Raw genomic sequence first — 56,611 nt, forward strand, 5'->3', positions numbered from 1 at the left:
GGCCGAGGAGGTCCTCCTCGCTCCAGCCGGTGCGTTCGAGGAGCAGGGCGGCCTCGTACTCGTTGGTGAACAGCCACTTCGCCCCGTCGACGAGTCGGCGGGCCTGTTCGCGGTCGAGGCGGGCCAGCTGCTGGGAGGGGTCGGCGGCGACGGGGACGCCGAGCCGGTGGGCGGTGGCGGTGTGCCGCAGCATGGCGGCCGGGTCGTCGGCGCCGACCAGGACGAGGGCGAGGCCGCCGGTGCGCTCGGCCGTCTCGGCCAGGTCGATGCGGGGGGCCTCGGCCATGGCGCCGGCGTAGAAGGTGGCGATCTGGTTCTGGTCCTCGTCGGTGGTGCACACGAACCGCGCGGTGTGCAGGGTCTCGCTCACCCGGACCGCCGATGTGTCGACGCCGTTGGCCCGTAGCCAGGCGTCGTACTCGGCGAAGTCCAGCCCCGCGGCGCCGACCAGGACCGGGTCGAGGCCGAGCAGGCCGAGCCCGAAGGTGATGTTGGCGGCGACGCCGCCCCGGTGCACCTCCAGCCGGTCGGCGAGGAAGGACAGCGAGACCCGCTCCAGCTGGTCTTTGATCAGCTGCTCGGCGAAGCGTCCGGGAAACACCATCAGATGGTCGGTCGCGATCGATCCGGTCACGGCGATACGCACAGCACGTGCTCCTTGAAGCTCGGGGCGGGACGATCCGGGCCGGTGTCGGCGGAGAGGACGACTGGGCTCTGCGGGAAATCAGCGGGGAGCGGTGGGACGGGGGGTGCCTCCGCTCCCCGCTGGCTGTGGAGCCGGGAGCGTCCCGGCAGCGGTGCGGTGCGGCGTCAGACCGCCGCGACCGCCTTGCGCAGGGCGTCCGCGCGGTCGGTGCGCTCCCAGGTGAAGTCGGGCAGCTCACGGCCGAAGTGGCCGTAGGCGGCGGTCTGGGAGTAGATCGGGCGCAGCAGGTCGAGGTCGCGGATGATCGCGGCCGGACGCAGGTCGAAGATCTCGGTGATGGCTTCCTCGATCTTCTCGACGGCGACCGTGTTGGTGCCGAACGTCTCGACGAACAGACCCACCGGCTCGGCCTTGCCGATCGCGTACGCCACCTGCACCTCGCAGCGCTCGGCGAGGCCGGCCGCCACGACGTTCTTGGCGACCCAGCGCATGGCGTAGGCCGCCGAACGGTCCACCTTGGACGGGTCCTTGCCGGAGAAGGCGCCGCCGCCGTGCCGGGCCATGCCGCCGTATGTGTCGATGATGATCTTGCGGCCGGTCAGGCCGGCGTCACCCATCGGACCGCCGATCTCGAAGCGGCCGGTCGGGTTGACCAGCAGCCGGTAGTCCTCGGTCTCCAGCTTCATGCCGTCGTCCGCGAGCTGCCTCAGCACGGGCTCCACGACATGCTGGCGGACGTCCGGAGTGAGCAGCCCGTCCAGGTCGATGTCGCTGACGTGCTGCGAGGAGACGACGACGGTGTCCAGACGGACCGGGCGGTTGCCCAGGTACTCGATGGTGACCTGGGTCTTCCCGTCGGGACGCAGGTAGGGCAGGGTGCCGTCCTTGCGGACCTCGGTCAGCCGGCGCGAGAGGCGGTGGGCCAGCTCGATCGGCAGCGGCATCAGGGTGGGCGTCTCGCTGGTCGCGTACCCGAACATCAGGCCCTGGTCGCCCGCGCCCTGCCGGTCCAGCTCGTCGGCGCCGTCCTCGACCCGGGACTCGTAGGCGGTGTCCACGCCCTGTGCGATGTCCGGGGACTGCGCGCCGATGGACACGGAGACGCCGCAGGAGGCGCCGTCGAAGCCCTTGGCGGAGGAGTCGTAGCCGATGTCCAGGATCTTCTCCCGGACCAGGGTGGCGATGTCGGCGTAGGCGGCGGTGGTGACCTCACCCGCGATGTGCACCTGACCGGTGGTGATCAGGGTTTCCACGGCGACGCGCGAAGTGGGGTCCTGCCGCAGCAGCGCGTCGAGGATCGTGTCGCTGATCTGGTCGGCGATCTTGTCGGGGTGACCCTCGGTCACGGATTCCGAGGTGAACAGGCGGCGGGACATGGCACTCCAAGGCATGAGTCGGTGGTCACGGGTCAACGCATGAATACGCAGGAGCGAGCGATCTGGCGTCGGCTCAGCTGTCGGCGCCCTTCGCCGACAGCAGTTCGGCGACGTTGGCCACGTTGCCGGCGGTGGCCAGCTCCTCTCCGGTCACGTCGATGCCGTACTGCTTCGTCAGGATGACCGCCAGCTCGATCAGGACCAGGGAATCCAGGTCGAGGTTCTCGAAGTCGGTGTCGGCGGTCGTGTCGGCGGGGACCTCGAATTGCGTCTTGAGAACGTCGAGTATGGGCTCGGGCTGTATGCCGGTCCGGTTGTTCATGGGAGTTCCTTTTCGGGGAGCGGCGGTGCTGTCAGACGAGGGTGAGCTGCGGCCAGGTGAGGGCGGCGGAGCCCCAGGTGAGACCGGCGCCGAAGGCGGTCAGCAGCAGCCGGTCGTGGGGCCGGAAGCGGTCGCGGGCGGCGGCGTCGGCGAGAGCCAGCGGGATGGAGGCGGCCGAGGTGTTGCCGGCCGACTCGATGTGGGAGACCACGCGCTCCTTGTCCACGCCCAGTTGCCGTGCCAGCGAGTGCAGGATGCGCAGATTCGCCTGGTGGCCGACCACGTGGTCGATCTGATCGACGTTCCAGCCCACCTTGCCGAGCACGACCGTCGAGGACGCCGCCATCCGGCGCACGGCCTGGAGGAAGATCTCCTTGCCGTTCATGTGCACATACCGGTCGTCGGGACTCGGCTCCCGGCCGGAGGCCCGCTGCCGGGCTCCGCCGGCCGGGATGGTGGCCAGGTCCACGCCGGTGCCGTCGGAGCCCAGGTCGACGCCGAGTACGGCGCCGGGCTCGTCGCGGTTCCCGGCGCGCAGGACGACCGCACCGGCACCGTCGCCGAAGATGACCGCCGTGGTGCGGTCGGCCGGGTTCAGTACGTTCGAGAAGACCTCCGCACCGATGACGAGCACGCCTTCGGCGTGCCCCGCGGCGAGCGCGGCGGTCGCGGCGGCCAGCGCGTACACGAATCCCGAGCACCCGGCCTGCACGTCGAGGGCGGCGACCCGGCCCAGACCCAGCCGGGCGGCGACGCTCGGCGCGGTGCCGGGCAGCGGATGGTCCGGTGTGGTGGTGGCCACGATCACCATGTCGACGGCGTCCCATCCGCGGGATCCGGCCGACTTCAGGGCCCGGTGACCCGCCTCGACGGCGAGGTCGCCGGTGGCCACGCCGGGGTCGACGACGTGCCGCTGCCGGATGCCGGTCCGTTTGCGGATCCACTCGTCGCTGGTGTCGAGGCGGTCTGACAGTTCGTCGTTGGTTACCGTGCGGGGCGGCAGGTAGCCGCCCAGCCCGGTCAGTACGGCCGCATGGGTACTCATCGGTTCCCCCCTTCAAGCAGGTTGACGCTGGGTGAGGTCTCCGGCAGCAGGTGCGCGACGCTGGCCCGCGCCTGGACGCCGTGCAGGCTGCCGATGACCTCCGCCGACCGCCATACGCCGGCCGGCGACGGCAGGAGCATGGTCTGCCGGAGCGAGGCGGTCACCTCGTCCGTCGGCCGGGTGGGGGTGGGTCCGGCCGTGACGCGGGTACGCCGCATCCACAGGTTGTTGCTGCCGGCGCGGTCGATGCCGTCCAGCGCGTACAGGAGGACCTGCCCGAGCTGGAGCACGGCGACGAACGCGTCGATCATGGTGGCCGGGGTGCCCTCGGGGACGGCTCGCGCCTGATCCGAAGTCAGCTCGGCCCGGGCGGACGCCTGGACGTCGTCCGCGCTGTTCACCCTGACGTCGACCGCGGTGAGCAGCTGGTGCCGGGCGCCGTGCGGAAGACCGAACGGCGCGTCGTTCCAGGGCCCGGGCAGGTCCCCGGCCAGGTGGTGGACCTGGCCGGGGCCGGCAGGGGCGCGGCCCGCGCTGTGCCGGGCGTGCACCCTGGCCGACAGTGACCCGATGCGGCAGTCCAGCGTGGTCGACCACTCCTGCCCGCTGCGGTCGGCGGCCACGAGCCGCCCACTGACGGGGAACTTCCCGAGGTCGTCCTCGTCCGGACTGGAGCCGGCCCGCATGTCGACGGACTGTACGACGAACCACGCGCCGGGCGTGAGCCCGGCCGTGTGGGCCGCGTACAGGCCGGTGAGCCGGGCGGCGAAGAGCATCGCGTCGATGGTGCTCAGGTGGGGCTTCGGCCGCTGCTCGCCCTTGATCGACCAGAGGCCGGGAATGGCGAGGTGGGCCGTCGCTTCGATCGCTCCGGCTCCTTCGTCTCCGGGCGTCACCGTGACATCGCTCAGAGAGTGCTCGACCCGCTTGAATCCCTCACCGAGGAACCGTGTCTCACGCGGGCCGAGGAAGTCGTCGATGGAGGCGAATTTCAGAGTTGGCACAGGCGCTCCATGTCTCACCGAAGAAGCGCCGTCCGGACCCGCGGGCGAAGGTGCTCAGCGCCCGCTACGGGTCATTCGGCGAATGCTTCTGCGATGGCGTAACTGTCTTCGTACATGTGGTATCGGGTGATGTGACCGTTCTCGACGGTCACGTGCAGGGCGTAGGTGTTGGTGAACTTCTTTCCGGTGGAAAGGACACCGAAGACGGCCTCCGCCGTCACCACCGCGTGCTCGCCGTCGATGAGGCGGGCGTTGAGGGCGAAGCTCTCCGGCCCGGTCAGCACCTTGGGGAAGATCTGGAAGAACTCGGAGATCTCCGGCTTGGTGGTGCGGGCGCCCGTCCACGGCACGTCGGGGCTTCCCAGGACGCGGAAGTCCACCCTTTCGGCGAACAGGTCCAGCAGGCCCGGCAGATCACCGGCCCCGAACTTCTCGAAGAACGAGTCCAGGACCGCCTGGGTGGACTGCTGCTCTGTCGTCATGTCACTTCTCTCCGCTCGTTGTTACTGGTTTGCCAGGGCCGCGCGTCCGGCGAGGTATATCGCCGTCTGCTCGGTGACACGCCGCCCGAGGTGCTCCGCCGTGGCGATGTCCGCCTTGTGGATCTCGTCGGCGGGCAGGTCGCCGGGCAGGGTGCCGGCCGCTCCGTTGAAGTAGCCGAGCCGGTTCAGGTCGTTCTCGCTCTCGTGGCTGAGGTGCCAGCCGGGGAGCAGGCCGAGGCTGACCCAGATCATCCCGTGCTGGTGGCCGAGAGTCGCGAAGTAGCCGAGGGTGGAGTCCTTGTCCCCGGCCTTGCAGGCGCCGATGGTGAAGCCCGACCCGAGCTTGTCCTTCCAGGCCTGCCGGACCCAGCGCTTGTTGGTCGATGCGGCGAACATGTGGAACTGTCCCGACGCCGATCCCATGTAGGTGGGCGAACCGAAGACTATCGCGTCGGCCGCGTCGAGTGTCTCCCACTTGGCGTCGTCCATGGCCTCGACGGTCACCATGTTCACCTTGGCGCCCGCGGCTTCGGCACCGGCTCGGACCGCCTGTGCCAGGACGTCGGTGTGACCTCTGCCGGAGTGATAGGCAATGGCCAGTGTGGGCGGATTCTCCATCGGTTGTTCTCCTAGAAAGTGGGCGGCTCACGTCCGGGCGGGAACCCGCTCGGTCTCCATGCGGAAGTCCTGCCGGCCGTACTCCCGCCGGGCCAGCTCGATGGCCTCGGCGGTGGTCATGACCGGCTTCAGGCCGAAGATGCCCGCGATGGTCTCGAGGCGCTCGCCCATGCTTCCGCCGACCACGTGGTACGGGATCTCCAGTTCGTCCAGCGTGGCCAGCAGCATCGTGTCGATGGTCGCGCGGAACTCGTTGTTCATGGGCCGGTGCCCGTCCGCGTCGATCGGCAGTTCGTGCCGCAGGTGGACGTAAGCGTCGTACGTGTTCTTGACGTGGCTCTTGAAGGCCTGCCCGTACTGCTCGACGACCTGGGCGAAGAAGGCCATCTCCGCGGGGGCCTCGGCCGCCCGGCCGCCCTCGTTGTCCGCGGTGGCGTTCGGGTTCATGGTGCCGAACCTGACCCGGCCCACCCCGTACAGCCATTCCTGCAGGGAGGAGCCGTCCGAGATGAAGTCGTCGCCGAGCAGCGCCTCCTGGACGGCCCGGCCGGTGTGCCGGCGGAGCGTGAGCTGGAGGAACTGCGCCGGCGTGACGTCCGCCAGCTTCAGGCCCGGGAAGGTCTCCGGCATGATCTCCCGGATCGTCCGGGCAAGGCTGCGCGGAACGCCGGTGTAGTGCGACAAGGCCATCACCGTCGAGGTCTTGCCCGAGGAGTATGTGCCAGACACAGCTATCTTCACGAGTGCTCCAGGTGGTGATGGTCCCCGGCGGGGCGCCCGGGTGCCGGTCCGGGCGCGCCGCGGTGTCGGAGAGGATCCGGACTCAGCCGGTCACGCGACCTTCGTCGCGGACAGGATGGCCTGGACCGGGATGACGTCCGGCGGGATCTCGGAGGCGTCCTTGGTGATCGCCTTCGTCACCTTGAAGCCGCACTCCTCCAGCCAGCTCTGATAGGTCGACAGCTTCTGCGGTCCGCCCTGGCCCATGGCGCAGCCGATGAAGAAGGCCGGGAAGAAGTCGACGTTGTAGTTGTCGGTGTCCGTGATGTCCTCCGGGTACACCGGCACCATGATGTTGACCTGGCCGCCGACCTCGAGGGAGGCGTTGACGCCCTTGAGGATCCGGACCACGTCGTCCTTGTCGAACATGTCCAGGAAGTGCTTGATCAGGACGATGTCGAAGCCCTTGGGGATCCCGTCGAAGACGTCGCCGCCGATGAAGGAGCAGTGTTCGGCGACCCCGTGGGCCTTGAAGTTCTCCAGGGCCTCGTTCTCCTTCTCCGGCAGGTCGAAGGTGGTGACCCGCAGCCCGGGAGAGGCCTTGTGCTGGTAGGTGTGGATCGCGCCGAGGCCGGTGTTGCCGGCGAGGTCGAGCACCTGGGCGCCGGCGGGGATGTCGACGTTGCCGAAGAACCAGGGGTCGATGTGGGCGGTGACCGTGTTCATCAGGTTCGCCCAGGCGTCGCGCAGGTCCTTGTGCTCGGCCACGGCGCCGTACAGGGTGCCTTCGTTCACCCCGTACAGCTCCTTGAGGCCGACGAGGCCGCCGGTCCGGGTGCTCTCGGTGAGGTAGAACAGCTGCCGCAGCGCCACCACCTTGATCATGTTCATGTAGGCGAGGGCGCGCTTCAGGTCCTTCTCGGCGACATCGGCGAGGGCGCCGAGGGTGTAGCCGCCGGACGCCTCGTCCTGTGCGACGAAGTCCTCCTTGACCAGCAGCAGGAGGAGCTGCTCGACGGCGTCCGCCTTGGCGCCGACCGCCTCGCCCAGTTCGGCCGCGGTGACGCCCGGCGTCTCGCGGATCTTGTCGACGAGGCCGAGTTCGAAGCTGGACAGCAAGGTCATGAACCGCGAGGGGCCCACCATGTACTCACGGAATCGGGCGAGCGTGGCTTCCGATGTCATTGGACTCGTCTCTTTCGCGTAGGTAGTTTCCACCGTCGTGCCGGCCTGCCGGTCACGGGTCACGCCCGGTCTCCGAGCTGGTCCTTGAGCCGCTCCACCAGGGCGAGGCGCTGCACCTTGAGGGTGCCGGTGCGGGGCAGCTCCGCCTGCGGGATGTGGACCGGGTCGGCCAGCTGGGGGAAGTCGGCGGCGGCCGAGCGCCAGCGGCCCGGGTCCAGCGGCCGGTCGTCGTGGGTGCAGATCACCGGAACGGCCGCGGAGCCGGCACCGGGGACGATGACCAGCTCGCTCAGCTCCGGCAGCCGGCTCAGGACCCGGTCCTCGATCTCCAGGGAGCTGCGGACCCCGGGGATCATGTCGATCTCACGGTCGAGCATGTGCAGGCACCCGAACCTGGTGAAGTATCCGACGTCGCCGGTCCCCCACCAGTCGCCGTCCCGGTTGTCGTCGTAGCGCTCCTGCTCGGCGAAGTACGTCTTGGCCAGGCCGGGCCAGGAGACCTCGATGCGCCCCGGGTTCTGCTCGGTCGGCCGGTTGCCGTCTCGGCTGACGACACGGACCTTCGCCGAGCCGAGGGGCATCTGCCAGCCGACGCAGCGGCCGTTCGCCTTGTGGGCGGAGTTGCGGAAGTAGGCGCGGCCGACGGCGGGCCCGACCTCGCTCTGACCGTAGATCTGGAAGAACATCGCCCCCCGCCGTTCGGACGACTTGAGCAGCTTGCTCATCGTCCCGGGGTGGATCGCGTCGAAGGTGCTGCTGAAGTACTTCACCGAGGCGAACGGCTTGCGCGGGTCGTCGGACAGGCCTTCCCAGGCCATCAGCGAGTTGGGCAGTGCCTCGATGAGTCCGGGCCGGTTCTGCAGGAACAGCTCGGCGACGGTGTCGGGGTCCGACTCGTTCATGAGCAGGACCGGCATCTCCTTCAGGAGCGCCAGGGCCATCGCCGCGACGTTCCGGGAGTGCACGAAGGGGATGTGGATCGCGACGTTCTCCCGCTTGCGCATGAGGGAGAGCAGCCGCCACTGCGGCTTGAGCCGGATGCCCTGGGTGCGGGGCGTGTGCACGACGAGCTTGGGCAGTCCGGTGGTGCCGGAGGTGTGGGTGATCACCGCCGCTTCGTCGATGGGCCGCACGACCGGCTTGATCCGCGGCGAGCCGGCGAGCTTGCCGAGCGAGATCGTCTGCGGCCGCTCGCCGGACACGGTGATCACCCGCCGGGTCAGTTCCGCCAGGGGCAGCCCGGACAGCACGTCGAGTTTGTGCTCGTCGGTCAGCAGGTTGGGCCGGTTCACCCGCTCCAGCAGGGCGCCGACGGTCGCCGCGTCCAGGCTGGGCGAGAGCATCACCGGCACCGCGCCGATCCGGGACGCGGCACAGGCCAGCACCCACACGTCGGCGTTCGGCCGCTTGTGCAGCACGATGTGCTCGTCCGTCCGCACACCGGCCGCCCACAGGCGAGCCGCCAGGTCGTCGACCAGCTCGGCGAGCCGGGAGACCGTCAGGTGCCGACCCACCTCGGGGAGGACGTCCAGATCGTGGTCGAGAGTGATCGGCGTCGCCCCGTTGACGGCCGCGGCCAACGCCGGCAGCAGGCCGATGTGAAGACCGCGCTTCTGTATCGATCGATAGGCCACAGAGCCCTTCATCGGGCTGTCTCCTTTGCGGTGGTCGGGGGACATGCGTCGGCTGTCACCGGCGCGGTGCGGGTGCCGGGACGACACATGTGGCGAGCGCCGAGGACACGTGGGTGTGTCGGGGGTCGCTCGTTCTGCGGAGGCTTCGCCGCGAACGACCGCAGCGGCGGCCCCGGGCACGGATGCCAGGGACCGCCGCTGGGACGGTGGTTCGGGTCGCGCGGTGACGTCGCCCGGGGCGACGTCACCGGCGGTGGGGCGTCAGGCGGCAGCGCGGCCGGCCTTGAGCGCGGCAGCGGTGTCCACGACGCGGCGGGCCTGGTAGCGGATCGCCTGCAGGATCTCGTCGCTGGGTGCGCCGGACCCGGCGGCGGTGCCGTAGGGGGTGCCCGTCTGGAACTGGATGGGGTCGGTGTACCCGGGCGGCACGATGATGCCGCCCCAGTGGTAGAAGGTGTTGCTCATCGCCAGGATCGTGGACTCCCGGCCGCCGTGCGTGGTGCCGGTGGAGGTGAAGGCCGAGCAGACCTTGTTGGCGAGCTTGCCCTGCTGCCACAGCGGGCCGGCGGTGTCGATGAACCCCTTCAGCTGGGCGGACACGTTGCCGAAGCGGGTGGGGGTGCCGAGCAGCAGCGCGTCGGCCCAGGCCAGGTCGTCGAGGGTGGCCTCGGTGACGTCGGCGCTGTCCTGGACGTGCTGTGCCCAGGCCGGGTTGGAGTTGATGGCCTCCTGCGGGGCCGTCTCGCGGACCTTGCGCAGGCGCACGGTCGCACCGGCCTTCTCGGCTCCCTCCGCAGCGGCCTTCGCCAGGGCGTGCACAGTACCGGAGGCGCTGTAGTAGATGATGGCTACGTTCACGGATTCCACGATCGGTTTCCTTTTCTCGCTTGCTACCTGGCGGCGCCGCTGTCCGGTCGCCGGACGGCGGCAGAGCTTTTTCCACCTGAGATTTCGGTACGTGAAGCGACTGGAGCACGGGGGAAGCGGCAGTCGTGATCGGTGCGTTGTGCTCGCTCTGTGGCCGGACTGCTCTGCGCGGCCGACACCCCCCACGAGCGGCGAACCGAATTCACCCTATCGAGCGATGACCAAGGTGGCGGGCGGTGCCGAATGAAACGAGACATCCTTGAATCCGGCCTTGACGAGCCAGTCGCGGTAGTCCGACTGCCGCCAGGTACCGCCCTGTTTGCTCTTGAGCAGCATTTCCGCAGCGAAGATCAACGGGAAAGCCGGGCCACTGCGGTCGTCGTCCACGACGTAGTCGCAGATCACCACGGCGCCGCCGGGCTTGAGGGCGTCCCGGAAGCGGGCGAAGACGGCGACGTTGTCCTCCGGTCCCTCCTGGTGCGCGATGTGGGAGTACAGCGCGACGTCGTACTTCGCGATGCCGAAGTCGGTGGTGTGGAAGTCACCGTCGATGGTGGTGAACCGGTCCGCCACGCCCCGTTCCGCCAGCAGCCGGCGGGCGATCGCGTTGATCGGCTCCCAGTCGAGCTGGGTCGAGCGGGCGGCCGGATTGGTCTCCAGCCAGATGGCCGAGTAGACGCCCGAGCCGCCGCCCACGTCGAGGATCGAGATCTCACCGGCGTCGGCCAGCCCGAGCACCTCGGCCGCGACCGTCGCGGCCGGTACGGACTGCGCGGCGATGGCCGGGACGATCTCCTCCCAGTGCGGGTTGCGGGCCACCTCGGTCGTCGGGTCCGTCACCGGTCCCCCGGCGCCGACCACCTCGGGCAGCGCGACGAGGCTGCCCATGTGCTTCAGCTTCAGCTGGGCGAAGCTGCTCAGGGAGGTGGGCTTGCCGTCGACCAGGTAGGCGGACGCCTCGGGTGTGTTGCGGTACCGGCCCTCGTCCAGCTCGACCAGGCCCACGCCGAGCAGTCCGTCGAGAAGGGTCTGGGCGCCCCGCTCGGCGATGTCGGCGCGGATGGCCAGTTTCGCCGCGGTGTCCGCGCCGTTCTCGAGGTGCGTGAAGAGCGAGTGGGCGGCCGCGGCGCCGACGACGCCGGTGGCCCAGTAGCCGTTGATCAGGCGCAGTACCCCGTCCGGTGCCGGCTGTTGGTCCGTCATGCTGCCCCTCCAAGGGTCCGAGTGGGCACCGAGTGGGTCCGGACCGCGCTGCGCAGGGCATCGACGACCCGTTCGACCTGGTTGGTGCTGAGTTCCGCGTGCATGGGTATGGCGAGATGGCGCTGGTGGAGGTCGGCCGAGACCGGGCACTTGTGCTTCGACTCGAAGACGGGCTGTATGTGGGCCGCGAACGTGCCGTGCCCGCAGCCGATGCCCTTGCCGCGCAGCTCGGTGGCGACGGCCGCCCGGTCCACGCTCGCATCCAGCGTCACCATGTACGTCTGCCAGGCGTGCGTACGGTCCTGAGGCACGTACGGCACGGTCAGCAGCTCTTCGTCGGCGAGCAGTTCGGCGTACCGGGTGGCGACGGCGTCGCGGCGGGCCAGCAGCTCGTCGATCCGCCCCAGCTGCACCTGGAGGATGGCCGCGGCGATGTCGGAGAGCTTGTAGTTGTAGCCGATCTGGGTGAACTCCGGGATGGGCAGGCCGACGACCTTGCCCATGTCGAAGATGCTGCCGATGCCGAAGGAGGAGCGCAGCCGCGCGTCGGCCCCGATCTTCGGGTCGGCGGCGAGCAGCGCGCCGCCCTCACCGCTGCTGGCTCCCTTGCGTCCGTGGAAGGACAGGACACCCACCTCGGTGAGCGCGCCCGCCTCGCGGCCCTGGTACTTCGCGCCGACCGCGCAGGCGGCGTCCTCGATGACGAACAGGCCGTGGCGGTCGGCGATGGCCTGCAGTTCGACGTAGTCGGCGGGGATGCCGACCGTGTCCACCGCGATCACGCCGACGGTCCGGGGGGTGATCAGGTCGGCCACGGCCTGCGGGTCGATGGTGCCGGTGTCGGCGCGCACGTCGGCGCAGACCGGGACCGCGTCCAGGTAGCGCACGGCGTGCGCCGGTGCCGGGAACCCGTAGTCGGCGACGATCACCTCGTCGCCCGGCTTGACCCCCAGCGCGAGCAGGGCGACGTGCAGCGCCGCGCCGGCGTTGCACATCGCGACGGCGTCGCCGACCCCGTACCGCGCGACCAGCTGGGCCTCCAGGGCCTTGCCCTTCGGGCCCTGTCCGGCCGGCCAGCCGGAGGCGAACACCTCGGCGACGGCCGCCAGTTCCTGCTCGCCCAGGCTCGCGTGAACCAGGGGGATCGGGTCCATCGTGGTCACCTCTCGCTCCGCTTCGCGTTCGTTCCCTGGCCGGGGATCCCGGCTACCGACGGCGGCTCGAAGCGCAGCGGCGTGAGCTGGCTGACGTCGTACCGCTGACGCATGGCCTCCACGGCCGCGGGGTCCACAGCGGTACCGCGCGACCAGATCTCCGCGATCTCCTCGAAGTAGGCTTCGTGCTCGGGCGACGGGAAGCTCTGGAAGAGCATCTTCACCGGCTTGTCCGTGGCGTTCCGGAACGCGTGCGGGGTGCCCGGCGGCACGAACATGCAACTGCCCTCACCGGCGCGGACGACGCGGTCGCCCTTCGGGGACTCCCAGTGGTGCCAGGTGTCCGCCGTGCGCTCGGTCGGCTCGAAGCACAGCAGGTCCAGCTCGCCCTGCAGGACGTAGAAGAACTCCTGGGAGTTGTTGTGCACGTGCGCCCCGACATCGAATCCGGGCGGAACGACCACCTCGAAGATCGAGACGGAGGATCCCATCTCCTTCGTGGCCTTGAAGGTCACCTCCTGCGCCGGAGTGACCAGCTTGCGCCCAGCGCCTGCCGGCACGATGAGGTCAGTCATATGCTTCGCTTCCTTTTCCGTCCGGGGCTCAGGCGAGGGTCTGCGGGGCGTCCACGGCCCAGGTGCCGAGCGCCATCTCGGCGGTGATGCCGGGACCGAAGCCCGCGATCAGGCCGGTGGCACCGGGCGCGGGGGTGTCCTCCTCGAACAGCCTGCGGGCGGCCTCGAGCACGACGGCGCTGGCGATGTTGCCGTACTCGCTCAGGGTCGACCAGCTGTGCCGGAACACGTCCCGGTCGACCTCGAGGAACTTGGCGAGGTCGTCGAGGATGCGCGGGCCGCCGGCGTGGATGATGTAGAAGTCGAGCTTGCCGGCGTCCCAGCTGTGGTCCTTGGCCAGCTCGCGCAGGACCGGGGCGAGCGGCTCCATCGTGCCGGGCACGCGGCGGTCCAGCTGGAAGTGGAAGCCCGTGTCCTTGACGGCGTAGGAGATCCAGTCCTCGGTGTTCGGGATGAGGTAGGAGGCGTTGCGCTCCAGCTCGATGCCGACGCCGCCCTCGTCGCGCACCACGGCGGCCGCGACGGCGTCACCGAACAGGCCGTCGGACAGCAGCGAGCCGATGTCGTCCGCCTCCGGCTGGTAGCACAGCGAGCACAGTTCGCAGGAGACGATGAGGACGTTGCTGCCGGGGTGGGCCATGCAGAAGTCGTGCGCCCGGTTGATCGCCGCTCCGCCCGCAGCGCAGCCCAGCTGGGCGATCGGTATCTGCCGGGTGTCGGAGCGGAAGCCCATCTTGTTGATCAGCCACGCCGTCAGGGACGGCATCAGGAAGCCGGTGCACGACACGTAGATGATCGCGTCGATGTCGCGGGCGTTCACCTCGGCGTTGGCCAGAGCCTGCTCGATGACCTGGGGGGTGCGCTTCTTCGACTCGACCTCGTAGATGCGGTTGCGCTCTTCAAAACCCGGGTGGTAGAGCGTCTTCTCGATCGGCTGGACGATGTGCCGCTTCTTCACGCCGGTGTTGCGGATGAGACGGAGCGCCAGAGCAAGCTGCGGCTTGCCGGCATGTGCTTTCTCGGCAAATTCCAGAGTCTCTTCCACTGTGATGATGTGTTCAGGCGCATTCATCGCCGGCTTGCATAGCCTCGGCATATCTGGAATCCACTTCTTTAGAGTCTCGACAGCAAGGGCAGTGGGGCGTTGAGCTCGGTGCAGGTCGCCTTGTGCGCCATCCCTCGGTGTGGTTGTTGACGAGGTTCTTCACGGTGGCCTGACATGCCCGCCGATGAGCTTGGCGGGCAGGTGGCAACTCCCGGTCGAACGCCGCAGGCCCTGGCGGGCGGTTCCTTCGGGTCAGCGTGCCGCCTGTCCGTGGCCGTTGCGTTTGATGTGTTCGGCCACGGGCAGGCGATGGTGGCAGCCGGTCGGAGGGGGAAGCGTCGACGGCGAGTTGCCCCTGTCCTTCAAAGGAGGGAAGGGACTTCAACTGCCCGTGGGGAGAAGGCGACTGCCGTGGATCACGGAAGCTCGGTCTCGCCTGTGGGGACCGGCGGTCGACAGTCGATCCACTGCCTTGCGGCTGTTTTCGGGCAGGGGAGGTGTGCGGAAATCGTGACACGGCCGGGGCCCCCTCGCCAAGCTCATCAGAGAGTGACCCAGGTCACATCCCAACTCCCCCTCTTCCGCTGCGTCGTACGGCGCGACGGCCCGGCACCGACGGGGGCACGCACCTGCGGACACCCGTGCGGATCCTGGGCCGGGAGGACGAACACACAGGCCGCAGGCCCTCTTTCAGGTGTGTGGGCCCAGTCGTGACGCTGGGGTGAGGGGGTACGGGCACCGCCTGTGGATCCCGGCGGCGGCCCAGCTCCGCCCCGCCTGCAATCGAGGCGGGACCGGGTGGCGCTCAGGAACGGGTGGAGAACAGGTCGAACGCCGATCGATGCTCGACGGCCCGCTGGTGGGCGGCGACTTGTGAGCACATGGACGACGACTAGCACCGGCCTCGGCCGCGGTACGCCCGGCCCGGTGGGGCCCTCGATCACCGGCCTCGGACACGGGATGCGGAGCCCTCGGGCCCCTTGCGCAGCAGCCGCACACCTTGCGCATCGAGGGCGCGGGGGCCGGCCCACCCGCTTGCGCATCGAAGCGCGGGCCCGGCCGAAGTGTCTCCGTGGCAGGGCACCGAGCGCCTGGGACCCGGGGCGGGACGTGTCAGTGGCCCACGCCGGAGGCCGGGGTGTCTCAGTGGCCCGCACCGGGTCGTGGCAGGGCCGCGCGTGGCGGTTCCTGCGTACCGAGCACGTCCAGCACTTCGGTCACGCTCTGGGTGCCGTCGAGGGTGGGCAGATGGCGCAGCAGCCGTACGCACTGGCCGGCCAGCCGGCTCGCGTCGGCGTCGGCGACGCGGGCCCGGTCGTGGACGACGGCGAGGGACCGCGACCCGTCGGCGCCGCTCCGCACGAGCAGGGCCAACGGCTCGGCGGGGTGCGCGCCGCCGGCGTGCTGCCGCCCGAACCGGATGCCCTCCTCGGCGAGTTGGGCTCGAAGATCGGCGGGCCAGCACGGGGTGTGCTCCACGGAGACGAAGCTCTGCGGCGATGAGGCCGGCCGGCCGGCCCACTCCCGGACCTGCCCGGGAGAGACCCATTCGTACGCCGCCATCTCCAGCACCCGGTCCCGCAGGGCAGCCAGCAGCCGGCCGATCGGCCAGGAGGGGTCCACCAGGACGGTCACCGGCAGGCGGGCACGCAGCGGACCCACCAGGCGCTCGGCACACTCCAGCGTGATGCCGCGCCCGGAGACGGTGACGCCGAACGTCACCGGGACGGGGCCGGCCGACTTCGCCGCGCGGTACAGCAGCAGCGCCCACACGACGTGCACCATGCTGGAGTCCGGCAGGCCCCGGCAGGCCGCCCACCGGTGCAGCCGGTTCGCCTCGGCGGTGGTCAGCCGGGCCTCGGCCCGGCCACGTCCGTGCTGCCGCGTGCGAGGACCGGGCAGCACCGGCAGGACGACGGGCGTGCCGGCGGGCAGTGCCCGGCTGAGGAAGTCCCGGGCCGATGTGGTGTCCTGATGCTCCAGCCAGCACATCCAGTCACGGATGTCCGGCCGGCGTTCCCCGCCGGGGAGCACACCTCCCGCGAGGTAGGCGCGGCTGAACTCGTTCACCAGGACGAAGGCGCTGCGGGCGTCCAGCAGTCCGTGGTGGAAGGTGAGCAGGACCCGGGTGCCGTCCGGTACGCCGGTGTCGACCAGCGTGACCCGCAGCGGACCGGGACGGCTCACGTCGAAGCCGCGCAGCCGGTCCTCCGCCAGCAGTTCGTCCCAGTCGACGGTGCCCGCGAGGTGCCGTAGCACCTGGGTGTGGACGTGCGGGTGGAAGACGATGCGCGGACTGGGCCGCCGCTCGAAGGCCGCCCGCAGGATGGCTTCCCTGTCCGCGACCGACTGCCAGGCGGCCACGAACCTCTCGGTGTCCAGCGGTCCGTGCCAACGCCACCAGACCTGCTCGACGTGCCGTGCCGTGAACCGGTCGGCGGCGGAGTCGAGCAGCGCGTCACAGCGCTGCCGGGGCACGGGCAGGGACGGCCGCCCGGCTTCGTCGGGCACCGCTGTGCGGCGATCGTTACGGATCCGTACACGGCGCCAACGGCTCGACCTCGCCATGTCTCGTCCTCCTCGCAGTCACTGCCTCATCCCGGACAGGACCGCAGGCCACAGGAATGCCGGGAAGCGGCACACCGGACGACATGGTGCCGGGCGCCTCCGCCATGGACCTGACGGTCCGTCAACGCGACTAGAGGTCCGCTCGTGAATACCTGGACAACGGCTGGGGCCCGCCGAGCGAACGGCCGCGGCCGGGTGCCGGCTTCGGGGAGCCGGGACCACGGTCGGGTGCCGACTTCGAGGAGCCGGGACCACGGGACCACGGCCGGGTGCCGGCTTCGGGGAGCCGGGACCGCGTCCTGGTGCCGGCCCGGTGTCGGGAAGCCGGGACCGCCGTGCCCGACGGCGGCCGACCGCCGGGCGTCACAGCACCCGCACCGCGCCCGCGGCGTGCCGTATGGCCTGGTGGAGTACGAGGTGTTCCTGCCGGCTGAGGGCTTCGCGCACGTGCTGCCGCGCCTCGGCCAGGGTCGCGCCGGCACCGAGCACGTCGGCGATGGCATCCTCGCGCAGCAGCACATGGTGCCGGGCGGTGAGGTTCACGCCCGACTCGTCGGGCTCGACCGACCATTCGCCGGTGTGCGCCGACAGCAGGGGGGAGGTGACGGTCTCCTTGTGGACGAGCCGGCCCGCGCCGGGGAAGCAGATGCGGACGGACTCGGTGTGGTGTGCGCTGCCGTCGCCGGCGAGGCCGTCGACCGTCATGATCTGGACGCCCGGGTAGTCCTCCACCAGGCGCACACCGCGCACGTCGGGCAGGCCGGCGGTCCAGTCCTCGGCCCGGTAGAGGAAGTCGAACGCCGCGTCGGCGGAGCCCTCGAGGCGCACGGAGTCTTCGACGGCCAGTTCGAGTTCGTCCAGTCTGGGCCAGCGTTCGGCGACCCAGACCAGCCGGTCCAGCTGATCCCGGCCGTTGGCGCGGGTGACCCGCTCCGCCCAGGCCACCTGGTCGGGGGCGTCCCCGGTGACGGTGAACTGGTACTCGAGCACCACCTGACAGCGGTGGCCCAGCGGCCGTATCGTCCACATGCCGGTCATGGACTCGACGGGAGCGTCGGTCAAGTCCTGGCGGAACGTCACACACCGGCGGCCGACGTCCAGGTCACGGGTGGACACCCAGGAGGAGACCCGGCCCTCGGTCATGGCCCACATGCGCAGCCGCTCGTGGGCGCCGTCGAAGCCCAGCCGCTCCACGTGCAGGCAGTGCGGGAAGAACAGCGGCCACTGGGTGGCGTCGGCGATCAGGCCGTACAGCACTCCCGCCGGGGCCGAGGTGGTCACCTCCGAGACCATCCGGTGCACTCGCGCAACCGACATCTGCCACCCCCATGTGATCCGCGGCTGCCTGCGCCGCACCGACGTCCCGCACTCCGGCCCGCGTCGACCGGTTTCCCTGTCCCGGTGCGGCATCGCCGGTACTCGCACCGCGCGGCCCCGCCGATGTCCGCAGAGGGTGGTGAGAGCCGCTCCGGCGAGGCCTCACCGACGGTCTGCGACCCGATACTGTCCGAAACCTCTCGTGCCCGGCATGTGCCGCACTCGGGCGGCGCTGGATGCCGACGCGTCCCTCGGTGCCTGAAGCCGCTCGAGCGCGGCCGGGGCGACGGCGGCCACCGTCCCGCGTGCGAGGCGCGGTCCTTCGTCGGCCATCCGGCCGGTGACGACCACGAGCACCCACCGGCGTCAGAAGACCGACGCCTCGCGCAGCGTGAGCCGGTCGAGCCGGCTGAGCAGGTCCTGCTGCTGCTGGGCGAGTCGCTCGACGTGGCGGCGCAGCCAGGCGATCTCGTCCCGCAGCAGCCGTACGTCGGTCTCGTCGGCCGGTGGTTCGCCCGATGCCGCGCCCGGCAGTCCTACGAGGCCGGTCTCCGGCCGCCGGGGCGCCGGCCGGACGGGCCCGCCCAGGTCCGCGTCGAAGTCCCGGTGGTGCAGGATCGACTCCATCCGGCGGCGCAGCGCGGGTCCCGGCTCGACGCCCAGGTCGTGGACGAGCCTGCGGCGGGCCCGTTCGTAGACGACCAGGGCCTCCGCCTGGCGGCCGCACCGGTAGAGCGCGGTCATCAGCAGCTCGTGGAAGCGCTCGCGCAGTGGATGGACGATCGTCAGCTCTTCCAGCTCGCCGGTGATCTCCCGTGCGGCTCCCGCGCGCAGGCTCGCGTCGTACAGGGTCTCCAGGGCGACGAGTCTGCCTTCCTCCAGCAGGGCGGCCTCCGCCGAGCAGATGGCGCCGCGGCCGCTGCCCTCAAGGGCCGCACCCCGCCAGAGTCCGAGGGCCGTACGCAGCACGTCGGCCGAGCGGGCGGGGTCGGTGGCGAGCAGCGTCCGGCCCTCGGCGACCAGGCGCGTGAAGCGGCGTGCGTCGACGTCCACTTCGACGTCGCCCGGGCGCAGCACGTAGCCGGTGGGGCGGGTCGCCAGCCACTCGTGCTGCCGCTCCCCCGGGCCGGCCTCGGGCGCCGGCAGCAGCCTGCGCAGCCGGGCCACGTGGGCCTGCAGGGCGTTCACCGCGTTCGCCGGGGGTTCGTCGCCCCACAGCTCGTCGACGAGACGGCCGGTGGGCACCACCTGTCCCGCCTTGACCACGAGGGCGCCGAGCAGGGCGCGCTGCTTGGCGCCCACGGGCACGATCCGCAGATCGGTGCGGGCGTCGCAGATCTGCACGGAACCCAGAATCCGAAACTCCATGCCGTCCTCGCACGGGGATATCCAAAGAGTCCTCGGCACCGTAGTCGGCATGCCCGGGGATTGCAGGATCCACCAGCGGGACCCGGTTTTGCGTGGAGTCGTTCTCCAGGGGAAATCAAGCACGCTCGGCGGCCGGCTCCGGGAACCCCACCTGCACCGGGCGCCGGTGATATCGGCCGACCAGGGTGAGGAGCCTGCGGCCCGGCAGGTCCGGCAGGAAGTCGCAGCCGCCCGCCGGGGCCAGACGGGCGAGCAGTCCCATGATGAGCGTGTCCCCGTCGCGATAGGCGGTTGAACGCTTCGTTTCCGTCGCCATGGCTGGAAAGCTAGCAGCACGGGCCCGGCCGGAACAGGTGGTCCGGCGTGCGTCACCGGCGCACCGATTGCCTCGTCAGGGCGGCGTCAGCGGTCCGTCAGCGCTGGTCGCGTCGGGCCGCTCGAGAAATGCTCGACACCGCCTCGCGCGAATCTCGACGGAAGCTGCAACCCCCCTCGCGGCTGGCCCGCGAAAACCGCAGGGGAATGGCCATTGAAGACACCATCTGAAGCCTCGCCGACGCACTGTTCCGGCAGGACCGGAAACGATACGGAGGAAGAATGAACATAAAAGTTCTGGGCGCGCTGAACGCGGAAGTGAACGGAATCTCGATCGTTCCGACCGCGGGTAAGCCCCGCCAGATCCTGGCGCTGCTCGCCCTGAACCCCGGCCGGGTCGTGCCGGTACCCACCCTCATGGAGGAGATCTGGGGCACCGAGCTGCCGCAGAGCTCGCTGACGACACTCCAGACGTACATCCTGCAGCTGCGCCGTCTGCTGGGCACCGCCATGGGCCCGGACGTACCCGGCTCGGCCAAGGACGTGCTCGCCACCCGCTACGGCGGCTATCTGCTGCAGATCCCGGCCGAGGCGGTGGACGTCTACCGGTACGAGAGGCTGGTCGTCGAGGGCCGGCAGGCGTTCGACGACGGCCAGGACGGCGGCGCGGCCTCCCTGTTGCGCGAGGCGCTGGACCTCTGGGAGGGCCCGGCGCTGGTGGACGTCCGGCTCGGGCCGGTGCTGGAGGTCGAGGTGATGCGGCTGGAGCAGAGCCGCCTGGTCGCCAGGGAGCGCCGTATCGACGCCGAGCTGCGACTGGGCCGGCACGTCGAACTGATTCCCGAGCTGACCGACCTGATCGCCCGTCACCCGCAGCACGAGGGGCTGCACTCGCAGGCGATGGTGGCCCTGTACCGCTCGGGCCGGCAGGCCGCCGCGCTCGACGTGTACCGCCGGCTGCGCACGCGTCTCATCGACGAACTCGGCGTGGAGCCCTCTCCGCAGCTGCAGCGCATGCATCAGGCGATGCTCGCCGTCGATCCCGGCCTGGACGTCGCCGCGGGACCGCGCCGTACGTCCACGTTCGACCTGTACGCGGCCTGATGCCGGGAGCGAGCGGCGAGATCCCTCCCGCACGGGCGGGACGGCAGGCCGGCCACTCGCCGTCAGGGTCCCACCCCCTCCACTCGCGGAGCTCCGTGCGGACGCGGGGCGACCGGGCTGCGCGCGGCGGGGGCGCGCAGCCCGTGCCACCGTCCAGGGGCGCTCAGGGCCACGCGGCGTCCGGCCCGGGCCGCCGTCCTGGGTCGTCGCTCGCGGCGTTGTGGGGCCTGCTCGGAGAACTACCGGACCCGCGCGACCCACAGGGCGCGGGGCGGGGCGAGGGCAGTGGGCACGCGTAATCCCCCCACCGGGCGGTGACGCCCGCTGAGGGGATGGTGTTGCGCATCGAAGGTGTTCGCGGACTACGCGTTGCCCGACGTGCCGTGGCCGGGCAGCCACGCCGACTCCGCGACACCCACTCCCCCGGCCCGGCCGGGCACGGTGGGCCGGAGGACGGTGGGTGTCAGACCGTGCGGGCGACCAGGCCGTGGCCCGCGGTGTTCGGCGCCGCAGCCGGCGAGCTCTCCGGACGGGCCATCAGGATCGAGCGCTGCAGCCGGCTGAGCGCGGCTGACGGCTCCAGGCCCAGCTCGGAGACGAGCGTGGTGCGCAGCCGCTGGTAGGCGTCGAGCGCCTCGCCACGCCGGCCCGAGCGGTGGAGCGCCAGCATGAACTGCCCGTGCAGACTCTCGTGCATCCGGTACTGGTTGACCAGCACCGTCAGCTCCGGCAGCAGTTCGCGGTGCCGGCCCAGCCGCAGGTCGGCCTCGATGCGCTGATCGAGCGCGCACAGCCGGGCCTCCTCCAGCCTCCTGGCCTCCATGTCGATCCGGATGCCCGCCTGGATGTCGGTGAGTGCGGGTCCGTTCCACAGCGAGAGCGCATCGGCCAGCCTACGGGCCGCGCCGGTGTAGTCCTCCGCGTCCATGGCGCGGTATCCGGCTCCCGCGCCGCGTTCGAACTCCCGGAAGTCGACGTTCCCGGCACGCGTCTCCAGGCGGTAGCCGCCGGGGACGGTGGCGAGGATGTCCTTCGGGGTGCACCGTTCGTTCTCACCGTGGGCGAGCGCCTCGGCGATCAGCTCACGGAGTTGCAGCACGTAGGTCTGCAGGGTGGTGCGTGCGCTGCGCGGAGGCTTGCCTCCCCACAGCTCCTCCACCAGGCCGTTCACCGAGACGACCTGATCGGCGTGGAGGGCGAGCAGGGCGAGAACCTGCCGTGGTTTGGGCGCCGTCGGGACGACCGACACCCCGTTCTCGCGCACTGATAGCGGGCCCAGCACATTGATGTCCACATTCTCCCCCATGAGTTCAGGCTGGAGACCGGTACTCGGCGTGTGCGCTTCCGCTGCCGCGGCCCGATGCTCTGCCTCGCAATTGGACCCCCCGATAAAAAAACAGCACAGTCGGTTTGTCAATCCAAGACGACTCAAGTCTCGCTGAAGCGACGCCTTTCAGCCACACTTATCAAACGGACGTTCGCATTCCTCTCGACCCGGCCAGGAGAAACCGCAGGCTGACCGTCACATTCCGCTTCCACAGGGCACGGAGCAGCGAAAACAAGGCGCCACCGGAAGTCCGGAACGGGCGGGCTGAAAATGTGTAGTGGCCCCTCCCCGCAGGGTGTCCCGAGCGGGAGGGGCCATGGAGCCATGCCGACCAGCGCCTCGACGCAGCCGTGACCGGCCGCTGAAGCCTCGGCGACAAAAACGTGTCGGTCCGTTTGCTTCGAGGTGTCAAGACCGCTTTCCTCAGCGCCCTTGGGCCGGCTCGGCGCTCGGCCGGGGCTCGGCGTGGCACCCCGTCGGGTCCGGCGTCCGCGTCGGCGGGCGGCCGGTGGCGACGAGGCGGCAGAGACACGTCTGCCGACGCGAGGGAGCGTGGTGGGCCGGGGCGCTGGGGCCGCCTTCCGGGGCGCCCGCCGGTGCGGCCGACCGGGTCCGCTACTGCGGGGGGTTGCCGTGCTTGCGGGAAGGCACCTCGGCGTGCTTGCTGCGCAGCATCGCGAGGGAGCGGCTCAGCACCTGCCGGGTTTCGGCGGGGTCGATGACGTCGTCCACCAGGCCGCGCTCGGCCGCGTAGTAGGGGTGCATCAGCTCGGCCTTGTACTCCTTGACCATGCGCTCGCGCGTCGCGTCGGGGTCGTCGGCCTCGGCGATCTGCCGGCGGAAGATGACGTTCGCGGCACCGTCGGCGCCCATCACGGCGATCTCGTTCGTCGGCCAGGCGTAGGTGAGGTCGGCGCCGATCGACTGGGAGTCCATGACGATGTACGCGCCGCCGTAGGCCTTGCGCAGGATGATCGAGACGCGGGGCACGGTGGCGTTGCAGTAGGCGTACAGGAGCTTCGCGCCGTGACGGATGATTCCGCCGTGCTCCTGGTCGACACCGGGGAGGAACCCCGGCACGTCCAGCAGGGTCACGATGGGGATGTTGAAGGCGTCGCACATCTGGACGAACCGGGCAGCCTTCTCACTCGCCTCGATGTCCAGGACCCCGGCCAGGGCCTGCGGCTGGTTGGCGACGATCCCGACGACCTGGCCGTCCAGGCGGGCCAGGGCGCAGATGATGTTGCGGGCCCAGCGCTCGTGGACCTCCAGGTACTCGCCGTCGTCGACGATCTCCTCGATGACCTTGGTCATGTCGTACGGACGGTTGCCGTCCGCCGGCACGAGATCGAGCAGGGCCTCCGACCGCCGCGCCGGCGGATCCGTGCTCGGGCCGTGCGGCGGATACTCGCGGTTGTTCTGCGGGAGCAGCGACAGCAGGTAACGGACCTCCTCGATGCACGTCTCCTCGTCGTCGTAGGCGAAGTGGCAGACGCCGGAGGTCTCGGCATGGACGTCGGCGCCGCCCAGGCCGTTCTGGGTGATCTCCTCGCCGGTCACCGCCTTGACCACGTCCGGGCCGGTGATGAACATCTGCGAGGTCTCACGGACCATGAAGACGAAGTCGGTGAGGGCGGGGCTGTAGGCCGCACCGCCCGCGCACGGACCGAGCATGACCGAGATCTGCGGGATGACGCCGCTCGCCCGGGTGTTGCGCTGGAAGATGCCGCCGTAACCGGCGAGCGCCGAGACACCCTCCTGGATACGGGCGCCGGCCCCGTCGTTCAGCGAGACCAGCGGGGCACCGGCCGCGATGGCCATGTCCATGATCTTGTGGATCTTGGTGGCGTGGGCCTCGCCCAGCGCACCACCGAAGATCCGGAAGTCGTGCGCGTAGACGAAGACCGTGCGGCCCTCCACCGTGCCCCAGCCGGTCACCACCCCGTCGGTGTACGGCTTCTTCGCCTCCAGCCCGAAACCGGTCGCCCGATGCCGGCGCAGCTGCTCGACCTCCTGGAAGGAACCCGGGTCCAGGAGCAGCTCGATCCGCTCCCGCGCCGTCAGCTTGCCCTTGGCGTGCTGCGCCTCGGTCGCCTTCTCGCTGGGACCGGCCAGCGCCTCCGCGCGCACCATCTGCAGTTCGGCAACGCGTGCACGGGCGACGGCCACCTCCTCCGAAGCCCTGGGTATGTCATTGACAACGGTCACGGCGTATCCCTCCCACATGGTGAGGCCCGGAGCCCTGAGGAGGTCGCTTCCGGCACCGGACCGCCTGTGCGGCCGATGCAGGCGGGGGTACGGGCCGCATACGAATGAGCCATGGACGACGGCGGCTTCACCGCCAGCTGTAGGGGGAGCTGTAGGCGGCGGACACCCGTTCGGGGCGCCACCGCGGGACATCGGGGCTGCGCCGTACGCTCGCGTCCGCGCCCTGGTCGGCCAGCAGCGAGAACAACACGACGGTGATCGCGGCCAGTTCCGCGTCCGTGGCCCGGCCCCGCTCCACCCGGAGCAGGGTGTGCGCGCCGCCCGTCGGCGCGGCTCCCCCTCGGGCGAACCCCTCGTCCATGCCGCCTCCTCTTTTCCGCAACCGTCCGACATCGCGCTCAAGAGGAGCTTTTGGCCCGCTGGAACAGCACTCGGCTCAGTGGACGCGGTGGTGCCGCTGGGCGCCGTGCGTCACCAGGTCGGGCACCCGTTCGGGGGCCGCCGCCAGCCACGGCAGCACGAGGGACCAGAAGCGCGTCAGGCGCTCGGCGGAGGGCCACTCCGCCTCCGCCATGGCGATGACCGCGAACCCGACCGTGGCCGCCACTATCGTCGTCGTCGCGTCGTCGGCCGAGACGTCCTGTGCCAGCTCCCCGGCGTCCCGCGCCTGCACGACCAGCTCCCGCACGAGGCCGCGCCACCAGTTGAGCAGCTCCGCGTCGCTCTTGCGCGAGGGGTCGCCGCTCAGCTTCAGTCCGGCCCGCAGAACCGGATCGTCGGCGGCCGCGAGCACCAGACCGAACGCCGTACGGACCAGCACCTGGAGCGCGGAGCCGGCAGTGCCGCGGCAGCCCTCCGCCAGTTGCCGCCCGGAGTCCGTCGCCTCGGACTCGACCTCCCTGGCCAGGTCGTCCTTACTGGCGAAGTGGAAGTGCAGGGCGCCGGGGCTCACCCCGGCGCGTTTGCTGATCATGGAAAGGGAGGCCAGGGCGTACCCGTCGGCGGCGAACACCTCGGCCGCCGCGCGGATCAGGATCTGGCGTGTCCGCACCGCTCGGTCCTGCTTGGCCACCGTGCCTCCTCTCGCCCGGGAACGGGGATCCTAGCAAACCGCACGCTTGGTATGTTTGTGGGGGCCCGTCCGCGCGGCCTTGCGCTGCCGGGCCCGCACGGGACCGGCAGCGCCTCCCCCTGCCGGAAAGCAGCGGGACTCCGCCACCCCGGTCCGGGGTGGCGGAGTCCCGCCGTCCGTGACGCCCGCGTCAGTCCGCCGGAGTCAGGATGACCGGCAGTTCCCGGTAGGAGTTCATCAGGAAGCTCTGCATGGGCCGCAGTTCCTCCGGTGCGCAGGCCAGCCGCATCCGGGGAAAGCGCTCGAACAGCTCGGCGAAGGCCCCGGTGGCCTCCACCTCGGCGAGCGGGGCACCCATGCAACGGTGCGTGCCGTAGCCGAACCCGATGCTGTTCTTCTCGCGGTCCGTGCGCAATACGTCGAAGCGGTCGGCGTGCTCGCCGTAGCGCTCGGGATCGCGGCCGCCGGCCGCGAAGTTGACCAGGATCGCGTCGCCCTTGCGGATGGCCACGCCGTCCAGATCGATGTCCTCGACGGCGAACCGCATCGGCGAGTAGGCGCCGGGGGTGTGCACGCGCATGGTCTCGGCCGACACGTCCTGCCAGGTGGCCCGGCCCGCGCGGACGTGCTCCAGCTGCTCGGGGTTGCTCAGCAGCGCGCCCACGGCGTTGGTGATCAGCGCGGCGGTGGTGTCCTGCCCACCGGCGATCATGAGGAAGAGGGTGCCGAACAACTCCTGCTCGCTGAGCCGGTCCCCGTGGTCCCGTGCCTCGATGAGGGACGAGGTCAGATCGTCGCCGGGCTCGGCCCGCCGGGCCGCCACGTGGTGGGCCAGCAGCGTGAACGCCTCCATGCGGGCGGCCTCTATCTCCTGCCCGGAGAGAGTGGTGCCGAAGACCTTGTGCAGCGCGACGCACAGGGCGTCCGTCGCCTCGCCCTGCGGAACCCCGAACAGTTCGCATATGACGCGCATGGGCAGGATTTCGGCGAAGGCGGCGCGCAGGTCGACCGGTGTGCCGGCCGGGACGGCGGCGAGCCGGTCCACCAGTTCCGCCGTGATCTCGGCGACCCTGGGGCGCAGCGCGTCGGTCCGCCGGGCGGTGAACGCCCCGGCGACCAGCCGGCGCAGCCGGGCGTGGCTCTCGCCGTAGGCGAACAGCATGTTCTCGTTGGCCACCCACGGATACAGCGGCCAGTCCTCGGTGATCTTCCCCTCGATGAACGCGGGCCAGTGCAGGCGGGGGTCCTTCGAGACACGCTCATCGGTCAGCAGCCGCTCTATGTGCTGCTGCCCCATCACCCCCCAGGCGATGACACCGCCCGGCAACTCCACCTGGACGGCCGGGCCCTGGGCCCGCAACATCGCCGCCTCACCTGCCAGGTCACGCCCCGTCACATCGAGGGCATAGGGGCAGGACGTCGTCTTCATGGTCGTTTCTCCCCGGGTATCGGTCGTGCACGTGTTTGCGTCGTGCCGTGCCCAGGGGAGGGGTCCCCCGCCCTCCCCTCCGAGGGCGCACGGATCCCACGCCCCCAACGACTGTTCAGTTGTGGTGTTTCCGGGCCGGGCCCGGTGGTGCGTCAGCCGGTGGCACCGGCCTGTTCGGCGGCCGGGACGGTCTCGTCCGGCGCACCCTGTTCGGTCTCCTCACGCAGCTTCAACGCGGCCTTGTACACCCGAGCCCCCCGGTCGGCGGCCGTGTCGAGCTGCATGAGCACCGCCGGGACCGCGATGCTCGCCATGAGGTGCCGTTGCAGATCCGCCACTCGCTCCGGCAGATCGGCATGGTCGGACATGATTTTCGACAGTACCTGAACGCCGGTGAACGCGCCGACGAACATCCGGGCCGCCGCCTCCACGTCCACGTGGGGCAGCAGTTCCCCGTTCACCTTGGCCTTGCCGAGCAGGTCGACGTTGTGCCCGATCCAGGCGCTCATCGGCACCCGGCGGTCCAGGGCGTCGTTCGGGGCCCCCTGGTCCACCGTCAGCCTGATGCTGCCCTGCACGACCGGGTCACCCTCGGCGAGCAGATGAGCGAGCAGAAACGCTTCGTCCAGGCCCTGCTGGAGCTTCAGCTGCTGCTGGGGCGCGGTCGGTATGGCGGCGAGCTGGCCGGCCAGGACGGCCTGGGCCAGCTCCTCCTTCGACGCGAAGTGGAAGTAGAGGGCTCCCTTGGTGACGTCGGCCCGGTTCAGGATCTCGGAGATCGTCGCCGCCTCGTAACCCACCTCGGCGAAGACCGCGGCGGCCGCGACGAGGATGGCCCTCCTCGTCCTGATGGCCCGTTCCTGCAGTGCCACGGTTCGATACCTCCGCGCAGTTCATCCGATCCTGCCTAGAAAATAAACCGACAGGTTTGTATCCCGCCACCCCAAGTCCAGCGGTCAACCATAGGGGGCTGCCCACCCGGCCGCGCACGGCACGCGCCCGTCAAAGGCGTTGGGTTCTACATGTCCTTCATCGGAAGGAAACCTTCCGCTTGGTATTCTTTCCGCCCGATCCGCGATACTACGTGCCGGGGCACTCTCGAACCGCCGGTTGGAATAGGGTATTCCGCTCCGGATCCACTTGAATCACCGTCAAGAACCACACTGCCGACCGATTGTGATTTATCTCAAATTGGCTTGATAAGAAAACCGGTGGGTCCGTATCTTTTGTGTTCTGCACATCCAGCTCCGGATCTGCGACAACGGGGAGAGAGGGTCATGGCCCTTCTGACAGTCCAGCCCGCCACGCGTCCCACCGGTGAGCCGGCGCAGCACCCACCAGAGGATATGGTTCCGCGTGCGAGTGAGCCTCTGCCGGTGAGCGATCCCGCGGGAACCGCGCCCGCGCCCGCGCCCGCAGGCGAACTGGCCCGGCTGCTCTTCGGCCGGGACGACGAGCGGGCGAGGGTGCACCACAGGTGGCGGCGGCTGATAGGCGACGACACGTTCCGTCATCAGCCCGACCGCTCCCCCGCCGAGCAGGCGGCCCAGTTCTACCAGTGGCTGCGGCTGGTGAACGACACCGCGGGAGACGCGGTGAGCCTCGCCACCGACCCGAGTCTGCTTGCGGGTCTGCACGAGTGGGCGGCGATCGTGGACGGCGGCGGGGGTCTGTGCACGGTGGCGAGCATCCACTACAACCTGTTCCTCGGCAGTCTGCTCGACCACGACACCACCGGCCGGGACCTGTCCGAGTTCACGTCGCTGCGCCGCATCGGCACCTTCCTGTGCACCGAACTGGACCACGGCAACGACAGCGCGGCGCTGGAGACGACCGCCGAACTCGACCGCGAGACGGGCGGGTTCATCCTCCACACGCCGCACGCGGGCGCGGAGAAGTTCATGCCCAACACCAGCACCACCGGCGGACCCAAGACCTCCGTGGTCGCCGCCCGGCTCATCGTGGACGGCCAGGACCAGGGCGTGTTCCTCTTCCTGACGCCGCTGAGCGACGAGCGGGGCCTGCTGCCAGGCGTCCGGGTGCGCCGGCTGCCACTGCGCCCCGGCGCGCCCGTCGACCACTGCCTCACCGCGTTCGACCGGGTGCGGCTGCCCCGCGAGGCCCTGCTGGAGGCGGAGCACGGCCGGTACGGCGAGGACGGCACCCTGGTCAGCAACGTGGGCAACCGGCGCAAGCGGTTCCTGCGCTCCATCGGCCGGGTCACCATGGGCAAGCTGTGCATGAGCGGCGCCGCCGTCGGGGCGGCGCGGGCCGCCCTGGCCATCGCCGTGCGCTACGGCGAGCACCGGGAGGTGGCCGGCCCGAAGGCGGGCGAGCGCATACCGGTGAACAGCCATCGCAGCCACCACGGCCGGCTGCTGAAATCGCTGGCCTCGGTCTACGCGATGACGTTCCTGCACCGTTCGGCGCTCGCCGGCTGGGCCGCGCACACCGAGGACGACCGCGACGACATGGAGCGCGCGGTGGCCGTCGCCAAGGGGTGGATCACCTGGCAGGCCCGCTCCATCACCATCGAGGCGCGCGAACGGTGCGGCGCCCAGGGCCTGTTCGCGGTCAACGGGCTGATCGGACTGCCCCAGTACACCGAGGGGACGATCACCGCCGAGGGCGACAACCTGGTGATCTGGGCCAAGGCGGCGGCGGAGATGCTGTTCGGCCACGAGACCACGTCCGGTGAGATGCCGCAGGCCGGGCCCGACGCGCTGACGGACCCACGGTATCTGCTGGGACTGCTCGCCCGGTCCGAGGCCGCCTGGCAGGCGCGGGCGCGCGTCGCTCTGCGCCGTGGTCCCGCCAAGAACCCTGTGGCCCGCTGGAACAAGGCGTCCTCCGCGGCCCTGGAGATGGTCGCCGTACATGCCTCGCTGCGGGCGGCCGACGCCTTCGTCGCGGCGGCCGAGCAGGCCGCGGACCCCGAGGCACGGAGGCTGATGGAGCGGCTGTGCGCGCTGTTCCTGCTGGACCAGCTCGCCGGCCGCACCGGCGATCTGCTGGCCGACGGGCATCTGAGCGCCGATCAGGTGCGTGAACTGCCTTTCGTCATCGACGAGATGATGGACGAACTGGCTCCGCACCTGACGACCCTGGTCGACGCCTTCGACCTGCCGGAGGAGTATCTGGCGGGCGTGCCCATCGCCAACGGCGCCACCGTCTACCTGGCCGACCACGCGAGCGCCGGCGCGTACCCGGGCTCCGCGTCCTGAGGTACGTCCCCGGCACGGCGTAACGGCCCAGCCGCCGCCCCGGCCGCCGCCTGGGCCGTTACACCGTGCCGGCCCGGACGCCCGCACCACGACGGCCTCGTGGCGGCACACGACAGCGACCGTGCGTGGACGCGCGCGGGTACGACGGAACCCCGCCCCCGATGTCAGGGGCGGGGTTCTCGCCGAGCGCCGGTCAGGGCGCTCTGGACCGCGACGTGTGCTCTTCGCGGTCGGTACGCGGCAGGATCGCTCGAGCCGCGTGGTGCCGCACACCGTGGCCGGGCCGGACGCTGATCGTCGTCCGGCCGGGGGTTTACCGGACACGGCCCGGCCACGGCGGCGACGTCTCAGGTGATCACGCGTCGGCGGCCAGCGACGGCTCCGGCGCCGCCTTCGGCTCCGCCACGGGCCGGGGCGGGCGCACGAACACGAACACCGCGATCGCCGCGACCAGGCTCAGGCCCGTGGCCACCAACAGGATCTCGTCCAGGGCGTCGGCGTACGCCTGGCGCACCAGGTCCGCCACGTCGTTGCCCCGGGCGATCAAGGTACCCGCCTCGCCGTTGCTGAGCTGGCCGACGAGGTTGTGCCCCGCGGTGTCCTCCAGCTTGCTGTGGAAGACCGCGCCGAGCACGGCGACGCCGAACGCGTAGCCGGTCTGGCGGAAGGTGTTGACGGCGCCGGACGCCATGCCCGCGCGCGGTCCGGGCACCGCCGCCATCGCGGCTGCGGACAGCGGGCCCAGCACCAGGCCCGCGCCCAGGCCGACGAGGAACAGCCCCGGCAGCACGACGGCCCGACCGGATCCGGGCCCGAGCGTGGTCTGGGCGAACACGCCCGCGGCGATGAAGAGCATTCCGGTCCCGATCAGCCGGCCGGGTGCGAACTTGTGCATCACCCGGCCGAGCACCATGGACACCGTGAAGGTGGTGAGGCTCGCCGGGAGGAACACCAGACCGGCCTGGATCGCGCTCAGGCCGAGCACCGACTGCAGCCACAGGGTCAGGTAGGCCCAGTAGGCCCAGGCCGCCGCGGGCAGCGCCGCAGCCGCGAGCAGTACCGTCGGGAAGGACGGGTTGCGGAACAGCGAGAGGTCCAGCATCGGGTTCTCCCGCCGGCCCTCGACGACGACGAACACGATCAGGCCGACGGCGGCGAGCGCGAACATCCCGAGGGTGAGGCCGGAGCTCCAGGACCCTCTGATCAGCGCGTAGACGAGAGCGGCGATGGCGACGGTGAAGCTCACCATGCCGGGCAGGTCGATGCGCTGCGGGCTGGGGTTGCGGGACTCGTTCACCGCCATCAGCGTGAGGACGATGGCGAGGACGCAGACCGGCAGGTTCACGAAGAAGATCCACCGCCAGCTGAGGTTGGAGGTGAGCACGCCGCCGATCACCGGTCCCGCCGCCGACGCGGCACCGTTGACCGCGGCCCAGGCGCCGAAGGCGATGCCCCGGTCCCGGCCTTCGTAGGAGCTGGTGATCAGGGCCAGCGTGGTGGCGAACATCGCCGCCGCGGCCAGGCCCTGGATGCCCCGCGAGGCGATGAGCAGGCCGACGTTCCCGGACACGCCGCACAGCAGCGAGCCGATCGCAAAGAGTACGAGGCCACCCAGGTACACGCTGCGTCGCCCGATCCGGTCCGCGAGCGAGCCCGCGGTCATCACCAGAGCGGCCAGCACGAGCGCGTACAGGCTGAGCACCCATTGCAGGTCCGAGAGCGAGGCATCCAGGCTTACGGACATGTCGGGTAGCGCTACGGTCACGATTGTCACGTCGACCAGCAGCATGAAGGTGCCGGCGCAGATCGCGACAAGCGGCAGCCACTTGCGCATGTTCAGGATCCTTTCAGTCACGTTATATGGGTGACACTTCAGAGCCGCGCGGTGTGACAGGGAACCGGAAAATAATGCGGAGAACGCCGGGGCGGGTGGTCCGGCGAGGGCGGAGACGCGCGGCGACCGCCCGTTTCCGAGCGGTCGCCGCATCGTCCGTGCCTGCCGGATCCGGTCAGCCGGGGATGGCCAGGTCCAGCCGGGCGAGTCGTTCGGGGTCTCCCATCACGTCGATCTGCACGATCCTGCCGCGCGAGACGATGAACCCCATGACCGAGACCGGCTTCCCGGCCACGGTCACGACCACACCCGCGGCGCCGTTCACCAGTGCCGGCAGCACCCGCGCGCTGGGGCGCTCGAACATGATCGCCCGGGCCGCGACCGCGGTCGCACCGTGGACCACGACGGACGCGTCCGGACGCGCGGGCCCCTCGTCGGCTCGCAGCACGACATTGGGATCGAGGACGGCGACGAGCGCGCCGAGTTCGCCGCGCCGCGCCGCGGCGAAGAAGGCGTCGACGACCTCCCGCTGCTGGGCGATGTCGGGATCGGGAGCCGGGATCTCGTTTCCCCGCACCCGGCGCCGGGCGCGGCTGGCCAGCTGCCTCGCGGTGGCGGGCGAACGTCCGACCATGGGGGCGATCTCGTCGAAGGGCAGGTCGAACATGTCGTGCAGGACGAATGCCAGCCGCTCGGCCGGGGCCAGCGTGTCGAGCACGACCTGGAGCGCCAGTCCGACCGAATCGGCCAGCAGCGCCGCGTCCTCGGGATTCGTGCCGCTCGTCAGGCTGACGACGGGGTCGGGTACCCGCACACCCATGAAGTCCTCACGCCGCGCGCTGCGCGAGCGCAGCATGTTCAGGCACACGCGGACGACGACCGTGGTCAGCCACGCGTCGAGGCTCTTGATCTCGTCGGTGTCCGACCGGCTGAGACGCAGCCAGGCCTCCTGGACGGCGTCGTCGGCCTCGGCGAGCGAACCGAGCATCCGGTAGGCCACCGCCCGCAGGCGGACCCGGTTCTGCTCGAAGCCCTCCGTCAACCCGCTGGGGTCAGCCATCAGGTCGTACTCCTCTGTTGCGACCTGCCATTACGGTGGCACCTCATATCTGTTCGATGTGACGAGCAAGCGATCTCCCGTGGCACGGACGGCCGGGCGGGCGCTGTGACCAGGGACGTACACCGGCAGCGTACCGATGCCGGCCGAAGGTACAAGTCGGCCTCCTGTCAGGCCTGGTGACGGGCCGCCAGGCCGGCTGCCGGTGCGGGGAGGACGGTCGCGGTCATGGGTCGTGCGGGCTTCGTGGCGGCCCCGGACGGCCGCTCTCGGGAGCGGCCCGGGCATCGGCGGCGCCGGCCACGACGACGGCGGGGCCGGCAGCCGGGAAGTGGGCCGCGGCGGGGGTCAGTTCGGCGGCCGGCAGCCGGTGCCGGGCGGTCTCGGCGTCCCGCTCCGTGCTCCCGGTCCACGCCCGGTCGGTTGCCGCACCGATCAGCCGATGCAGCCGTGCCCGGCGCAGCCGTCCGGTCGTCTCGTACAGCGTCTCGGCGAAGAGGGCGTGGGTGAAGCGGAACCAGCCCAGCCGTTGCTGGTCCTCTCCGATCAGGCCCGCAGCGATGGCGGTCTCCAGCGCCTCCAGGGCCGCCTCGATCTCCACCGCGGCGGCTTCGGCGACGACCTCGATGTCGAAGGACCGGCCGGCGATCGCGGCGACGGACAGCAGTTTGGCCGCCGTGCGGGGCAGCCGGGCGATCCGCCGCAGCACCACCTCGCGCACCGGTACCGGCACGGGTGCGGTGTCCGCCTGGTCCAGGTGCTGTTCGCCGGTCAGCAGTTTGATGAGTTCGCGCAGGAAGAACGGGTTGCCGTCGGTGCGCGACCACAGGGCGTCGGCGGTACGCCTGCCGACCTCACGGCCGAGGACGGCGCTCGCCAGGGTCTGCGTCTCCCGCGCGCTGAGCCCCTTCAGTTCCACCCGGGTCATCCCGGCGCGGGCCAACGCGGCCAGTGTCTCCGCCAGGGGCGCGGCTTCGTCCGAGCGGTAGGACACCACCAGCAGCAGCCTGCTCGTCGGCACCGACTCGGCCAGGTGGGCGAGCAGCCGCAGGGAGCTGAGATCCGCGCGGTGCAGGTTCTCGAGCAGGATCACCAGAGGGGTGGTGTCGGACGCGTCGCTGAGGTACCGGACGATGGCCTCGAACCGGCGCAGGGTGGTGCCGATCATCTCCGTGCCGCACACCAGCTCCTCGGTGGCCCCTCGCAGCAGCTCGGCCACCGGCTCGGGAACCGGACAGTGCGGCAGGCAGGTGCTCGCGGCGCGCAGCACCTGCTCCCAGAGCCACAGCGGTGGTGCGTCGACGTGCTCGGGGCAGGTGCCCGACAGGACGGGTACGCCTGCGTGTTCGGCGAAGCGCCGCAGCAGGAGGGTCTTTCCGCTGCCCGGCTCCCCGGAGACGGTCACCACCCGGCCCTGGTCGGCCGCCGCGGCCAACGAGTCGGCCAGCTGCCCCAGTTCCCGGTCGCGGCCGACGAAGATCTCCTTGTCCGTGACCGGGGCGGGCGGCGGCTCGGTGGTGCGGACCCGCGGTGCGGCCGTGGAGACGTCGGTCCCCCGTACGGCCGGGGCGGCGGGGGGCGGCTGCCAGTCGAGGGTCGGAGCCTGGTTCAGGATCTCCCACTCGAGTTGTTTCAGCGTCGGTCTGGGGTCGATGCCCAGCTCCTCCGCGAGGCGCATCTGGGTGCTGCGCAGCACCTCGAGCGCGTCGGCCTGCCGGCCGGCCCGGTACAGCGCCAGCACCAGCAGTTCACAGCCGTACTCGCGCAGCGGGTGGCTCTGCACGAAGGCCTCCAGCTCGGCCACCGCCATCTCATGCGCTCCGACGCCCAGCAGTGCCGCGCAGCGCATCTCGAGCACGGACAGTCGCAGTCCGTCCAGACGCGCCAGCTCCGGTGCCAGCCAGGTGGCCCCGGCGACCTCCGCGTAGGCCTGTCCCCGCCACAGCGCCAGCCCGGTCTCGAACCGAATCAGCGCCTCCCGCGGGTCGCCCCGGTCCCACGCCTGCCATCCCGCCCTGGCGTGCTCACCGAACCGGTGGACGTCGACGTCGACCACTCGGCTGTCCACCAGGTAGCCCTGGGGGCACTTGCGCAGCACCGTCGCCGGTGTCCGCGGTGCCCGCTGCGGTTCCAGCGCCTTGCGCAGATTGGCCACGTAGGCCTGCAACGAGGTCGTCGCCGACGGCGGTGGATGCCCCGCCCACAGGGCTTCCAGCATCAGATCCACGGTCACCGGCTGTCCCACCCGGCTCACCAGCAGTGCGAGCAGGGCGCGTTGCTTCGGCGTCCCGAGATCCACCAGCCGGCCGTCGACGGCTGCCTCCAGGGGGCCCAGCGCATTGAACTCCACCATGACCCGCGTCTCCGGCGGCTGAGCCTCGGTCCGTCGGACATGGTCCCTCGGCGCGTGATGCGAGGTCCCCACAACTACGGCGTCAGTCATGTGTCGGGAGTTCCCTCCCTCAGATGGGAAGGTCCGCATCAGGAGCCCGGAGAGCCGGGCGGCAACCGGCCCACTCCGTTCCGTTCGTCGCGGTGGCGCAGTGATGCGGACGGACTATGCGGCAACCGTAGTCAGCCGAGATCCAACACGGCTCGAAGGCTGCTCGACGATGGTCCGTGGGCGGCACCGCTCCGGCGCCCGGTGACTCACGGAAAGCGGGACAGCCGCCCCCGGGCCCGCCCAGCGGGCCCCGGAGCGGCTGTCACGGGACGGCCCCGGTGCGGGGGCCGGTCGCTGCCGACTGTCACCACTGGGTGAGCCAGCCGACCTGGTAGTCACCACCGTGCTGCTTGGTGAGGACGTTCATCCGGTTGACGGTGTTCATGAAGGAGATCAGGGACACCAGGGCGCCGAGCCCGTCCTCGTCGTAGTGCTTGGCGGCGTTCTGCCAGGCCTCGTCGGTGATCCCCTCGGCGCCGTCGGCGAGGCGGGTGCCCTGTTCCGCCAGCTCCAGGGCGGCCCTCTCGGCCTCGGTGAACACGTTGGTCTCCCGCCACACCGCGACCAGGCCGAGACGCAGGGTGCTCTCGCCGTGGTGTGTGGCCTCCTTGATGTGCATGTCCGTGCAGAAGCCACAGCCGTTGATCTGGCTCACTCGCAGCGACACCAGCTCCACCGTCAGGATCGGCAGCTTCGACGAGTACGCCCTCGCCGCCGCGCTGACGTGCTTCAGGAATTTGACCGTGACCGGGTTCTCGTAGACGTTCAAACGGCCACCCATGACCGACTCCTTTGCTGTGCCGTTATTGGTGCTTATACCTGTAAGACCCACCGGCCCGACACGTTGTGACAGGAGGGAGCGTGACGTACGTCACCGAACCTCCGGCCCGGTCAGAAGCGGCTCGCGGCCTCGGCCACCTCCTTGAGCACCTTGCGCTCCTGCCCGGTCGGCAGCATGACCAGGACGCGGTCGGCGCCGGCCGCCTTGTACTCGTCGAGCGAGTCCAGGTGGGCGAGGGTGACGGTGATCTCCATGCGCCCGCGACCGGCCTCCGCCGCGCGCTCCTGCAACTCGGCGACCCGGGCCCGGAACAGCCCCGAGTCGTCGTGGTGGCCGGGCATCCATCCGTCGCCGTAGGCGAGCACCCGGTCGAGGGCGTTCGGGTGGTCCCCGCCGACGAACACGGGCGGCCTGGGCTTCTGGAAGGGCTTCGGCCAGGAGTAGATGGGGTCGAAGTCGACGAAGTCGCCGTGGTACTGCGCCTGGTCGTTCGTCCAGATCTCCTGCATCGCGGCCATCCGCTCGGCCATCAGCTTCATCCGGGTGCGGGGGTCGGTGCCGTGGTTGCGGATCTCCTCGCGGTTCCACGGCGAGGCGACGCCGACGCCGAACAGCAGCCGCCCCTGGGACATCTGGTCGAGAGTGGCGATCTCCTTGGCCAGATAGATGGGGTCGCGCTGCACCACGAGGCAGATGCCCGTGCCGACCCGCAGGGTCGAGGTGACGGTGGCCATCGCGGTCAGGGTCAGGAGCTGGTCGCGGTTGCGGTGGAAGTCGCGGGGCATGTCGCTCGTCGCCGCTTCGCCCAGGTCGTCGCGGTCGGTGAGCTTGACGGTGTCGGACGTGTTGGCCCAGGAGGTTCCGCGGTTGACCGGCACGTGGCTGTGGTCGGGGACGAAGACCGACTCGAGGCCGAGTCCCTCGGTCTCGCGGGCGAGCTCCAGCGGGTCGATTCCCTCGTCCGTGTTCATCCAGAACACACCGAATTTCATATTTTCTCCACCTCGTTGTCGCGGACGTTGCGTCCGACCGGTGTTCAGGTCATGCATCGGTGCAGGTCATGAGGTTCGCGTCGGCGGTCCGCCGGGGATCCGTCCGCCGGTGGTCCAGCGGTGCGGCGGACCGGCGGGGCAGCCGCTCCGCCGGTCCGCCGGTCAGGTCCTAGATGTCCGCGACCTTCGTCGCCGACACGATGGCGTGGATGGGGAAGGAGTCCGCCGGCATGTCGGCGGGGGTCTCGTACGTCACCTCGCCCCACTCGAAGCCGCGGTCCTCCAGCATGCGCCGGTACGCCGACAGCTTCACTCCGCCGCCCTGTCCCATGGCGCAGCCGAGGAAGAAGGCGGGATAGAAGTCGACGCAGCGGGGGTCGACGGAGTCCTTGTTGTTCTCGGCGTACAGCGGCACCAGGAGGTTGACCTTGCCGCCGACCTTCAGGGCGTTGTTGGCGGCGCCGAAGATCTCGAACACCTTGTCCTTGTCCCACAGCGCCAGGAAGTGCTTGATCAGCACGACGTCGAAGCCCTGGGGAACGCTCTTGAAGACGTCACCGCCGACGAACGAGCAGTGCTCGGCGACGCCGTGCGCCCGGAAGTTCGCCAGGCACTCCTCCTCCTTCTCGGGCAGGTCGAAGGTGGTCACCCGCAGACCGGGCGAGGCGTTCAGCTTGTAGGTGTGGATCGCGCCGAGCCCGGTGTTCCCGGCGAGGTCCAGCACCTGCGCGCCGGCCGGGATCTCGACGTTGCTGAAGAACCACGGATCGACCCGGGCGGTCTCCGAGTCCATCGCCGTCGCCCAGGACTCCCGCAGGTCCTTGTGTTCGGCCACGGCACCGAACAGGGTGCCCTCGTAGCCGTAGAACTCCTTGAGGCCGACGACCGTACCGGCCTGGACGCTCTCGGTCAGGTAGAACCCCTGCCGCAGAACGGTGACCTTCACCAGGTCCATGAAGGCGAGCACCCGCTTGAGGTCCTCCCCCTCGACGTCGGCGAGCGTGCCGAGGGTGTAGCCGCCGGTGGCGTCGTCGTAGGTGACGAAGTCCTCCTGGACCGGAAGGTTCAGCAGCTGCTCCACGGCGTCCTCCTTGGCGCCGACCGCGCCGGCGAGTTGCGCCGCGGTGACGCCGGGGCTCTCCCGGATCTTGTCGATGAGGCCGAGTTCGAAGCAGGACAGCAGGTTGATGAACCGCGTCGGGCCCACCATGTATCCGCGAAGTTGCGCGAGCGTAGCGTCTGTGGACACTTCACCGATCCCTTTCGATTTGGTCATCTTGATACGTCGGACGAACCGGTCCGATGTCTGGTCAGTGGTCGTGGGTCAGCAAACGAGCGGGTGAGCCGGGAGCCGTCGGCCGCACGGCGGTGCCGGGTCGCGGCGGCCGGTGCAGGACGCGCTACTGTGCAAACGGAGGGGGCCCCGAAGTCCGTCGGCCGGACGCAGCCGTCGTGATCGATCCGATGGTCCTCATCCCCCTCCCGCCGCGGCGTGCAGCGAGTATGGACATCGGGGCTTGGCGGGGACTGTTCGGCGGGTTGGCGCCGACTTGGCGGCGTCTTGGCGCGGCGGGCGGGGACCGGAGGGCCAGGTCGCGGGACACGCGGGACATACCGCTCCACCGCCTCTCGAGGACCGCTGCCGATGCTTGATGACCGGGGAGCACGGGGGCGCGCCCCGCCTCAACATGTCGATCCGAAGGGATTCCTGTGACGAGCCCGGATGCCTTACTCGCCCGGATGCGCGAGTACATGGTGGGACCCACACGGTTCATGAACCTCTATGCCTGCTTCGAGCTGGGCATCGTCGACGCGCTGCGCAAGGAGGCCGGCCTGACCGCCGCCGACCTGGGCGAGGCCGTCGGCGCAAAGCCCGACGCCGTCGAGCAGTTGCTGCATCTGCTGGTGAAGGAGGGCTTCGTCACCCACGACGACGCCACCGGCGGCTACACCCTCGCCGCGCTCGCGGACGTCGGCGAGCAGGACCTCCAGCGTGCTCTGACCTTCATGGGCATGATCAAGACAGGCATGCTGCGGCAGTTGTACTACCTCGCCGACAGCGTGCGCACCGGCAACGTTGTCGGGCTGAAGGAGTTCTACGGCTTCGAAGGCACGTTGTTCGAGGCCGCGGGCCAGGTCGCCGAGGTGCGCGCCGCGTGGGGGCCGCTGGCGCAACAGGAGACCGCCAGTGTGTACCCCTGGTTCTTCCGGAGCTTCGACGTTCCGGACGGGGCGCGAGTGCTGGACGTGCTGGGGGGCAACGGGCTCGGGGCGATCATGACCCACCAGCTGAAGGGGTCGCCCGGTCTGCGGGTGACCACCTTCGACCGGCCCGCGCTGGAGGCGGAGTGCCTGCGGAACTTCGAGGCGCAGGGCGTGGCGGAGCACTCCTCCTTCGTGGGCGGTGACGTGCTGGAGTCCCTGCCCGGCGGCTTCGACGTGCTGCTGCTGAAGCACTTCGTGGACATGTACGACAAGGACGAGGTCCTCACCATCCTGAGGAACGCCCATCAGGCCCTGGAGCCCGGTGGACAGATCGTCGTCCTGGCGCCGGTGTACCCGGAGGACATCACGGACACCGACGACTACCAGGCCGACTTCTTCCCGGCCTACATCCTCGGTTGCGTGATGGGCCACGGAGGTCTGCAGAAGCTCTCCACCTACCGCAGTTGGCTGGAGGAGTGCGGCTTCGAGGTCACCAAGGTGACCGCCAAGGATCCCGCCGACGTTCCGGCGGACGCCATCATCACCCGCGTCGTCCTCTGCGCGACGAAGCGGGGCTGAACCGTCCGGAGCCGGTGCCAACCGCGCATGAGGGGCGGTCCCGTACGGGGCCGCCCCTCGGCGTGTGCCTCACCTCGCCCGGAGGTGTGGACGGGCCCGCCCCGCGCTGGAAAGCCGGGGACGGGCCCGCGGGTGAACCGGTCAGGAGGCCGGGAACTTCAGCAGCTCACCGTTGTTGCCGACCGTGTTGTTGGTGACGTAGAGGTCACCGTTGGCGGCGATGTCCAGGCCCGTGGGCTGGACCAGGCGGTCGCCGGTGTCGATCGGCGTGGCGGCACCGGTGTGCCGGTCGATCCGGGTCAGGCCGCCCGGCAGCAGGCCGGTCGAGGAGTAGCCGGTGGCGTACGACAGCGCGATCAGGTCGCCGTTGGGGGCCACGCGCAGGCCGATGGTGTTCGTCAGGCCCGTGGCGAAGACGGTCGGCTTGCCACCCGGCACGTAGCGCCAGATACGGCTGATGCCGGGCTGCATGCTGCTCAGGTCGGAGATGTAGAAGGCCCCGTCGCGGCCCCGCACGATGCCCGTCGGTACCGCCTGCGCCTCCCCGGGCGGGTTCAGCGCCTGGACGGGCGAGGACTTCAGGGCCGAGGACGTGCCGGCCGGCGGGGCCGGCAGCTTGTTGTTCGGGAAGACGGCCTCGGTCTCGGTGGTGCCGTCGGGGTGGACCCGGATCATGTCGTTGGCACCGGCGTCGACGACCAGGTAGTCCCTGCCGTCCCGGATGAAGGACCACGGGTTGGAGAAGACCTGGCCGTTTCCGGTCACGGAGTCTGGGTCGTGCAGGGCCTCGTGCTTGCCGAGGTCACCCAGGATCTTGCCCTTGGCGATGTACAGCGTGCCCAGCGGGTCGCTGCCCGGGCCGAGCGCCGCACGGGTGTCCGGGTCGCCACTGAGGTTGCTGACCACGCGGTAGGTGCCGTTGGGGGCGTTCTCGGCCTGGGTCACACCCATGATCGTGGACTCGCCGTCGGGGCGGACGTCCATCTCGGAGGGCAGGCCCGTGACGACACGGCCCTTCTTGGCGCCCTTGATCCTGAAGATGGAGCCGCTGAAGCCGAGGCACTGGGTGTTCGGCTCGGTGCACGGCGTCGCCGGCCCGCTGCCGGCCTCCGCGACCAGGAGCGAGCCGTCGCTCTGGATCCGGACGGCGCGCGGATTGTGCAGGCCGGTCGCCAGGACTTGGGGGGTCGACGAGATCCTGTGCCCGTGCCTGCCGGCGGCCGCCTGGGATGCGGCCTGGCTCGGTATCACGGTGGCCGTGAGGCTGCCCACGACCGCCGCTGCCAGGAAGGCCGCCGCCCAGGACTTGCTCGTTCTCGACATGTCTCTCCTCAAATTGGCACGCCCCCGCAGTCGGGGGCGAATTCGACCGGCGTCACCATAGACGCCGGACGACTCATCCGTCCTCTGCGTAAAACCCCTCAACTTAAACGGAGTTGGCCGAAGACATGGTGTGCGACGGCGGAATTCCGCAATTGCACACCGGGCCCCGCGACCGGAAAAGGGGTGCGCCGGCCGAGGCTGTCCGCAGGCGGGGGAACAGGGTGGACCACTGGATTCCGCGAGGGGCTCCGCCGTTAGCGCAGTCCGGTCCGTCAGCCGATTCCCGCCAGCCGCAGCAGCAGCGATTTCACTTCCGTGGCGGCGAGTCGCCCGGAGACCTCGCCGGGGTGCGAACAGAGCAGGACCGGTCCGTCCTCGGGGCGGTCCGGAAGCCGGCCGTGGCTGCCGCGCACCGGCGAGGGGTCGAGCGGGACGACGGCCATCCGGTAGCGCATGCCGAGCTTCTTGCGAGCCAGTGCCTTGGCGGCCTTGACCTTCACATAGGGGTCGAGGGGGTCCATGAACAGCTCGGCCGGGTCGTAGCCGGGTTTGCGGTGGATCTCCACGAGCTGTGCGAAGTCGGGGGCGTGGGCGTCGTCCAGCCAGTAGTAGTACGTGAACCAGGCGTCCGGTTCCGCGACCGCCACGAGTTCCCCGGACCGCGGGTGGTCCAGGCCGTGCTCCTTCTTGCCCCGGTCGTCGAGGAGTTCACCGACGCCGGCGATGCCTTCGAGCGTCTCCCGTACCCCGGCCAGGTCCTCGGGCCGCCGCACGTAGACGTGCGCCAGCTGATGGTCGGCGACCGCGAAGGCGCGCGAGGCCATGGTGTCCAGGTACTCCATGCCGTCCTGGGTGTGCACCTCCAGGTAACCGGCGCGGCGCAGGGCCCGGTTGATGTCGACGGGCCTGCTGACCCGGGTGATCCCGTACTCGGAGAGGACGACCACGGTGCGGCCCTCGTCGGCGGCCTCGTCCAGCAGCGGGGCGAGTGCCTCGTCCAGTTCCGTGGCGGCCTGCAGCGAGCGCGGGTCCTCGGGGCCGAAGCGCTGGAGGTCGTAGTCCAGGTGCGGGACATAGCACAGCGTCAGATCGGGCCGGCGGGTGCGGTTGAGGTGCCGGGTGGCGTCGATGATCCACTTGCTGGACACCAGGTCGGCGGTGGGGCCCCAGAAGTTGAACAGCGGGAAGGTGCCCAGCTCGGCCTCCAGTTCGTCGTGCAGGGCGGCGGGCCGGGCGTAGAAGTCGGGCTCCTTGCGGCCGTCGGCGTAGTAGACGGGACGCGGGGTCACCGTCCAGTCGGTGTCCGCCCCCATCGCGTACCACCAGCAGACGTTGGCGACCGTGTACCCGGGGTGCAGGCGGCGGGCGGCGTCCCAGAGTTTGTCGCCTTCCACCAGTCCGTTGTGCTGGCGCCACAGCAGGACCTCTCCGAGGTCGCGGAAGTACCAGCCGTTGCCGACGATGCCGTGCTCGGCGGGGGGCGTGCCCGTCAGGAAGGTGGACTGGGCGGCGCAGGTGACGGCGGGCAGCACGGTGCCGAGTTCGGCGTGCGACCCGTTGCCCCGGAGCGCCTTCAGGCGGGGCATGTGGTCCAGCAGTGTGGGGGTCAGTCCCACCACGTTCACGACGAGCAGGGGTGTCGGGGGCTTCGTCACTGCTGCTCCTTGAGTCCGAGGTCGGTCAACAGGTCTCGGGCGAGGCCGAGTTCGGCGGCGATTCCGTCGGCGAGCTGGGCGTCCGAGGCCGGGCGCGCCTCGGCCGGCAGGGCCTGCCAGGTGTAGGTCTCGACCTCGAAGTGACGGCTGCGTGCCACGGGGCCGCCGACCAGGACGGCGAGCGTCTCGCGCAGCACGTCGAGGGTGGAGGTCAGCGGCGGTGCGGGCGGAGCGTGCAGCGGTACGTGGAAATGGGCGCGCCAGGGCACCGTGTCCGGCAGCGCGCCCCCGGCCAGCGCCGGGCCGAGGTCGTCGGTGCCGTGCAGGACGCCGTCCAGTCTGGCGCGGGTCTGGTGCAGGAAGCGCGGCTCGTCGAAGGCGGCGAGCGCCGCCCGGACCGCGGGGTCCCGGGGGGTCTCGGCGTGCAGGGCGGCGGAGAGCTGCACCTTGGGCACGGTGATGCCGGCCCGTGCCAGGCCGTCGAGGGCCGCCGTGGGGTCCTCGAAGCTGGTGGCCAGATGGCAGGTGTCCAGGCACAGGCCGATGCGGTGGCCGGGCAGGGCGGCGAGGGGGGCGATCGCGTCGGCGGTGGTCTCGACGGCGCAGCCGGGTTCCGGTTCCAGGGCGATGCGGATGGAGCGCCCTGACGTCTCCTCCAGGTCGTCCAGCCGCCCGGCCAGTTCGGTCAGTGCCGTGTGGGCCGCCTCGGCGGCGGCCCGGTCGAAGCCGGTGCGCCAGGCCAGCGGCAGGGTGGAGATGGTGCCCTCGGTGACGTCCGGCGGCAGCAGGCCGGCGAGCAGCCCGGCCAGAGCCACGGTGTGGTCGAGGCGTTCCGGGTCGGTCCAGTCGGGCTTGTAGACGCGGTACTTGACCTGTTCGGCGCCGAAGCCCCGGTAGGGGAAGCCGTTGAGGGTGACCACCTCCAGGCCTCGCCGGTCCAGCTCGGTGCGCAGCCGCCCCGGTGCGCCGGGGTCGGCGCTCAGCGCGCGGACCGCGTCGCGGGCCAGCCACAGTCCCACGCCGAGGCGTTCGGTGCCCAGGCGGTGCCGGACCGGTTCACAGTGGGCGGTCAGCTGGGCGATGACGCCGTCGAGTGTCTCGGCGGGGTGGACGTTGGTGCAGTAGGCGAGGTGAACGGTCGAGCCGTCCGGATGCCGGAAGCGCACGGCTCATTCGCCCCCGCGCAGAATGGAGTTGCCCTCGTGCAGGGCCCCGGCCTTCGCCACGTCCAGGTCCAGCCGGCCGCTCAGCCCGTAGAAGGCGACGGGGTTGCGCCACAGCACGCGGTCCACGTCGTCCTCGTCGAATCCCGCGGCGAGCATCGCGTCGCCGACCTTGCGGGTCTTCAGCGGGTCGCTCTTGCCCCAGTCCGCCGCGGAGTTGACCAGGACCCGCTCGGGGCCGTACTCCTGCAGGACGGCGACCATGCGGTGCTCGTCCATCTTGGTGTCGGGATAGACGGAGAAGCCGAGCCAGGCGCCGGCGTCCTTGGCCTCCTCGACCGTGGTCTCGTTGAGGTGGTCGACCAGGACCCGTTCGACGGGCAGCTCGGACTCGGCCACGACGTCGAGGGTACGGCGCAGGCCCATGAGCTTGTCGCGGTGCGGGGTGTGCACCAGGGCGGGCAGTCCGTGCCGGGCGGCGAGTTCGAGCTGCGCGGCCAGTGCGATGTCCTCGGCCGGGGTCACCGAGTCGTAGCCGATCTCGCCGACCGCGACCACGCCGTCCTTGCTCAGATAGCGTGGCAGTTCGTCGAGGACGGGCGCACAGCGCGGGTCGTTCGCCTCCTTGGGGTTCAGGGCGATGGTGCAGTGGTGCGCGATCCCGTACTGCGCGGCCCGGAACGGCTCCCAGCCGAGCAGCGCGTCGAAGTAGTCGTAGAAGCTCTCCGGCGACGTGCGCGGCTGGCCGAGCCAGAAGGAGGGTTCGACCAGGGCGCGCACACCGGCCGCGTACATCGCCTGGTAGTCGTCGGTGGTGCGCGAGGTCATGTGGATGTGCGGGTCGAAGATGCGCATCAGGCTTCCTTGGCGGTCAGGGCGAGTACGTGGTGCAGGTCGTCCGGCACGAGCCGCCCGGCGGCGGTGCGTTCCGCGGCGAAGTCCTGGAGCATGCGGGCGAGTTCGGCGTCGCCGCGGGCCCGGTCCGCGAGGTGGGCCACGGCGGCCGCCGGAACCCCGGTGAACAGGCACTTCAGGACGGCGTGCCGCCAGGCGTGGGCGTCCAGGTGCGCGGCGGCGTAGGGTCCGACAGCCGCGGCGACGAGCCGGGTGTCATTGGCGCGCAGCGCGTCCTCGACCAGCGGAACACCCGTGTCCGGGGTGAGCGTGAGGTGGGGCAGGGCCAGCAGGACGGCACGCCGCTCGGCACCCGTTCCGCGCTGGTAGAGCCGGGTCACGGCGCTCGCCCCGGGTCGCGCCGTGTACAGCAGCAGTACCCGGGCCGCCTCCGCCGCCTCGGGGAAGCCGCACTCCCGGCCGGCCGCCGCGAACCGCAGTTCCCATGCCGGTACTCCCCGGCTCGGGGCCGCGGCCGGGTCGGGGTGCGCCGTCTCGCGCGCGTCGGCGAGTGCGGCGTCGAGCCAGGCGGCTCCCTCGGGACGGAGGCGGGCCAGCAGTTCCTCGCGGTGGATCAGCATGCGGGCTTCCTTATGCGGACGGTGCCGGGGAGAGGGGGGTGGGCGCGGACGAGCGCGCGTCGGGGCGGTCGGGATGTGGCGGGGTGCGCTCGGCGGTGGCCGGGCCGTGGCCGCCGGACCGTGCCCGCTCGGCCTCGGTGAGCCGGGCGCGCAGAAACTCCATGGAGTGCCGGGCGAGTTCGGGGCCGGCGTGGGAGTGACGGGGCAGTTCGACCACGGTCAGCCCCTGGTAGCCGGTGGCGTCGAGCGCGGCGAGCACGGGCGGGAAGTCGATCTCACCGTCGCCGAAGGGCAGGTGTTCGTGCACACCGCGCCGCATGTCCTCGATCTGCACGTGCCGCAGCCAGGGCCCCGCGGCGCGCACGCAGTCGGCCGGGGACAGCGGCTCCAGGCACTGGCAGTGTCCGATGTCGAGGGTGAGGCCGAGCAGCGGGTGGTCGCCGAGCCGGGTGCGGAGCCGGTGGAAGTCGGCGAGCGACTCCAGCAGGTGTCCGGGCTCCGGCTCGACGGCGAGCGGGATCCGGGCCGCCGCCGCGGCGTCGAGGACCGGGTCCAGGGAGGCGCCCAGCAGTTCCCAGGCGGTGTCCTCGCCGACGCCGGCGGGCCGGATGCCGCTGAAGCAGTGGACCGCGTGGGCGCCCAGGTCGGCGGCCACCTTCACCGCGGTGACCAGCAGCTCGGTCCGGGCCGCCCGTGCCTCGGGGACCGGGTCGAGCAGGCTCGGACCGTGCTTGCGGCGGGGGTCGAGCACATAGCGGGCGCCGGTCTCGACCGTGACGCCGAGGCCCAGCGCGCCGAGCCGGTCGGCGACGTGCGCGACCCGGCCCGCGAGGCCGGGGCCCAGCGGGTCGAGGTGCATGTGGTCGAGAGTCAGGCCGACGCCGTCGTAGCCGAGGTCGGCCAGGACGCCGAGGGCGTCGTCCAGCCGCAGGTCGGTCAGGCCGTTGGTGCCGTAGCCGAGACGGATGCTCATGTGGGGCTCACCTTCCGGGCCAGCCGGCGGGCGACGGGCACGAGTCCGGTGAGCAGTGCGGCGCCGGTGAGTGCGCCGGAGCGTGCCGCGAGAGCCGCCTGGAGCGGGATCAGCGCGCGGATGCCGCCGCCGACGGCCCGCTGGGTCAGCGGCGGCGACGGGTTGAGCGCGGCGTGCAGGAACGGCTTGGCGGCGGTCGCCACATAGGCGCCGGCGAGAGCGGTCCGGGCGAACTCGGACGGGGACCGGGGCGGCGTGGTCCAGCGCTTCCCGTCCGGCTCACCGCCGCCCCGCCGGCCACCGGTGAGCGCACCGAGCGCGGCGGTCGCGCCGAGCGCGATGAGCGACCGCCCCGGCGAACCGCCCTGGGTCTCGGTGCGCGAGACGCTGGTGACCGCATAGGTGTGGGCGCCGATCGCGGCGGCGGAGACCAGCGCGCGCCGCACCGCCGAGCGGGAGCCGGCGGAGGCGCCGGGCGGCACCGCACCAGGCACTCGGGTGCCGGAGCCGGCCGAGGCTGCGGCAGCCCTCCCCGTCGTACGGGAGCCGGCGGAGGCGGCAGCCGGCAGGGCGCCGCGCACCGTCCCTCCCTTCCCGGCGGAGCGGGCCGGGTGTCGTGCGGTCGGAGAGGATCCCGCGGTGGCCACGGCGCCGAGCAGCACGTCGAGGGCCCGGGCCGCGGCCATCGTCGCCGGGCCCGCCGGGGTGTGCTTCAGCCGCAGGTCGTACGCCCAGACGGTGCCGGCGAGCGCGGTGGCGCACAGTGCTGCGGGGCGGCCCGCGGCGAGGGCGAGGCCGAGCCCGGCGGCGGTCAGGCCGGCCGCGGCCGTCAGCGCCTGTGCGGGGGCGATACGGCCCGAGGGAATGGGGCGGTGCGGCCGTTCGGCGGCGTCCTCCACCCGGTCCGCCCAGTCGTTCAGTGCCATGCCCGCCTCGTACAGGCACAGGGAGGCACCGGCCGCGAGGGCGGTGCGGGCGCCGGGGCGCACGCCGGTGGCCGCGGCCCCGGCGAGTGCGTCGCCGGGGACGGTGAACAGGGCCGAGACGCGCAGGAGTTCGGCCCAGTCGCGGGCAGGGCTCACCGGGACTCCCCCAGCCGTCCGGCGAGGCCGAGGAGGGCGTCGTACTGTTCGGCCAGCGCCGCGGACCCGCCGTCCGGATCCTTGAAGTAGAAGCCCAGCTCGGCAAGGCTCCCGGTGATCCCCGCTTCGTGGGCGCGGGCGGCCAGCCGGGCCAGGTCGAGCACGAGCGGTGCCGCCAGTGACGAGTCGCAGCCCTGCCAGGTGGTCTGCAGCACCATCCGCGTACCGAGGAAGCCCTCGAAGGCGACGTGGTCCCAGGCGGTCTTCCACTCGCCGAGCGCGGGCACGTCGTCGATGTGCACCTCGCCCTCGGGCAGCACCCCGAGGCTGTCCTCCAGAACCCGGTTCTTGCCCGCGTTCTTCGCCGCGGCGGCCGCCGAGTCGGCGAGCGCGGCCCCGTCACCGCCGCCGAGCAGGTTGGTGCCGGACCAGGCCCGTACCTCCAGGGCCCGCTGCCGGAACATCGGCGCCAGTACCGCCCGCAGCAGGGTCTGCCCGGTCTTCCCGTCCCGGCCCGCGTACGGCACCGCGGCCGACCGGGCCTGCTCCGCGAGGGCCGGGTGGCGTATCCCTGCCGACGGGGTGAAGTTCACGTACGAGCAGCCCGCGCGCAGGGCGGCCGCCGCGTACAGCGAGCTGGCGGGCAGCCGGGTGGCGCCGTCGGCCGGGACGGGCTCGGTGGAGGCGACGTTCACCACGACGGTGCGGGCCACCCCGGTGCGGCGCGTGAAGTCCTCGATGTCGGCGGCGAAGGCCGCGATCAGCTCCTCGTCGGTGCGCGTGTCGCCGGCCAGGGGCCCGCCGGTGCGGATCTCCCCGTCGGCGGCGCCGAGTTCACCGAGGACGGCCTGGGGGAGGCCGTGCGGCAGGACGCCCTGTTCGGCCAGCGCCTCGGCGCGTTTGGGCAGGGGCCAGTCGACGGTGTCGTGGCCGCCGAAGACGAGTGAGGACAGCGCGGGCAGTCCGGCGGCGGCGAAGGGCTCGGTCTCGGTGACCATTCCCGTCGGCGGGCGCAGCCCCGCCGCGACCGCGGCGCAGCCGGCGACCGCGGTCGTGGCGACGGAGCCGCGGGCCCCGATGAACCACACGCCCGTGCCGGGCCCGCCCGGGACTCTGTTGCGTGCGGCGGGTGTCTCGGCGAGCTCGGACACGGAAGTCCTCCTGGAGTGCGTCGGTTCTGACGGGCCGGGGTACCGAAGGCGGGGCCCTGGCCCAGGGGCGGACCGCTCGCCCTCGCCCCGGGTGGGCGGGCGGAGCCGGGAAAGGCGGTGGTGCGCGTTCCGGTGGTGGGCCGGAACGGTGGTGCGGGTGCCGGCCGTGACCGGAGCGGCTCCTGCCCTGAGCGTGCGGGGCCTCGTCCCCTGGGTGAGGCGGAAGCGGTGACGGTGTGTCCGGTGCGCCCGGCTGACGGTGGTGTCCGGCCCCCCGGGTGCCGGTGCGGGTGCGCTGTGCTCCCGGGCTGTACGTCCTGCGGCGGGTGCCCTATTCGGGGCTCTGCTGGAGCTGTTCGGCCAGCTCGCTCCAGGCGGCCGCGCAGCTGCGGGCCAGGTCGGCGACCTCGGGGGCCCAGTGGCCGGGCAGTCCGCGCTGGAGGGTCTCGAGGCCGTCGCCGTCGACGGAGTACTGGCGCAGCCAGCGCAGGGCCCGCCGGCCGGCTTCGTTGAGCCGCAGCGAGGGGTCCTCGCTGAGTTTGGCGAGCAGCTTGCGCCGGTCCACCGGGACGGCCTCGCGGTCGAGGCGGGCGACCGCCCCGTGCCGCCGGTCCGCGACGGATGTGCGTGCCACGCCCGGGGATTCGCGATAGCGGCCGGGAACCGGGTCCTCGCCGCGGTCGATGCGCAGGCGCACGTCCCGCACGGTGGCCGGGGAGAGACCGGTGGCACGGGCGACCTCGCGCAGGCCGGCGTCGGGCCGGTCGAGGAGGAGGGCCGCGGCGCGGCGACGGCGCCGGCCGATGTCCAGGGGGCGCGCCCGGCCGTCCCGGCCCAGGCGCGCGCCCAACTGTGCCAGGTCCGCGGTGGGCGACTGCGCCCGGATGCGGGAGACGGTCTTGTCGGAGATCCCGGTGGCCGCGGCGATGGCGCGGTTGGACCAGCGCGGGTGGGTCAGGATGATGCGTGCCGCCGCGGCCGCCCGGTCGGTACGGGAGAGCGGCAGACCGTGGGTGACGTTGGCTCTGACGGACAGGACGAAGGCGGCGGCGCTGTCGCAGTCCAGCAGCCGCGCGTCGATGTCGGTGCGGCCGTTGAGCAGGGCCGCGCGGATCCGGTGGGCGCCGTCGATGACCCGCAGGGTGGGGCGGTGCACGGTGATGGGAGGCAGCCTGTCCCCGGCCTCCGCCAGCACCCGGACGTGGGCCTGGTCCACCCCGTCCAGCCGGGGTGAGTCGTCGAAGACCAGCGAGTCCAGCGGTACCCGGACGACCGGATGCGACTCGACCCAGATGGACGACGACTCGATCTCGTCGAGATCGGCAGCCGGGTACGTCAACTGCTCGGCCAGAGACAACCCGTACCTCCTGACAGCGATCCGGAAGTGGAATCCGTTGCCGCACAGTCTGCGCTCCGGTGGTCGACGTCCACTCGGGTCTGGATGGAAGGCCAGTTCGGCCACGATGGCGCAGATGGCTCGATTCCTATAGCCGAATTCCGAGGTGCGGGAACAGGCTTCGACGATTCCGAACCACGCTTCTTTTTCGGGTAATTCGGCGCACGTTCCGGCGGCTGCGTGAAATCCGCATCCCGTTGCGCGGCCGGCCGGCGGATGAAATCGCGGAATTCCGCGGTCGCGCCTCGGCGTCCCCGGATGGTGCCACTCACGGACCATCCGGGTCCGGGTGGATCGCCGCCGACGGGGACGAGGACGGAACACCCGGCCTCTCACCCGTTCGAGGCACCCGTCGCTGCGCCTGCGTGTGTCCGCGCGAAGGACGCCGGAGTGTGCGCAGCGTGGAATGTTCGGCCTTGGGCGACGGTGAGGGAAGATGATCGTGTCGGTGGTGTCGATGCCCGCGGGGACCACCACTCGTACGGGCCTGTCGGAGGCGCGGGAGTACCTCGCCTCCTCCGATTTCCTGCTCGTCGACGTGCAGCTTCCCGAGGAGCCTGCGGGCGGCGAGGAGCGGGTCGTAGGCGGGCTCGGCCTGGAGTCCGAGACCCCGCCGTGGTTCGGCAGGGCGGGTGGACCGGCACGGGCCCAGTTCCTCGGCGACCGGGCCGGTTTCGTCGTACCCGTCGTCGAGGGCGGCCGCATCGCCCATGTGCACGTCCTGGCCACCGAGCGCCACCTGGTCACGCTCCACCGGGGGCCGCTGGAACCGCTGACGAGCCTCGTCGCGCGGCTGGCGCAGGAGAGTCCGCCCGACACCGCTGCCGTGCTGTTCCTGTTGCTGGAGGAGGCGCTGGACACGTTCCGCCGGGCCGCGGTCGCCGATCTGCTGGCGGTGGAGGAACTGGAGGACGAGATGTTCGACCGGCGACGTCCGGACCAGATCTACCGGCTGACCCGGCTGAGGCGGCGGGCCGCGCTGCTGCACCACTTCCTCCTCCCCTACCTCCAGGTGACGGACGAGGTCTTCACACGCAGGATGCTCAACAGCGCTTTCCCGGCGGAGCGTCAGCGGCTCGCCAGGGAGTTCCAGCACTCCAGCCGGCTGGTGCTCACCGACATCCAGACTCTGCAGGAGGCCGCCAGGCGGGCCTTCGCCGGCTACTCCTCCCTCGTGTCGGGCGAGCAGAACGGCGTGATCAACCGGCTGGCCATCGTGTCGACGATCTTCCTGCCGCTGACGTTCCTGACCGGCTACTTCGGTATGAACTTCAACTATCTCACCGACGAGATGGAGAGCAGGACCGTCTTCTGGCTGCTCGCCGTCGGCCTGCAGGGGGCCGTCCTGCTCCTCGCCCTGTACGTGCTGCACCGCACCCACATCTGGCGACGGCTCCGCAGCGACGACGATCCGGAGGACACCTGAGCCCGCGGTGCCGGCCGATACGGGGCCGGCCGGGTCACGGGGAGGCGAACGAGAAGCTGCGCCACAGGCCGTTGGCTCTGACGGCCTCGTCCGCGGACTGCATGTCCAGGTAGATGCTCTCCCCGCCGCGGGGCACGGTGCAGTCGGGTGTCGTGTACAGGAGCATGCTGCTCGGCGTGTAGTTGACGATCCGGGACACGTCCTGGCGGAAGCGGTGACAGCCCTCGATCGGTGGATTCGAGATGGTCTCCACGTGCCGGACACCGTTCCACGCCTCGATCTGACCGGATGCCCGGTCCTGGCAGGCGGTGAGCGCCAGGCCGAGCACGGCGATGCCGGTGAGAGCGGCCATGGACCGTGATGCGGGCATGGGGCCTCCTGTGCCGGGGACGGGAGCTGCCGGGGACATCGTCCCGCCACCACTATCCGACGAAGCGGACGGGCACGCCTGGTGGGTACGGCCGATGCGGGCACGGTCAGCCCGTCGCGGGCCACCGTGCCGAGCGGGTGCGAGGCCGGCACCGCCCGCACACGCGGCCGGACGCGGGGCCGGCGCCGCCGGGCGGCGGACACGGGTGGGGCGGGTCAGCCGCCGGTCGCGAAGCCGGGGAAGAGGGTCATGCCCCCGTCGACGTAGAGGGTGGTCCCCACGACGTAGTCCATGAGGTCGGAGGCGAGGCCGACCACGGCGTGGGCGACGTCCTCGGGGTCGCCGATCCGCTTGTACGGGATCAGCTGCAGGAGATCCTCCTGTGCCTGTGCCGTCTCCCAGGCACTGCGGTTGATGGGGGTCTTGATGGCGCCGGGGGCGACGGCGTTCACCCGGATCCGCTTCGGGGCGAGTTCCTGGGCCATCGTCGCCATCATCATCTGCACGCCGCCCTTGGAGGAGGCGTAGTTCACGTGGCCGGCCCACGGGATGATCTGGTGCACCGAACTCATGCAGATGATCTTTCCGGCGGCGCGCGAGACCTCCGGTACGACTCCGCGGCGCAGGAACTCCTTCGTCGCCTCGCGGGCGCAGAGGAACTGCCCGGTGAGGTTGACGTCCAGGACCTTCTGCCACTGGGCGAGGGTCATGTCGGTGAGGGCGGCGTCGCGTTGCAGTCCCGCGTTGGCGACCAGGATGTCGATGGTGCCGAACTCCTGGACCATCCGGTTCGTCATGGCGACGACCTGGTCCTCGACCGAGACGTCCGCCTCGTAGGCGGCGGCCCGGACCCCGAAGGCGGTGATCTCCTCGACCGCTTTCTCCGCCTCCTCCCGGCCCGCCACGTAGTTCACCACGACATCGGCGCCGGCCCGGCCCAGCGCGATGGCGGTCGCTCTGCCGATTCCGGAGTTCGCGCCGGTGACCAGCGCCTTCTGGCCCCGCAGCAGCTGCGCGGGAATCACGTTCCGCGATGTGCCCTCGGTTGAACTCACGGTGACCTGCTCCTCCACTACGTGCCCGGGCCGGCCGGGCGGCGGGCCCGGGGGTTCGGCCAGCCAAGCATCGCGACGCGGTGCCGGCCCCTCGTGGCGGTGCGCGTTGCGCTGCCCGGCCGACGATCTTCGCTCGGTCGGCCGCGGTGCCGGGTCAGCCGAGTCGTTCCAGCTGGTCGACCACGCGCAGGGCGTTCGCGATGGCGCGGCGGGGAGCGGCTTCATCCGGATCCTGCCGACTCGTGCCCTGTCCAGTGCCGCTGGCAGCGGCCGGACGCCCGGAGCCGACAGGCTTGCCCACCCGAGTTGCATCAGCCGTCACCGTCGAGGCCCCGGGGGATTTTGCTCAGCGTCACCGTGACGGCGCTCGTCTTCGGTGGCGCCGTCGGCCCGCCGGGTGATCAGCTCGGCCAGGCCGCCGGGCCCCCGCCCCGCCACTCGATCCACCCGGCGCTCGTCACGTCTTCCGGTTCGACGTCGTCCATACCGGCCGCCCGCAGGAACTCGACGATGTCGATCACCGTGTATGCCATTCCGGCGAAGGAGGCGCCGACACGGACGCGGCGGCCGCCGTCCTCCGCGGGTGGGTACACGATCACCTGGGGCACAGCGCCCACCCTCGCCCCGGCCGGCCCGCGGCGCACGGGGAGGGCGGCCGTACGAGTGGCCGTACGAGTGGCCGTACAAGTGGACGTACAAGTGGCCGTACGGGAGCGCCGGCCCTTCGCCCAGGTGCGGACGCGGCGGCACTCCCTCAGGGTGGGAGGGGTGCCCACCCCGGCAGGCGAGGAGAGTGAGGCAGTGGCCGACGCGACGAACCACGACGAGCAGCGCGAGAGCTGGGACACCTTCCGCGAACTGGTCAACATGACACCGTCCGCCCTGGAGAAATGGCTGGCGACCGGCGAATCGCGGGCGGCGGGACAGCACAAGGGCGGCGGGGAGTCCACCGGGCACGCCTCGGGCCGCACCATCGTGGAGATCCTGCGGAAGAAGAAGGGCGACCTCTCGGACTCGGACTACGCCCACATGCGCAAGGTCAACGGATACATCCGCCGCCACCTGGCACAGCGCCCCGCCGGCGACGTACGCGACACGACCTGGCGGCGCTCGCTGATGAACTGGGGTCACGACCCCCTGGCCGGCAGCTGAATTCCACGACCACCGCTCGGCCCCGCACGGGCGGCGGACGCGCGGGCGGCCGGTGGTGGCGGACACATCACGGGGGCGATCCGGGGTACTCCACTGGAGGAGGTCATGATGTTCGAGGCCGGCGACATCCGCGAATGGCGGGGCCACGACGTGGTGGACCGGGACGGCCACAAGATCGGCGCACTGGAGTCGGTCTATGTGGACACGGTCACCGACCAGGCTTTCTTCGCCACGGTGACCATGGGCCTGCCCACCCGTCGCCGCCTGGCGTTCGTCCCGCTCCTCGGTGCCACGGTCGGCCCGGGGTATGTGAAGGTCGCCCACACCAAGGACGTGGTCAAGAAGGCCCCGGCGATCGACACCGACGGTGAACTGCCCGCCGCCGAGGAGCCGGCCGTCTTCGCCCACTACGAACTGGACTACGCGCCGGGCGGCGGCGGCGAACGACGCCTCGCCCGCCGTTGACGCACCGCAGCCGCCGGGAGTTCCGATGAGCCTGTTCCTGTTCCTGATCCTCGTGGCCGTGGTCCTGGGCATCATCGGCTTCGCCGTCCACGGCCTGTTCTATCTGCTGGTCATCGGTGCCGTCGTCCTCCTCGCCGATCTCGTGTACATCGCGGTGCGCTTCCGGCGAGGGGGCAAGGGACGCCGCATCGCCCGATGACGGCGCGACGGGCCGGCCGGGACGGGGCCGGCCGGCCGGGGAAGTCGCGGTGCCGCAGGTACTCGCCCCGTGCCCCTACGGGCGCGCGCCATGGTGGCGGCGGCCGCGGTGCGCGTCGGGTCCACGGGCCAGGGCGATGACGGCCGCGTCGTCGTCGAGGCGGCCCCCCACATGTGCGAGAAGGTCGTGCCGGATCAGGTGCAGAAGCCGGTCCGGGCCGTTGCCGGCCCACTGCGCGACCCGTTCGGCGAACGGATAGAAGGCGCCGGTGCCGTCCCGGGCCTCGATGACGCCGTCGGTGTAGAGCAGCAGGGTGTCCCCGGGCTGGAAGGAGAACACGTCGACCGCGTGGTCCGCCGGTGCCGGTCCGCTGATCCCCAGCGGGAGCGCCGGGTGCACGGGAACGCTGACGGCACTGCCGGGGCTCAGCAGCAGCGGCGGCGGGTGTCCGCAACTGATCACCCGCGTGACGTGGTCCGATTCCGGCACCTCCACCAGTAGCGCGGTGGCGAACCGCTCCCCCGACTCCTCCTCGGGCTCGAGGTCGGAGAGGTTGCGGGAGACGCTCTGTTCCAGCGCGGTGGCCAGAGCCGGCAGGTCGGCGTGCTGATGGGCGGCCTCGCGGAACGCTCCGATCAGCAGGGCGGCCTCGCCGATGGCCGCCAGCCCCTTGCCCCGCACATCGCCGATCATGACGCGTACGCCGTGGTCGGTGGACGTGGCGGCGTAGAGGTCACCGCCGACCTGGGCCTCGTCCTCGGCCGCCAGATACAGACAGGCGATCCGCAGGGGGCCGATCTCCTCCGGCAGCGGCCACAGCAGGACGTGCTGCGTGGCCTCGGCGACCGAGCGCACCTGGGCGAGCTGGCGGCGGTGGCGCTCACGCACCACGCAGAAGAACACGATGAGGGCCGACAGCACCGCCAGCGCGAGGATCTGGACGAGCACGTTGCGCGAGAACAGCACGCCGAAGTGCCAGCCGATGTACGTCTGTGCCCCCATGGCCAGCAGCCCGATCAGGCCGGTCCCCCAGGGGCCCGCGAAGGAGGCGGTGATCGCGGGGGCGATGACCAGCAACGGACCGAGGTGGACGTCGGCCGGGAGCAGCTGGTCCACGACGGTGATCACCACGATGAGGACGACCGGGATCACCAGCAGCGCGTGGCTGCGCTGCCACTGCGCCCCCATGCCGGCCCGTCGTTCCTGGGAGCCCACATCTTCCACCCTGCACGTGTTCGGCGGCCTCGGCGAGCGCGGCCGGACACCTTTTCCTCGGTCAGGGGGCGGGCAGGGGCAGCAGCATGCAGGTGCTCGTGGCGTGCGCCAGCAGGCGGTCCGCCTCGTCGTACAGGTGGGCCTCGGCGAGTGCGGTACGGCGGCCGCTGGTCAGGACGCTGCCGACGGCACGTACCGTCCCCGTGTCGAGGGTGACCGGGCGCAGGAACTTCACGGCGAGGTCGAGCGAGGTGTAGCCCATTCCGGCCGGCAGTGTGGACTGCACCGCGCAGCCGGCCGCCGAATCGAGCAGGGTCGCGTAGACGCCGCCGTGCACGCTGCCGATGGGGTTGTAGTGCTCCTCGCCCGGCACCAGGCTGAAGACCGCGCGTCCGTGCGCCACCTCTTCGAGACCGAAGCCCAGGGTGGCGCAGACGGGTGGTGCGGGAATGCGGCCGGCGGCGATCTCCCGGAGGAACTCCAGCCCCGAGGCGACGCCGACCGCGGATGCCGAGATCGTGGGGTCCTCCCACTCGTACGTACGCGACCGTCCCATGCGGCTGTGCCTCCTCAGCTGGCTTCAGTCAGCGAAGCTAGCCGTGCCCGACGCTGACTGTCAATGACAAAGCCAGCGTGCTTCTCTACCCTGGCGGCATGAAGTGGCTGGAGATGAGCACCCAGAACTGCACGGTCCAGCGCACCCTCGACCTGGTCGGCGAGAAGTGGACGCTGCTGATCGTGCGTGACGCCTTCAACGGAGTGCGGCGCTTCGACGATTTCCGCCGCCATGTGGGGCTGTCGGAGGCCGTGCT

The 56,611-nt window shown here is 71.1% G+C and carries 53 protein-coding genes (2 of these 53 cut by a window edge); 8 read left to right on the forward strand and 45 right to left on the reverse strand.

The window, feature by feature from the left end; genetic code table 11:
* The 19 genes from ACGFT2_RS07430 to ACGFT2_RS07520 all read right to left on the reverse strand — a co-directional run.
* Window positions 1–646, reverse strand: the 5' portion of a protein-coding gene (locus tag ACGFT2_RS07430; protein ID WP_393274457.1) for a carbohydrate kinase family protein. Its footprint begins 338 nt before the window's first position; the window shows 646 of its 984 coding nt (coding positions 1–646); it begins with the start codon at window positions 644–646; its stop codon lies off the left edge, out of view.
* Window positions 647–810: 164 nt separating this feature from the next.
* A complete protein-coding gene (metK, locus tag ACGFT2_RS07435; RefSeq protein ID WP_393274459.1) occupies window positions 811–2,022 on the reverse strand; it encodes a methionine adenosyltransferase in 1,212 nt (403 codons plus the stop codon).
* Window positions 2,023–2,095: 73 nt separating this feature from the next.
* Window positions 2,096–2,344 carry an acyl carrier protein gene (locus ACGFT2_RS07440; protein WP_393274461.1) on the reverse strand — a complete coding sequence of 83 codons (249 nt, stop codon included), beginning with the start codon at window positions 2,342–2,344 and terminating at the stop codon, window positions 2,096–2,098.
* A gap of 31 nt (window positions 2,345–2,375) precedes the next feature.
* A complete protein-coding gene (locus ACGFT2_RS07445; RefSeq protein ID WP_393274463.1) occupies window positions 2,376–3,389 on the reverse strand; it encodes a beta-ketoacyl-ACP synthase III in 1,014 nt (337 codons plus the stop codon).
* Window positions 3,386–4,393: an AvrD family protein gene (locus ACGFT2_RS07450; protein WP_393274465.1), complete on the reverse strand. Its 1,008-nt coding sequence runs from the start codon at window positions 4,391–4,393 to the stop codon at window positions 3,386–3,388. Before ACGFT2_RS07450 ends, ACGFT2_RS07445 begins: the two co-directional genes overlap by 4 nt.
* A gap of 71 nt (window positions 4,394–4,464) precedes the next feature.
* Complete coding sequence (locus tag ACGFT2_RS07455; protein WP_393274467.1) at window positions 4,465–4,875, reverse strand: nuclear transport factor 2 family protein; 411 nt, start codon at window positions 4,873–4,875, stop codon at window positions 4,465–4,467.
* A 21-nt stretch (window positions 4,876–4,896) separates the two neighbouring features.
* On the reverse strand, window positions 4,897–5,493 hold the full coding sequence (locus ACGFT2_RS07460; RefSeq protein ID WP_393274469.1) for a flavodoxin family protein: 597 nt from the start codon (window positions 5,491–5,493) through the stop codon (window positions 4,897–4,899).
* A gap of 27 nt (window positions 5,494–5,520) precedes the next feature.
* The gene (locus ACGFT2_RS07465; RefSeq protein ID WP_393274470.1) at window positions 5,521–6,222 is read right to left on the reverse strand and encodes an AAA family ATPase; all 702 of its coding nucleotides are present in this window, start codon (window positions 6,220–6,222) and stop codon (window positions 5,521–5,523) included.
* A gap of 102 nt (window positions 6,223–6,324) precedes the next feature.
* Window positions 6,325–7,398: a methyltransferase gene (locus ACGFT2_RS07470; protein WP_393274472.1), complete on the reverse strand. Its 1,074-nt coding sequence runs from the start codon at window positions 7,396–7,398 to the stop codon at window positions 6,325–6,327.
* A gap of 59 nt (window positions 7,399–7,457) precedes the next feature.
* Complete coding sequence (locus ACGFT2_RS07475) at window positions 7,458–9,044, reverse strand: class I adenylate-forming enzyme family protein (RefSeq protein WP_393274473.1); 1,587 nt, start codon at window positions 9,042–9,044, stop codon at window positions 7,458–7,460.
* Window positions 9,045–9,293: 249 nt separating this feature from the next.
* A complete protein-coding gene (gene wrbA, locus ACGFT2_RS07480; protein WP_393274475.1) occupies window positions 9,294–9,899 on the reverse strand; it encodes an NAD(P)H:quinone oxidoreductase in 606 nt (201 codons plus the stop codon).
* A 207-nt stretch (window positions 9,900–10,106) separates the two neighbouring features.
* Complete coding sequence (locus ACGFT2_RS07485; protein ID WP_393274476.1) at window positions 10,107–11,102, reverse strand: SAM-dependent methyltransferase; 996 nt, start codon at window positions 11,100–11,102, stop codon at window positions 10,107–10,109.
* Window positions 11,099–12,256, reverse strand: coding sequence for a DegT/DnrJ/EryC1/StrS family aminotransferase (locus ACGFT2_RS07490; protein ID WP_393274478.1), 1,158 nt, complete (start codon window positions 12,254–12,256; stop codon window positions 11,099–11,101). Before ACGFT2_RS07490 ends, ACGFT2_RS07485 begins: the two co-directional genes overlap by 4 nt.
* Before the next feature lie 5 nt (window positions 12,257–12,261).
* Complete coding sequence (locus tag ACGFT2_RS07495) at window positions 12,262–12,831, reverse strand: cupin domain-containing protein (RefSeq protein WP_393274480.1); 570 nt, start codon at window positions 12,829–12,831, stop codon at window positions 12,262–12,264.
* A gap of 28 nt (window positions 12,832–12,859) precedes the next feature.
* Window positions 12,860–13,927, reverse strand: coding sequence for a type III polyketide synthase (locus ACGFT2_RS07500; protein WP_393274482.1), 1,068 nt, complete (start codon window positions 13,925–13,927; stop codon window positions 12,860–12,862).
* Between the two features lie 1,092 nt (window positions 13,928–15,019).
* Window positions 15,020–16,387, reverse strand: a complete 1,368-nt coding sequence (locus tag ACGFT2_RS07505) for a condensation domain-containing protein (protein ID WP_393274484.1) — start codon at window positions 16,385–16,387, stop codon at window positions 15,020–15,022.
* A 420-nt stretch (window positions 16,388–16,807) separates the two neighbouring features.
* On the reverse strand, window positions 16,808–17,761 hold the full coding sequence (locus ACGFT2_RS07510) for an SRPBCC family protein (protein WP_393274485.1): 954 nt from the start codon (window positions 17,759–17,761) through the stop codon (window positions 16,808–16,810).
* A 366-nt stretch (window positions 17,762–18,127) separates the two neighbouring features.
* Window positions 18,128–19,129 carry a BTAD domain-containing putative transcriptional regulator gene (locus ACGFT2_RS07515; protein ID WP_393274487.1) on the reverse strand — a complete coding sequence of 334 codons (1,002 nt, stop codon included), beginning with the start codon at window positions 19,127–19,129 and terminating at the stop codon, window positions 18,128–18,130.
* Window positions 19,130–19,244: 115 nt separating this feature from the next.
* A complete protein-coding gene (locus ACGFT2_RS07520) occupies window positions 19,245–19,445 on the reverse strand; it encodes a hypothetical protein (protein ID WP_393274489.1) in 201 nt (66 codons plus the stop codon).
* 281 nt (window positions 19,446–19,726) lie between these two features.
* Between ACGFT2_RS07520 and ACGFT2_RS07525 the strand changes: the two genes are divergently transcribed.
* Window positions 19,727–20,548, forward strand: coding sequence for a BTAD domain-containing putative transcriptional regulator (locus tag ACGFT2_RS07525; RefSeq protein WP_393274491.1), 822 nt, complete (start codon window positions 19,727–19,729; stop codon window positions 20,546–20,548).
* A 463-nt stretch (window positions 20,549–21,011) separates the two neighbouring features.
* On the opposite strand, the gene ACGFT2_RS07530 is transcribed toward ACGFT2_RS07525, so the two are convergent.
* From ACGFT2_RS07530 to ACGFT2_RS07555, 6 genes are all read right to left on the reverse strand, one after another.
* Window positions 21,012–21,842, reverse strand: coding sequence for a BTAD domain-containing putative transcriptional regulator (locus tag ACGFT2_RS07530; protein ID WP_393274935.1), 831 nt, complete (start codon window positions 21,840–21,842; stop codon window positions 21,012–21,014).
* A 648-nt stretch (window positions 21,843–22,490) separates the two neighbouring features.
* Window positions 22,491–24,008, reverse strand: a complete 1,518-nt coding sequence (locus ACGFT2_RS07535; protein WP_393274937.1) for an acyl-CoA carboxylase subunit beta — start codon at window positions 24,006–24,008, stop codon at window positions 22,491–22,493.
* A gap of 202 nt (window positions 24,009–24,210) precedes the next feature.
* Window positions 24,211–24,444, reverse strand: a complete 234-nt coding sequence (locus ACGFT2_RS07540) for an acyl-CoA carboxylase subunit epsilon (RefSeq protein ID WP_393274493.1) — start codon at window positions 24,442–24,444, stop codon at window positions 24,211–24,213.
* A 75-nt stretch (window positions 24,445–24,519) separates the two neighbouring features.
* The gene (locus tag ACGFT2_RS07545) at window positions 24,520–25,155 is read right to left on the reverse strand and encodes a ScbR family autoregulator-binding transcription factor (RefSeq protein WP_393274494.1); all 636 of its coding nucleotides are present in this window, start codon (window positions 25,153–25,155) and stop codon (window positions 24,520–24,522) included.
* A 190-nt stretch (window positions 25,156–25,345) separates the two neighbouring features.
* The gene (locus ACGFT2_RS07550) at window positions 25,346–26,584 is read right to left on the reverse strand and encodes a cytochrome P450 (protein ID WP_393274496.1); all 1,239 of its coding nucleotides are present in this window, start codon (window positions 26,582–26,584) and stop codon (window positions 25,346–25,348) included.
* Between the two features lie 152 nt (window positions 26,585–26,736).
* Window positions 26,737–27,456 (reverse strand): ScbR family autoregulator-binding transcription factor, encoded by a 720-nt coding sequence (locus tag ACGFT2_RS07555; protein ID WP_393274498.1) that lies wholly within the window; start codon window positions 27,454–27,456, stop codon window positions 26,737–26,739.
* Between the two features lie 504 nt (window positions 27,457–27,960).
* On the opposite strand from ACGFT2_RS07555, the gene ACGFT2_RS07560 reads away from it, so the two are divergent.
* Window positions 27,961–29,808, forward strand: coding sequence for an acyl-CoA dehydrogenase (locus ACGFT2_RS07560; RefSeq protein ID WP_393274499.1), 1,848 nt, complete (start codon window positions 27,961–27,963; stop codon window positions 29,806–29,808).
* 355 nt (window positions 29,809–30,163) lie between these two features.
* On the opposite strand, the gene ACGFT2_RS07565 is transcribed toward ACGFT2_RS07560, so the two are convergent.
* The 6 genes from ACGFT2_RS07565 to ACGFT2_RS07590 form a co-directional block, all read right to left on the reverse strand.
* Complete coding sequence (locus ACGFT2_RS07565; protein WP_393274500.1) at window positions 30,164–31,663, reverse strand: MFS transporter; 1,500 nt, start codon at window positions 31,661–31,663, stop codon at window positions 30,164–30,166.
* 154 nt (window positions 31,664–31,817) lie between these two features.
* Window positions 31,818–32,702 carry a sigma-70 family RNA polymerase sigma factor gene (locus ACGFT2_RS07570; protein WP_393274501.1) on the reverse strand — a complete coding sequence of 295 codons (885 nt, stop codon included), beginning with the start codon at window positions 32,700–32,702 and terminating at the stop codon, window positions 31,818–31,820.
* 223 nt (window positions 32,703–32,925) lie between these two features.
* Window positions 32,926–35,052, reverse strand: a complete 2,127-nt coding sequence (locus ACGFT2_RS07575; RefSeq protein WP_393274503.1) for a BTAD domain-containing putative transcriptional regulator — start codon at window positions 35,050–35,052, stop codon at window positions 32,926–32,928.
* Window positions 35,053–35,446: 394 nt separating this feature from the next.
* Entirely contained in the window at window positions 35,447–35,923 is a 477-nt protein-coding gene (locus ACGFT2_RS07580; protein WP_393274505.1) for a carboxymuconolactone decarboxylase family protein, read from the reverse strand.
* A 110-nt stretch (window positions 35,924–36,033) separates the two neighbouring features.
* Window positions 36,034–36,915, reverse strand: a complete 882-nt coding sequence (locus tag ACGFT2_RS07585; protein ID WP_393274506.1) for an LLM class F420-dependent oxidoreductase — start codon at window positions 36,913–36,915, stop codon at window positions 36,034–36,036.
* A gap of 169 nt (window positions 36,916–37,084) precedes the next feature.
* Window positions 37,085–38,164, reverse strand: a complete 1,080-nt coding sequence (locus ACGFT2_RS07590; protein ID WP_393274508.1) for a methyltransferase — start codon at window positions 38,162–38,164, stop codon at window positions 37,085–37,087.
* Window positions 38,165–38,625: 461 nt separating this feature from the next.
* Between ACGFT2_RS07590 and ACGFT2_RS07595 the strand changes: the two genes are divergently transcribed.
* The gene (locus ACGFT2_RS07595; RefSeq protein ID WP_393274510.1) at window positions 38,626–39,699 is read left to right on the forward strand and encodes a methyltransferase; all 1,074 of its coding nucleotides are present in this window, start codon (window positions 38,626–38,628) and stop codon (window positions 39,697–39,699) included.
* Window positions 39,700–39,840: 141 nt separating this feature from the next.
* On the opposite strand, the gene ACGFT2_RS07600 is transcribed toward ACGFT2_RS07595, so the two are convergent.
* The 9 genes from ACGFT2_RS07600 to ACGFT2_RS07640 all read right to left on the reverse strand — a co-directional run bounded on the left by ACGFT2_RS07600 (window position 39,841) and on the right by ACGFT2_RS07640 (window position 49,878).
* Window positions 39,841–41,022, reverse strand: coding sequence for a ScyD/ScyE family protein (locus ACGFT2_RS07600; protein ID WP_393274512.1), 1,182 nt, complete (start codon window positions 41,020–41,022; stop codon window positions 39,841–39,843).
* Window positions 41,023–41,294: 272 nt separating this feature from the next.
* Window positions 41,295–42,677 (reverse strand): alkaline phosphatase family protein, encoded by a 1,383-nt coding sequence (locus tag ACGFT2_RS07605; RefSeq protein ID WP_393274514.1) that lies wholly within the window; start codon window positions 42,675–42,677, stop codon window positions 41,295–41,297.
* On the reverse strand, window positions 42,674–43,843 hold the full coding sequence (gene eboE / locus ACGFT2_RS07610) for a metabolite traffic protein EboE (RefSeq protein WP_393274516.1): 1,170 nt from the start codon (window positions 43,841–43,843) through the stop codon (window positions 42,674–42,676). Before eboE ends, ACGFT2_RS07605 begins: the two co-directional genes overlap by 4 nt.
* A 3-nt stretch (window positions 43,844–43,846) precedes the next feature.
* On the reverse strand, window positions 43,847–44,695 hold the full coding sequence (locus ACGFT2_RS07615) for a TatD family hydrolase (protein WP_393274518.1): 849 nt from the start codon (window positions 44,693–44,695) through the stop codon (window positions 43,847–43,849).
* Window positions 44,695–45,315: an EboA domain-containing protein gene (locus ACGFT2_RS07620; protein WP_393274520.1), complete on the reverse strand. Its 621-nt coding sequence runs from the start codon at window positions 45,313–45,315 to the stop codon at window positions 44,695–44,697. Before ACGFT2_RS07620 ends, ACGFT2_RS07615 begins: the two co-directional genes overlap by 1 nt.
* 10 nt (window positions 45,316–45,325) lie before the next feature.
* Window positions 45,326–46,288, reverse strand: a complete 963-nt coding sequence (locus ACGFT2_RS07625) for a sugar phosphate isomerase/epimerase family protein (RefSeq protein ID WP_393274522.1) — start codon at window positions 46,286–46,288, stop codon at window positions 45,326–45,328.
* Window positions 46,285–47,370: an SCO3242 family prenyltransferase gene (locus ACGFT2_RS07630; RefSeq protein ID WP_393274524.1), complete on the reverse strand. Its 1,086-nt coding sequence runs from the start codon at window positions 47,368–47,370 to the stop codon at window positions 46,285–46,287. The genes ACGFT2_RS07625 and ACGFT2_RS07630 overlap by 4 nt, the downstream gene beginning before the upstream one ends.
* Window positions 47,367–48,521: an inositol-3-phosphate synthase gene (locus ACGFT2_RS07635; protein WP_393274526.1), complete on the reverse strand. Its 1,155-nt coding sequence runs from the start codon at window positions 48,519–48,521 to the stop codon at window positions 47,367–47,369. Before ACGFT2_RS07635 ends, ACGFT2_RS07630 begins: the two co-directional genes overlap by 4 nt.
* A gap of 331 nt (window positions 48,522–48,852) precedes the next feature.
* A complete protein-coding gene (locus ACGFT2_RS07640; RefSeq protein ID WP_393274528.1) occupies window positions 48,853–49,878 on the reverse strand; it encodes a ParB N-terminal domain-containing protein in 1,026 nt (341 codons plus the stop codon).
* A gap of 475 nt (window positions 49,879–50,353) precedes the next feature.
* Between ACGFT2_RS07640 and ACGFT2_RS07645 the strand changes: the two genes are divergently transcribed.
* Entirely contained in the window at window positions 50,354–51,343 is a 990-nt protein-coding gene (locus ACGFT2_RS07645) for a CorA family divalent cation transporter (RefSeq protein WP_393274530.1), read from the forward strand.
* 34 nt (window positions 51,344–51,377) lie between these two features.
* Here ACGFT2_RS07645 and ACGFT2_RS07650 read toward each other — a convergent pair whose 3' ends face one another.
* The 3 genes from ACGFT2_RS07650 to ACGFT2_RS07660 form a co-directional block, all read right to left on the reverse strand.
* Window positions 51,378–51,713 (reverse strand): hypothetical protein, encoded by a 336-nt coding sequence (locus tag ACGFT2_RS07650; RefSeq protein WP_393274532.1) that lies wholly within the window; start codon window positions 51,711–51,713, stop codon window positions 51,378–51,380.
* A 215-nt stretch (window positions 51,714–51,928) separates the two neighbouring features.
* Window positions 51,929–52,768 (reverse strand): SDR family oxidoreductase, encoded by an 840-nt coding sequence (locus ACGFT2_RS07655; RefSeq protein ID WP_393274534.1) that lies wholly within the window; start codon window positions 52,766–52,768, stop codon window positions 51,929–51,931.
* A 401-nt stretch (window positions 52,769–53,169) separates the two neighbouring features.
* Entirely contained in the window at window positions 53,170–53,376 is a 207-nt protein-coding gene (locus tag ACGFT2_RS07660) for a hypothetical protein (protein ID WP_393274536.1), read from the reverse strand.
* Window positions 53,377–53,569: 193 nt separating this feature from the next.
* Here ACGFT2_RS07660 and ACGFT2_RS07665 point away from each other — a divergent pair, with 193 nt between their 5' ends.
* From ACGFT2_RS07665 to ACGFT2_RS07675, 3 genes are all read left to right on the forward strand, one after another.
* Window positions 53,570–53,920, forward strand: a complete 351-nt coding sequence (locus ACGFT2_RS07665) for a DUF3140 domain-containing protein (protein ID WP_393274538.1) — start codon at window positions 53,570–53,572, stop codon at window positions 53,918–53,920.
* Between the two features lie 108 nt (window positions 53,921–54,028).
* Entirely contained in the window at window positions 54,029–54,385 is a 357-nt protein-coding gene (locus ACGFT2_RS07670; RefSeq protein WP_393274939.1) for a PRC-barrel domain-containing protein, read from the forward strand.
* Window positions 54,386–54,410: 25 nt separating this feature from the next.
* The gene (locus ACGFT2_RS07675; protein ID WP_393274540.1) at window positions 54,411–54,584 is read left to right on the forward strand and encodes a hypothetical protein; all 174 of its coding nucleotides are present in this window, start codon (window positions 54,411–54,413) and stop codon (window positions 54,582–54,584) included.
* A gap of 75 nt (window positions 54,585–54,659) precedes the next feature.
* On the opposite strand, the gene ACGFT2_RS07680 is transcribed toward ACGFT2_RS07675, so the two are convergent.
* Together ACGFT2_RS07680 and ACGFT2_RS07685 are read right to left on the reverse strand one after the other, a co-directional pair.
* Entirely contained in the window at window positions 54,660–55,772 is a 1,113-nt protein-coding gene (locus ACGFT2_RS07680; RefSeq protein ID WP_393274542.1) for a PP2C family protein-serine/threonine phosphatase, read from the reverse strand.
* A gap of 88 nt (window positions 55,773–55,860) precedes the next feature.
* Window positions 55,861–56,355, reverse strand: coding sequence for a PaaI family thioesterase (locus ACGFT2_RS07685; protein ID WP_393274544.1), 495 nt, complete (start codon window positions 56,353–56,355; stop codon window positions 55,861–55,863).
* A 98-nt stretch (window positions 56,356–56,453) separates the two neighbouring features.
* On the opposite strand from ACGFT2_RS07685, the gene ACGFT2_RS07690 reads away from it, so the two are divergent.
* Window positions 56,454–56,611 carry the start of a winged helix-turn-helix transcriptional regulator gene (locus ACGFT2_RS07690; RefSeq protein ID WP_393274546.1) on the forward strand. 313 nt of this gene lie beyond the right edge of the window, so the window shows 158 of its 471 coding nt (coding positions 1–158); it begins with the start codon at window positions 56,454–56,456; its stop codon lies beyond the right edge, outside the window.

Source organism: Streptomyces sp. NPDC048514 (assembly GCF_043199955.1).
GTDB lineage: Bacteria > Actinomycetota > Actinomycetes > Streptomycetales > Streptomycetaceae > Streptomyces.

Excerpts from the sequence above, each read along its gene's own strand:
- ACGFT2_RS07600 (WP_393274512.1), bottom strand. The coding sequence starts at position 41,022 with ATGTCGAGAACGAGCAAGTCCTGGGCGGCGGCCTTCCTGGCAGCGGCG.
- ACGFT2_RS07680 (WP_393274542.1), bottom strand. The coding sequence starts at position 55,772 with ATGGGGGCGCAGTGGCAGCGCAGCCACGCGCTGCTGGTGATCCCGGTC.
- ACGFT2_RS07570 (WP_393274501.1), bottom strand. The coding sequence starts at position 32,702 with ATGGCTGACCCCAGCGGGTTGACGGAGGGCTTCGAGCAGAACCGGGTC.
- ACGFT2_RS07670 (WP_393274939.1), top strand. The coding sequence starts at position 54,029 with ATGTTCGAGGCCGGCGACATCCGCGAATGGCGGGGCCACGACGTGGTG.
- ACGFT2_RS07525 (WP_393274491.1), top strand. The coding sequence starts at position 19,727 with ATGAACATAAAAGTTCTGGGCGCGCTGAACGCGGAAGTGAACGGAATC.
- ACGFT2_RS07620 (WP_393274520.1), bottom strand. The coding sequence starts at position 45,315 with ATGCTGATCCACCGCGAGGAACTGCTGGCCCGCCTCCGTCCCGAGGGA.
- ACGFT2_RS07485 (WP_393274476.1), bottom strand. The coding sequence starts at position 11,102 with ATGACGGACCAACAGCCGGCACCGGACGGGGTACTGCGCCTGATCAAC.
- ACGFT2_RS07645 (WP_393274530.1), top strand. The coding sequence starts at position 50,354 with ATGATCGTGTCGGTGGTGTCGATGCCCGCGGGGACCACCACTCGTACG.
- ACGFT2_RS07575 (WP_393274503.1), bottom strand. The coding sequence starts at position 35,052 with ATGGTGGAGTTCAATGCGCTGGGCCCCCTGGAGGCAGCCGTCGACGGC.
- ACGFT2_RS07470 (WP_393274472.1), bottom strand. The coding sequence starts at position 7,398 with ATGACATCGGAAGCCACGCTCGCCCGATTCCGTGAGTACATGGTGGGC.
- ACGFT2_RS07580 (WP_393274505.1), bottom strand. The coding sequence starts at position 35,923 with ATGGGTGGCCGTTTGAACGTCTACGAGAACCCGGTCACGGTCAAATTC.
- ACGFT2_RS07615 (WP_393274518.1), bottom strand. The coding sequence starts at position 44,695 with ATGCGCATCTTCGACCCGCACATCCACATGACCTCGCGCACCACCGAC.
- ACGFT2_RS07535 (WP_393274937.1), bottom strand. The coding sequence starts at position 24,008 with ATGGTGCGCGCGGAGGCGCTGGCCGGTCCCAGCGAGAAGGCGACCGAG.
- ACGFT2_RS07685 (WP_393274544.1), bottom strand. The coding sequence starts at position 56,355 with ATGGGACGGTCGCGTACGTACGAGTGGGAGGACCCCACGATCTCGGCA.
- ACGFT2_RS07460 (WP_393274469.1), bottom strand. The coding sequence starts at position 5,493 with ATGGAGAATCCGCCCACACTGGCCATTGCCTATCACTCCGGCAGAGGT.
- ACGFT2_RS07445 (WP_393274463.1), bottom strand. The coding sequence starts at position 3,389 with ATGAGTACCCATGCGGCCGTACTGACCGGGCTGGGCGGCTACCTGCCG.
- ACGFT2_RS07650 (WP_393274532.1), bottom strand. The coding sequence starts at position 51,713 with ATGCCCGCATCACGGTCCATGGCCGCTCTCACCGGCATCGCCGTGCTC.
- ACGFT2_RS07440 (WP_393274461.1), bottom strand. The coding sequence starts at position 2,344 with ATGAACAACCGGACCGGCATACAGCCCGAGCCCATACTCGACGTTCTC.
- ACGFT2_RS07550 (WP_393274496.1), bottom strand. The coding sequence starts at position 26,584 with ATGAAGACGACGTCCTGCCCCTATGCCCTCGATGTGACGGGGCGTGAC.
- ACGFT2_RS07585 (WP_393274506.1), bottom strand. The coding sequence starts at position 36,915 with ATGAAATTCGGTGTGTTCTGGATGAACACGGACGAGGGAATCGACCCG.
- ACGFT2_RS07475 (WP_393274473.1), bottom strand. The coding sequence starts at position 9,044 with ATGAAGGGCTCTGTGGCCTATCGATCGATACAGAAGCGCGGTCTTCAC.
- ACGFT2_RS07500 (WP_393274482.1), bottom strand. The coding sequence starts at position 13,927 with ATGCCGAGGCTATGCAAGCCGGCGATGAATGCGCCTGAACACATCATC.
- ACGFT2_RS07490 (WP_393274478.1), bottom strand. The coding sequence starts at position 12,256 with ATGGACCCGATCCCCCTGGTTCACGCGAGCCTGGGCGAGCAGGAACTG.
- ACGFT2_RS07510 (WP_393274485.1), bottom strand. The coding sequence starts at position 17,761 with ATGTCGGTTGCGCGAGTGCACCGGATGGTCTCGGAGGTGACCACCTCG.
- ACGFT2_RS07515 (WP_393274487.1), bottom strand. The coding sequence starts at position 19,129 with ATGGAGTTTCGGATTCTGGGTTCCGTGCAGATCTGCGACGCCCGCACC.
- ACGFT2_RS07455 (WP_393274467.1), bottom strand. The coding sequence starts at position 4,875 with ATGACGACAGAGCAGCAGTCCACCCAGGCGGTCCTGGACTCGTTCTTC.
- ACGFT2_RS07540 (WP_393274493.1), bottom strand. The coding sequence starts at position 24,444 with ATGGACGAGGGGTTCGCCCGAGGGGGAGCCGCGCCGACGGGCGGCGCG.
- ACGFT2_RS07625 (WP_393274522.1), bottom strand. The coding sequence starts at position 46,288 with ATGAGCATCCGTCTCGGCTACGGCACCAACGGCCTGACCGACCTGCGG.
- ACGFT2_RS07675 (WP_393274540.1), top strand. The coding sequence starts at position 54,411 with ATGAGCCTGTTCCTGTTCCTGATCCTCGTGGCCGTGGTCCTGGGCATC.
- ACGFT2_RS07495 (WP_393274480.1), bottom strand. The coding sequence starts at position 12,831 with ATGACTGACCTCATCGTGCCGGCAGGCGCTGGGCGCAAGCTGGTCACT.
- metK (WP_393274459.1), bottom strand. The coding sequence starts at position 2,022 with ATGTCCCGCCGCCTGTTCACCTCGGAATCCGTGACCGAGGGTCACCCC.
- ACGFT2_RS07520 (WP_393274489.1), bottom strand. The coding sequence starts at position 19,445 with ATGGCGACGGAAACGAAGCGTTCAACCGCCTATCGCGACGGGGACACG.